Source organism: Paenarthrobacter sp. PAE-2 (genome assembly GCF_026013155.1).
Lineage (GTDB): Bacteria > Actinomycetota > Actinomycetes > Actinomycetales > Micrococcaceae > Arthrobacter > Arthrobacter ureafaciens.
The window spans coordinates 1-40,608 of record NZ_JAPDNV010000034.1 but is presented as its reverse complement, the minus strand read 5'-3'; the positions used below and the strand labels follow the sequence as shown (position 1 = coordinate 40,608).

Annotated in this window: 31 protein-coding genes and 1 pseudogene; 19 read left to right on the top strand and 13 right to left on the bottom strand. The window is 60.8% G+C overall.

The window, feature by feature from the left end; genetic code table 11:
- Window positions 1-145 precede the first annotated feature (145 nt).
- Window positions 146-421, bottom strand: coding sequence for a hypothetical protein (locus tag OCL88_RS16890; protein ID WP_264963255.1), 276 nt, complete (start codon window positions 419-421; stop codon window positions 146-148).
- A gap of 370 nt (window positions 422-791) precedes the next feature.
- Between OCL88_RS16890 and OCL88_RS16885 the strand changes: the two genes are divergently transcribed.
- The gene (locus OCL88_RS16885; protein ID WP_264963254.1) at window positions 792-3,947 is read left to right on the top strand and encodes a DUF3427 domain-containing protein; all 3,156 of its coding nucleotides are present in this window, start codon (window positions 792-794) and stop codon (window positions 3,945-3,947) included.
- Window positions 3,948-4,037: 90 nt separating this feature from the next.
- On the opposite strand, the gene OCL88_RS16880 is transcribed toward OCL88_RS16885, so the two are convergent.
- A complete protein-coding gene (locus tag OCL88_RS16880; protein WP_264963253.1) occupies window positions 4,038-4,244 on the bottom strand; it encodes a hypothetical protein in 207 nt (68 codons plus the stop codon).
- Between the two features lie 392 nt (window positions 4,245-4,636).
- On the opposite strand from OCL88_RS16880, the gene OCL88_RS16875 reads away from it, so the two are divergent.
- Together OCL88_RS16875 and OCL88_RS16870 are read left to right on the top strand one after the other, a co-directional pair.
- On the top strand, window positions 4,637-5,251 hold the full coding sequence (locus OCL88_RS16875) for a dihydrofolate reductase family protein (RefSeq protein ID WP_264963252.1): 615 nt from the start codon (window positions 4,637-4,639) through the stop codon (window positions 5,249-5,251).
- Window positions 5,252-5,377: 126 nt separating this feature from the next.
- Window positions 5,378-6,397, top strand: a complete 1,020-nt coding sequence (locus tag OCL88_RS16870) for a GrpB family protein (protein WP_264963251.1) — start codon at window positions 5,378-5,380, stop codon at window positions 6,395-6,397.
- On the opposite strand, the gene OCL88_RS16865 is transcribed toward OCL88_RS16870, so the two are convergent.
- Window positions 6,307-10,602, bottom strand: a complete 4,296-nt coding sequence (locus OCL88_RS16865) for a trypsin-like peptidase domain-containing protein (protein WP_264963250.1) — start codon at window positions 10,600-10,602, stop codon at window positions 6,307-6,309. The two genes, OCL88_RS16870 and OCL88_RS16865, sit on opposite strands and share 91 nt — an antisense overlap.
- Window positions 10,603-10,629: 27 nt before the next feature.
- Window positions 10,630-11,250, bottom strand: a complete 621-nt coding sequence (locus OCL88_RS16860; RefSeq protein WP_207605002.1) for a D-Ala-D-Ala carboxypeptidase family metallohydrolase — start codon at window positions 11,248-11,250, stop codon at window positions 10,630-10,632.
- Between the two features lie 200 nt (window positions 11,251-11,450).
- On the opposite strand from OCL88_RS16860, the gene OCL88_RS16855 reads away from it, so the two are divergent.
- Window positions 11,451-11,807, top strand: coding sequence for a trypco2 family protein (locus tag OCL88_RS16855; protein ID WP_069694848.1), 357 nt, complete (start codon window positions 11,451-11,453; stop codon window positions 11,805-11,807).
- Window positions 11,808-11,824: 17 nt separating this feature from the next.
- On the opposite strand, the gene OCL88_RS16850 is transcribed toward OCL88_RS16855, so the two are convergent.
- On the bottom strand, window positions 11,825-13,066 hold the full coding sequence (locus OCL88_RS16850; protein ID WP_264963249.1) for a flavin-containing monooxygenase: 1,242 nt from the start codon (window positions 13,064-13,066) through the stop codon (window positions 11,825-11,827).
- Window positions 13,067-13,219: 153 nt separating this feature from the next.
- On the opposite strand from OCL88_RS16850, the pseudogene OCL88_RS16845 reads away from it, so the two are divergent.
- From OCL88_RS16845 to OCL88_RS16835, 4 genes and pseudogenes are all read left to right on the top strand, one after another.
- Window positions 13,220-13,828: pseudogene (locus OCL88_RS16845) on the top strand (IS3 family transposase); the annotation flags it as partial.
- Window positions 13,829-14,901: 1,073 nt separating this feature from the next.
- Window positions 14,902-15,201, top strand: coding sequence for a lactococcin 972 family bacteriocin (locus tag OCL88_RS21315; protein ID WP_079941104.1), 300 nt, complete (start codon window positions 14,902-14,904; stop codon window positions 15,199-15,201).
- Window positions 15,202-15,264: 63 nt separating this feature from the next.
- Window positions 15,265-17,226: a hypothetical protein gene (locus tag OCL88_RS16840; protein WP_264963248.1), complete on the top strand. Its 1,962-nt coding sequence runs from the start codon at window positions 15,265-15,267 to the stop codon at window positions 17,224-17,226.
- A 5-nt stretch (window positions 17,227-17,231) separates the two neighbouring features.
- A complete protein-coding gene (locus OCL88_RS16835) occupies window positions 17,232-17,957 on the top strand; it encodes an ABC transporter ATP-binding protein (RefSeq protein WP_264963247.1) in 726 nt (241 codons plus the stop codon).
- A 16-nt stretch (window positions 17,958-17,973) separates the two neighbouring features.
- Here the strand turns inward: OCL88_RS16835 and OCL88_RS16830 are convergent, their stop codons facing one another.
- From OCL88_RS16830 to OCL88_RS16805, 6 genes are read right to left on the bottom strand one after another with little or no spacing between them, the layout of a single operon-like run.
- Entirely contained in the window at window positions 17,974-18,843 is an 870-nt protein-coding gene (locus OCL88_RS16830; RefSeq protein WP_264963246.1) for an SDR family NAD(P)-dependent oxidoreductase, read from the bottom strand.
- A 55-nt stretch (window positions 18,844-18,898) separates the two neighbouring features.
- Window positions 18,899-19,225, bottom strand: a complete 327-nt coding sequence (locus OCL88_RS16825; RefSeq protein WP_069694845.1) for a TfoX/Sxy family protein — start codon at window positions 19,223-19,225, stop codon at window positions 18,899-18,901.
- 59 nt (window positions 19,226-19,284) lie between these two features.
- On the bottom strand, window positions 19,285-20,541 hold the full coding sequence (locus OCL88_RS16820) for a Wadjet anti-phage system protein JetD domain-containing protein (protein WP_264963245.1): 1,257 nt from the start codon (window positions 20,539-20,541) through the stop codon (window positions 19,285-19,287).
- Entirely contained in the window at window positions 20,531-23,956 is a 3,426-nt protein-coding gene (locus OCL88_RS16815) for an ATP-binding protein (RefSeq protein WP_264963244.1), read from the bottom strand. The genes OCL88_RS16820 and OCL88_RS16815 overlap by 11 nt, the downstream gene beginning before the upstream one ends.
- Window positions 23,957-23,958: 2 nt before the next feature.
- Window positions 23,959-24,549, bottom strand: a complete 591-nt coding sequence (locus OCL88_RS16810) for a DUF4194 domain-containing protein (RefSeq protein WP_069694843.1) — start codon at window positions 24,547-24,549, stop codon at window positions 23,959-23,961.
- Entirely contained in the window at window positions 24,546-26,000 is a 1,455-nt protein-coding gene (locus OCL88_RS16805; protein WP_264963241.1) for a DUF3375 domain-containing protein, read from the bottom strand. The genes OCL88_RS16810 and OCL88_RS16805 overlap by 4 nt, the downstream gene beginning before the upstream one ends.
- Window positions 26,001-26,288: 288 nt before the next feature.
- Between OCL88_RS16805 and OCL88_RS16800 the strand changes: the two genes are divergently transcribed.
- The 5 genes from OCL88_RS16800 to OCL88_RS16780 all read left to right on the top strand — a co-directional run bounded on the left by OCL88_RS16800 (window position 26,289) and on the right by OCL88_RS16780 (window position 34,431).
- Complete coding sequence (locus tag OCL88_RS16800; protein WP_021472668.1) at window positions 26,289-26,492, top strand: cold-shock protein; 204 nt, start codon at window positions 26,289-26,291, stop codon at window positions 26,490-26,492.
- Between the two features lie 399 nt (window positions 26,493-26,891).
- The gene (locus OCL88_RS16795; protein WP_264963240.1) at window positions 26,892-29,456 is read left to right on the top strand and encodes a LuxR C-terminal-related transcriptional regulator; all 2,565 of its coding nucleotides are present in this window, start codon (window positions 26,892-26,894) and stop codon (window positions 29,454-29,456) included.
- Window positions 29,457-29,475: 19 nt separating this feature from the next.
- Window positions 29,476-30,726 (top strand): APC family permease, encoded by a 1,251-nt coding sequence (locus OCL88_RS16790; RefSeq protein ID WP_264963239.1) that lies wholly within the window; start codon window positions 29,476-29,478, stop codon window positions 30,724-30,726.
- Between the two features lie 336 nt (window positions 30,727-31,062).
- Window positions 31,063-32,322 carry a plasmid pRiA4b ORF-3 family protein gene (locus tag OCL88_RS16785; RefSeq protein WP_207604995.1) on the top strand — a complete coding sequence of 420 codons (1,260 nt, stop codon included), beginning with the start codon at window positions 31,063-31,065 and terminating at the stop codon, window positions 32,320-32,322.
- 288 nt (window positions 32,323-32,610) lie between these two features.
- Window positions 32,611-34,431, top strand: a complete 1,821-nt coding sequence (locus OCL88_RS16780; protein ID WP_264963238.1) for an FG-GAP-like repeat-containing protein — start codon at window positions 32,611-32,613, stop codon at window positions 34,429-34,431.
- Between the two features lie 59 nt (window positions 34,432-34,490).
- On the opposite strand, the gene OCL88_RS16775 is transcribed toward OCL88_RS16780, so the two are convergent.
- A complete protein-coding gene (locus tag OCL88_RS16775; protein ID WP_207604993.1) occupies window positions 34,491-34,943 on the bottom strand; it encodes a MerR family transcriptional regulator in 453 nt (150 codons plus the stop codon).
- 145 nt (window positions 34,944-35,088) lie between these two features.
- Between OCL88_RS16775 and OCL88_RS16770 the strand changes: the two genes are divergently transcribed.
- From OCL88_RS16770 to OCL88_RS16755, 4 genes are all read left to right on the top strand, one after another.
- Window positions 35,089-35,514 carry an Hsp20/alpha crystallin family protein gene (locus tag OCL88_RS16770; RefSeq protein ID WP_062095613.1) on the top strand — a complete coding sequence of 142 codons (426 nt, stop codon included), beginning with the start codon at window positions 35,089-35,091 and terminating at the stop codon, window positions 35,512-35,514.
- A gap of 236 nt (window positions 35,515-35,750) precedes the next feature.
- Complete coding sequence (locus OCL88_RS16765) at window positions 35,751-36,191, top strand: J domain-containing protein (protein WP_264963237.1); 441 nt, start codon at window positions 35,751-35,753, stop codon at window positions 36,189-36,191.
- Window positions 36,188-36,565 (top strand): hypothetical protein, encoded by a 378-nt coding sequence (locus tag OCL88_RS16760; protein WP_062095616.1) that lies wholly within the window; start codon window positions 36,188-36,190, stop codon window positions 36,563-36,565. Before OCL88_RS16765 ends, OCL88_RS16760 begins: the two co-directional genes overlap by 4 nt.
- Before the next feature lie 493 nt (window positions 36,566-37,058).
- The gene (locus OCL88_RS16755; RefSeq protein ID WP_062095618.1) at window positions 37,059-38,390 is read left to right on the top strand and encodes a DUF6350 family protein; all 1,332 of its coding nucleotides are present in this window, start codon (window positions 37,059-37,061) and stop codon (window positions 38,388-38,390) included.
- A 30-nt stretch (window positions 38,391-38,420) separates the two neighbouring features.
- On the opposite strand, the gene OCL88_RS16750 is transcribed toward OCL88_RS16755, so the two are convergent.
- On the bottom strand, window positions 38,421-38,870 hold the full coding sequence (locus OCL88_RS16750; RefSeq protein ID WP_031217079.1) for a hypothetical protein: 450 nt from the start codon (window positions 38,868-38,870) through the stop codon (window positions 38,421-38,423).
- An 11-nt stretch (window positions 38,871-38,881) separates the two neighbouring features.
- Between OCL88_RS16750 and purN the strand changes: the two genes are divergently transcribed.
- Window positions 38,882-39,457 (top strand): phosphoribosylglycinamide formyltransferase, encoded by a 576-nt coding sequence (gene purN / locus OCL88_RS16745; RefSeq protein ID WP_264963236.1) that lies wholly within the window; start codon window positions 38,882-38,884, stop codon window positions 39,455-39,457.
- Window positions 39,458-39,577: 120 nt separating this feature from the next.
- Window positions 39,578-40,513, top strand: coding sequence for a hypothetical protein (locus OCL88_RS16740; protein WP_264963235.1), 936 nt, complete (start codon window positions 39,578-39,580; stop codon window positions 40,511-40,513).
- Window positions 40,514-40,608 lie beyond the last annotated feature (95 nt).

The following is a 40,608-nucleotide window of genomic DNA, read 5'->3' as shown; positions in this document are numbered from 1 at the left end:
CGGAGGCAAAACCCCCATCAGCCGCGTTCACAACCTCCGTGGGAATTACACCTAGCGCAACCCGACCAGTAATAGTCGCAGCGTGCGCCTTATGTGGTGGGTCAGAGCGACCAACGCGGTGACCGCTCTGACCCAATCGAGCCGTTTACTTGGTTACGTGAACGACAACTGACTTGGTTGTGGCCTGTTCAGTTCCGGGGTTGTCAATGCCAGTGACAGTCCAGTTGCTGAGGAGCAGAACCGTCTTGCCGGTGTCGGAGTTGAATATGACCTTCTTAAAGCCGAGCGCTTCCAACTCTTCTTCGAGCGCTTGGGCATTCATACCCACAACATTCGCGGGTATGACCGCGGTCGTCGCTGCGGGGGTTGCTACGACGGCAGCAGGTGTGACAACCGGCGCAGGCGCGGCTGATGCTGTCACGGTTGCAGTGGCTGTGACGGTCGCAGTTACGGTTTCCGTGACGGTAGGAGCCGCGGCTGGTGTCCCTGCGCAACCCGCCAGAGTCAGACACGACAGAGCCAACACGAATACAGATTTCTTCAAAGGTCCCCATTTCACTTATGACGAGGTTATTAGTCTCGTCGCCCCATTTAATTCGCGCGAATGACGAACATCAAGAAGTGTAAGGCTCAATCAAATACGTATAGGTTTGTGACACTTTGGTGGCGGGGCACCCGCACGGACCCTGGCGGTAACTTTCTCTTCGACGCGTCCTCCGCGTGCCAGAACTGACGTAACTCCGTTGTGGGAGAGATTGGTGGATGTCACACCAAGCAAATATCCTGGCGCAGTGAATACGTTTGATGGGGGATCGGAGCAGACAACGCTCCCAGAGGGGCTTTACGAACTCCTGCAAACTGAGAGTCTCGAAACCAGGTTGTCACTCGTGCCGGACCTCAGTCCGAAAGTCGACGCAGTCGACCAGGACGACGCACCGGAGGTGCTTTCTCGGCACGTCGCCGAAGTCGTAAAGAAGGCACTCACAGCTGCAAAGCCAGAAGAACGCGTAGCCCTCGCGAACAGGCTCATGTCACACCTGGACCACGACGACCAGATCACGCCTGGCCCGCAACAACTGCTCTCGCTGCACCGGCCCGACGCATTGACGCGGCGCCAACTGCGGCGGCCCACAACAAAGCTCAGTGACTCAGCCCTGCTCACAAACGGCAAGGACGATCCAAACCTCGCCGCGGAGCTACGAACAGAGATCGAATCGGCCAACACCGTCGATCTGCTTTGCGCCTTTGTGCGATGGACAGGTCTAAGGCTCCTTGAGCCTGCCCTCGAGCAGCTGAACGAGCGTGGTGTGAAGTTCAGGGTCATTACCACTACGTATATGGGAGCCACAGAACGCCGAGCGATCGATGAACTAGTCAGGCGTTATGGGGCCGAAGTGAAGATCAGCTACGAAACCCAAGCCACCCGACTTCATGCTAAGGCATGGCTCTTCAGGCGGCGCACTGGCTTTGATACTGCCTATGTAGGTAGCTCGAACCTCAGTCAGGCGGCGTTGCTTGATGGCCTGGAGTGGAACGTACGACTAAGTTCGATTGCAACGCCGGAGTTGCTCAAGAAGTTTGAGGTCACGTTCGACAGCTATTGGGAGCAAAAGGCCTTTCAGACTTACGATCCGGATCGAGACGGCGACAGGCTGGATGCCGCACTGGAACGCAACGGTGGGAGGCGAACGGCGGCCCCGGACACTGTCACTGGACTCGAGGTCGTGCCATTCCTTCACCAAGAAGAAATGCTTGAAGACCTGGAAGCAGAGAGGTCAAAAGGGTTTAACCGTAATCTCCTTGTGGCAGCAACAGGGACTGGGAAGACGGTAATAGTCGCCCTGGATTACAAGCGGCTCTGTGAAGCGGCCGGAAGGCCATTGTCTCTGTTGTTCGTTGCTCATCGGCAAGAGATCCTGAAGCAGTCCCTGCGTACTTACCGCAGTGTTCTGCAGGACGGAGCCTTTGGTGAGCTCTATGTGGGCGATCACAAGCCACAAGACTGGAAGCACCTTTTCGCCTCGGTTCAGTCGCTCGCTTCCTTGGGAGTGAGCAACTTCGAGGTCGAGCAGTTTGACGTCGTAGTCATCGATGAGTTCCACCACGCCCTTGCGCCGACCTATCGCCAACTGCTTGATTACCTGCAGCCTCAGCAGTTGCTCGGTCTCACGGCTACCCCGGAGCGCGGCGATGGCGGAAACGTCGCTAAAGAGTTCTTCGAGGGAAGAACAGCCAGTGCGCTTCGGCTGTGGGACGCACTGGATGCCGATCTTCTCGTGCCGTTCCACTACTTCGGCGTTTCCGATGATGTGGATCTCAGCCGTTTGGAGTGGAAACGCGGCAACTACGATACCGCTCAGCTTGACCGCCTATACACAGGTAACGATGCTCGGGCAGCGAAGGTCATCCGAGAACTTCGTGACAAGGTCGTCGGCACTGAACACATGCGGGCGCTTGGCTTTTGCGTCTCGGTCCAGCACGCCCACTATATGGCCCGGGTTTTCAACGACGCCGGCATCACCTCGGTCGCCGTCGACGGCGGAACCGACGAGGCCGCACGCGCAGACGCCCTTGCCCGGCTGCGTAATCGAGAAGTAAATTGCATCTTCGCGGTCGACATTTTCAACGAGGGACTGGACATCCCCGAGGTCGACACCATCCTCATGTTGAGGCCGACCCAGAGCGCCACGATTTTCCTACAGCAGTTGGGCCGAGGCTTGCGCCGCGCGGACGACAAGGCTGTCCTCACGGTCCTGGACTTCATCGGCCAACAGCGTCGCGAGTTCCGTTTCGATCTTCGCTACAGAGCGCTCACTGGCTATGGGCGAAAACAACTTGAAAAGGCTGTCGAGGAAGAATTCCCGTACCTTCCTTCAGGCTCGCAAATTGTGTTGGATCGTGTGGCTCAGAAAGTGGTGCTGGACAACATCAAGGCCCAGCTTCGCTTTAATCGGAACCAGTTGATCAACGACGTGGCGTCTTACGGCGAAACCGTACTGGCCTCGTACCTGCGGGAGTCTGGCAACGACGTGAAGACGATATATCGCTCGACCCGTGACTCCTGGACCGACTACCTGCGCCAAGCTCAACTGATTGACGGGTTTTCTCCCCTTGAGTCAGTGCTCAAAGGCATCCATCACGATCGATCAAGTGCTGAGGAAAAGAAACTCCTTGGGCGGATGGCCGCACTTATCCACGTTGACGATCCGGGGCGGGCGGAGGCCTACTCCATGCTCGTCTCTGCAGACGCGCCCCGCTACGCTGAGCTGGGCACTCGAGAGCAGTCGTTCGCAAGAATGCTCTTCTACACGCTTTGGGACGACGGCGGCGGTTTCAAGACGTACGACGACGGACTGGACCACCTCCGTGCCTATGGATTTGTGTGCAGTGAGATCAAGCAAATTGTGAGCTTGGGAGTCGCGGCCTCAAAGCACGCTGCCAAGGGCCTCGGTGCAGGGCTCCAGCACATTCCGCTGTTGACACACGCAACCTATCGACGTGAAGAAGTTCTCGCGGCCCTGCAGTTTGGCTCGCTGGAACTTGGGAAGAACGTTCAGCACCGTGAGGGGGTTGCCTGGTGCCCTGCGACAGCAACGGATGCCTTCTTCGTTACCCTGAATAAGGACGATCGGAAGCACTCAGCGACGACGATGTACAAGGACTACGCCATTAGTCCCGAGCTGTTTCACTGGGAGTCGCAGAATGCAACATCATCTACAAGTCCAACGGGCAAGCGCTACCTGGACCGGCGAGCACATGGGTCACACATCGTCCTCTTCACCCGTGATACTGCGGAAGACGAGAGTGGCCTGACAGTTCCTTACACATGCCTGGGACAGATGGACTACCTGCAGCACTCTGGAGAAAAGCCTATTGGTATCACGTGGAAACTTCATCGGCCGATGCCTGTCGACGTTTACACGAAGGCAGCAGCCGTGGCCCGGTAGCCGACTGAGTTGCATCTCAACCCGTGATGTCGGTGCTTTCTTTCTCGACGGCGAGAATTACCTACCGTGAGGCTCCCCACCACGGCGGTCTTATGGCCACATCGGCATGCCCAGCAGTGGGATGCCGATGAAGGACAGGTCGAGTTTGTATTCGGTGGCGCACAGTATTGACCTGATGTTTGTTTGGGCCAGGTTAGCCGTGCTGGCGCTGAGGGCAGCAGCCGTCTTCCGGTGTTGGAGGCTGCTCTTCTGTGTCGATGCCCGCGGCTGCGATGTCGCGTCAATGACTTTCCGCATGGGTTGTTTGAAGCTGGATTTGACTGTTGCGAGGCGCTGGGGGAAGGGCGTCGCTGGACGTGATGTCGCCGTCGTCGATGATGGCCGAACGGTCGTAGGTGCATGCCGCGGCGGCCGAGTTCGCGGAGGTGGAGGTCGTGGCCGCGGTATATTCGGGATGCTTCGGCGCAGGTGGAGACGGCGAACTGGACTTCGCGACCGGAATCGTGGGCGGGCGGGAAGAACCATAGGATTCCTCCCGGTTACTCAGACCCACGTTGGATGGGGTGACAGCGGAAGCTACTGTCGGCGTCGTTCCTCTCCGGTGACCATTGCCTCGCGCGGGTTCGTGTGGAAGCCTCGACATGATCCTGTCGCCGGGGTGACGATGGACAGCAGGGAAGGAACCCGACATGGGACTGATCCAAATTGACCTGTTCACCACGCTCGACGGCGTCGCGCAGGCGCCCGGCGGCCCTGAGGAAGATCCCGAGGGTGGTTTCGAGTTTGGTGGGTGGCAGGCGCCTCTGTTCGATGATGCGGTTGGCGAGCAGGTCGAATCGGGGATGGTAGGGATGGACGCGCTGCTGCTCGGGCGCCGGACCTACGACATCTTCGCTTCGTACTGGCCGCATCAGGACAGTGGAATCGCGCAGTTGTTCAACCGCATTCCGAAGTACGTGGCCTCGCGTCAGTCGCTGAACCTGGGGTGGGATGGCTCCTCACAGCTCGGTCCCGACGTCGTGGTTTCCCTGCGCGAGCTCCGCAACAAGCACGAGAACATCCACGTGATCGGCAGCTTGGACTTTGTGCAGACCCTCTTCGCTGAGCGGCTGTTCGACCGGCTCAATCTGTGGGTGTATCCGATCCTTCTGGGCCGTGGGAAGAAGGTGTTTGCCGACGGGGTGGTACCAACCAACCTTCAACTTATCGAACCGGTTGTTGCCTCGCCGAAGGGTGCGGTGATGCAGCGGTATGCCCTGGTTGAGGGGACGCCTGGGGTGGGGGATATGACCGAAATCGGTTAGAGCTCCGTCCGCGCGCTGGGCCCAGGACCGCGCGACAGTCAATCGGAGGTGGATATCGTGGTCGCCCGTCGGTCCAGCAAGCGGTTATCTCCCGAATCACCACCACCCCGGACCTATGCTGTTCCCATGTTGAACGTTGGAGTCGTGTCAGGGAACGAACTCGCGTCCCTGGTTGTGGAGCGGCTAACCGATCACGGTGCGGTCATCCAGGCACGTTCAGCACCGGAGCTGAGCCAGGAACGGGACAGCCCGATTCTGGTGAGATGCGCGGATAAATCTCTTCCGGCTTCCAAATTCGACCTCGTACTTTCGGTAGCAGACGGTTCTGAACAGTGCTGCCCGCGGCACAGCCCGGATGTGGTTCTCACGGAGACGGACCCAGGTCTCCTGCGCAAAGCGGTGGACCAGCTGTGGGAGAACCGCCTCCTTCCCTTTAGCCGCAACAAGGCAGCTCCCAGACCGAAGCATCGGAAAGGGCCGGCGGTGATGAGTCCGCCGGATCCGGCTTGGCCGGCTACTGCGGCACGGACTGCCGAGAGGATCCTGAGGACCAGCCCTCTGATCGTTCGGGTGGACCACATCGGCTCCACGTCGATCCCGGGTCTCCCGGCAAAGAACGTCATTGACCTGCAAGTCGGCGTCGCGAACATCAGCGACCTGGATCAGGTGTCCGCACATCTGGACGCTGCAGGCTATCGGGCTGTACCGGGCAAGTGGTGGGACGCGCCGACCAGCTATCAACCCGAACCCGAGCAGTGGGCCAAGCACCTCCACGTAAATTCCGACCCGGCTCAAAACGTCAATATCCATGTGCGGGTTGTAGGGTCGGCTGGGTGGTTCTTTACCCTCAGCTTTCGCGACTGGATGCGGGCGGACGCAGGTCATGTCCGCCGATACGCGGCAGAGAAACAAAGGATTGCCAGCAAGTACGCGAACGATGTCAACGCCTTGAACTACGCGGCGGAAAAGAAGTTGTGGTTTCGCGACTACGTCGAGCCGCAACTCTACGCATGGGTGGATTCACACGGCTGGCGACCGGAGAAGCAGGAAGAGCCTCAATTCATGGAGTGTTCCAACGTCGCAGTGAATCCGAACACCGTCACGGCACCGGAGTTTTCACCCGCTGCTACAAGATTGCTTTCCTGACCGCAGATAATTGCCGCCGTGGGTTGGGAAGGAAGCTGAAGCTTCTGAACAAGCTCTCCTGTAGAAAGAGCCCTCAGCGCAACAAGACCACTGACATTCACAGATAAACAATGCTCGCCGTCGGCGAGGAACGCGATGGCTACTATCTTTCCCGATTCCGACGGGGCGATGACCAGCCGGGAGGTTCTGGCCTCCAGATCCCAGTGGCAGATGCTGCCGTCCCAGCCGCCAGTGAGGGCTGAGGCGCCGTCCGGTGATAAAGCGAGCGTGGACAGCGGCCCGGTGTGCCCTTCCAAGCAACCCAGCAGCGATCCGTCGGCCATGTTCCATACGCGGGGCTTGTCGTCGTGTCCGATCGTAACCAGCCGGCCGTCTTTGGCGAGGGCGGCGTCAGTCACTGGTCCCGGATGCGCTTCCAAGACGTTCGTGCAAACGCCGGTCTCAAGATTCCAGATCCGTGCGGTGCCGTCCCAGCTGGTTGACACCGCTCGAACCCCATCGTGAGTCAAGCGGATGCTGGCAATCCGTTTGGTGTGGCCTACCAACTCCAACAGGCGCGTGCCCTCTTCAGCGTCCCAGACGAGCATGGAGCCGTCCTGCGCACCGGTGACGACCCGGGCGACAGGTTCGCTGGCCGCAACAGCCGTGATCCCGGCCTTGTGCCCACTGAGCCGGTTCAGCAAGCCGCCGTCGGTGAGGTCCCACAGTCTTCCCGAACGGTCTTCGCTTCCGGTGGCCAAGACCTCGGCTCCGGGGACTAGCGCCAGTGACGTGACCGGCCCGCCGCCGTCGTCCAGTACCAGACGCCGATTTCCCGATTCGGAGTCCCACACCATCACACTGGCATCCCGACTGGCAGACACCAGCACCTCCCTGTGGCTGTAGTAAGTCAGCGAGGTGACGGCTTCCTGATGCCCGTGGGGCGCTGGTGCGGTGATGGCGGCGGCCAAGTCCCACACTCGTGCAGACCCGTCATCGCCCGCTGTGACGGCTAGGTCACCCAACTCGGAAATAGCAATGCTCTTCACCGGGCCGGGATGACCCTTCCACGACTTGATCATCTCCGCCGCAGCGATATCCCAGACAGCAATGGTTCCGTCCCGCCTCGCTGACGCTATACTTCCGTCAGTACCGAAAGGAACGACGTCGGTCACCCACTGGCCATGGTCCTGCAGTACCGCTGTGGCTTGGCCGGTAGAAAGATTCCACACGCGGATGGTGCCGTCCTGTCCTGCCGTTGCTGCCTCGTCCCGCTCGGGAACGAAGACGGCGGCGGTCAACTCTGACTCGTGGCCGGAAAGTTCGTGCAGAAGCTCCAGGTTTTCAAGATCCCACAACCTCGCCGTGGAATCTTTGCTGATGGTCAGTGCCCGCTTGGAATCACTCGAAAACAAGCCCCTTGACACTCCGGCCCTGTGACCTTCGAGGCGGAAGAGTAGCTTTCCGTCGGCCAGGTTCCACAAACACGCTGTGCTGTCCCAGCTGGTGGTCAAGGCCTTTTGCCCGTCCGGACTGATGGCCACCGAGGTCAGCCAATTTTCGTGACCATTCAGGAAATGGCCCCGTTTCCCGGAGGCAAGGTCCCAAACATAGGCTCCGTCCCTGCTTGTGGTGACGGCGTAAGTTTTGTTCGGTGCAATGGCGACGTCGGTGACTTCTTCGGTATGTCCCTCCAGAACGAACAGGAGGTTTCCGCTTTCAACGTCCCAGACCTTCGCCGACTCTTCCTGGCCGTTGGCCGTCACGGCAATGCCGCCGTCGGACGTTATGGCACCGGCGGAAATGGGACTGTCTGAATCTTGCAGAGTCTGCAAGAGAGCGCCTGTTTGGATGTCCCAAAGCTTGGCCGATCCGTCCAGGCTGAGCGTGAAAACCCGCGAACCCCCGCCGGTTATCGTAGCCCGCTCCACCACGGAGGTGTGGCCGGACAACGTTCGCAGAAGGGCGTCACTGCTGGTGTTGGTAGTCCACGCGGGGTAAATTCCGTGCGGAACGATCAGGGCGAGGTACGTTCGTGCGGATTCATAGAGTTCGCGGTCGTTCATCACCAGGGCCTGCAAGGCCAGCTGGCCGGCGGCGTACGCCTCGGAGGTTCCTGCAGCGCCATCAGCTTCGGCGCGCAAATTGTGGGCCTCATGCTCGAGGACCATGCGGCTCCTATGCAGCGTCCTCCCATTCTCGCGACTCAGCTGCGCCTCGGACTGTACGCGGCGAAGCGTGCCGATGACCCGGTCCACACCGAGAGTGCCAATTGCCTTCGCCAGATAGTGCGCGTCCTGGTAGAGAGCGGCAAGCTCATTCGGCCGCACTTTCGCCGTATGGACAGGGAGGTGTGTCAGTGCATACCCGCTAGCGTTGTCAGACCAGTTACGGCTGTATTCCAGCAGCCGCTCCTGAACTGACTGCAGGACGTCCTCTGTGAACTTTGTGGTCAGATGCTGCCCGAACCTTGGGTGCGCCAACGTGTAGCCAACGGCATCGTTTCCCATGATCAGTCGGCGGATTTTGGGGAGGATGTTGCGGTCAAAGTGGTCGCGGAGCATTCCTGTGGGATCAGCGAAAGCCTCCGGAACAAGGGCTTCAAGGTCACTTCGCGCAAGGGGTCCGTGGGCAGCAGCCAACGTGGCGAAGAGCAACAGCGCTGGACGCTCTCCGGCCACATCCAGGAGCTCTTGCCACCAAACGTCCAAGTACGCTGCCAACCCCTCGGGCTGCTGCTCGAGATCTGCCACGTCAAACTCCTTTTCCAGAGCTTCCTTGGCCAGGAGGCCGATGTACAGGGGGTCGGCATTTGTCGCCGTCCTGTTGGTGTTTGCGTCCACAGGGCCGATGGCAGCCGCCTTCATGACTGCGGCCAGAGCTCCCGGCTTTTGGATGAGAGCTGCGGTGTGCCGACCGGTCGCCGAGAAGAGTTCGACGACGGACTCCTCACCGAAGCCGTCGAGCCGCAATTCCTTGACGTCCGGTCCTTGCAAGCGGTACTTGCTCCGCCATTCCTGTCCTGTGTCGCGGATGGAAACTATGACGTGAAGGTGCTTGGGAGATGCGCCTGCCACGTAATTGGCAATCGACCAGCCTTGGATCTCGTCGATGCCATCCAATATGAGCACATCGGGAGTTCCATTGCTACGGGTTGCTTCGCTCAGGCGCTGGTGCAGCATGGACTGAAGAGACAACCGGTCCAAATGCGGGTAATCATCAGCTAATGGGTCAGGGGATAACTGCTGCAGGACGTTCCTGAGGAAAAATACCTCGTCCAACCAGTACGGGTCATATCTGCTCGTAAAGAAGTGGAAAGCGGCGCGGGCGCCCATTTGCTGGGCAAACTCAGCCAGTAGTGAAGTCTTTCCAAATCCGGGACGGCCGGTGATGGCCAGCACCCCGCCTGGACCGTTTGCAAAAGCGGATAGAGCCGCAATCTCCTGTCGTCGCCCGACGAATCCGTCACTTCGCCTGCTCCTGAACAGCGGGGTAAAGGCCCTGCTGAGATCAGGCTTGGCCTCCTTGCGGGGGAGGAGCTTAAGGTCCTCGGGTCCGTTCAAGCCAAGATGGCGCCAGAAGACCTCCCTGGTGGCCTCGGGCAGAGTATCAATTGCTTCGATGGGAGTTAAAGCGAGACTTCCTGGCCCCTCACTGGGATTGTGATGGCGGACCACTCCGATGAGGTCATTCGTGGCGGACAAAACCGCAGAACCGGACATTCCGGCCCACTGGGACGTTTCCAGGTCTCCTGGTGCAATGGGTGGCCAATCCCTGGGCGTGTTCTCCACTTTCAAGGCCAAATATCCGGGAACCAAGCCCTGGCCGGGGACGGCACGGAGTCCCTCCGCCGTGGGGATGCTCCCGTAAGCATGAACGGCGATGCGACCTCCGCTGACAGCTTTGAAACGAGGGAAACCCACGGCCGTGCAATCGTGGAGGACCTCCAGATTCTGCCGTTCGACCCGTCCGAACGTCAGGAAAGGCAGGTCAGGGGCGCCGTCTAAGGACAACAAGGCTATGTCCACGGTGGCCGATCCGGAACGCACCAAGACACTGGCGGGGTACGTACCCTCCAGCCCCAGAACTTCATGACCAGAGCCCTTGGCGACGTGGTCAGCGGTGAGTACTACGGAACCACCAACCATGAGCCCGGACCCTACCCGTGGCTGACCGTGGAATTGGTACGTAATGTTGACTACACGTCCGGTCTCAAGGAGAGCCATTGAGGTACCCCGCTTTCCGCTCCGGGCCTACAGTGACGCTTTTTCTGTCCTTTCATGCACCCATGCAGAAAATTCTTCGTGGCTAAGCTTGGCACCCGTGTAAACCCACGACTTCAGGTCGTCACGCAGCTCGATGTGGATGGTTCCGGCGCCAAGGCCAATACCGACGTGTGGGCCCATCTCATCAAGAGCCAGTGCGGCCACTTCCAGAGGTTCAATCCCGCTGATCTTGAAGTCTGCAGCCCGTCCCGCAATATGCGGGCTCTGATCTGCGCCCTTAATGAGCTCATTCACCGCTGGAGGCCGATACCCCGAAACGATCAACAAAGGGGCTTGGGCACGCTCCTGAATTGCCTGAATTGTTCGCACTAAATCTACGGAGATCCGGGCATACTGGTAGTCGCGTCCTACTTTGCCCACGAAGCTCCCGACCGTGAAATTAGGCGATAAGTGAGTCCGGAGATTGTCCTCGAGCCTGATGAGCGGAACCCGCCCGTCGTCGACCGGATCCGAGTAGGTGATTCCCGCTTCTTCTTCGGCTACAGCCGCGAAGGACGCCCCGGACGGGTAGACTACGGGGCTTGCGCTAAGGGATTTCCCGTTAACATTTTCGTCGCCTTGCATGGCGGATCCTCGTTGATTCTCCATGACACTCCTCGTCGTCCGATCCGGAGTACTTGAACCCCCAGGCAAGCCACCGTGGTGCGATTCTAGTGCACCGATGCCGCCGCTGGTATTGCAGGATTTCAAATTCATTATTCTTTTTTGGGCTCCGCATTGGACATACCTTGACGGGAAAACCCAAGTCCCTGATTATTGGCATTTCATCAGGTTTAGGAGCGGTGCAGATGACTGAAATGGAAAAGGCTTCTCCCGGCATCGGGTTGGCAGAGGCTATCCAATCGTTAAGGCAGGAGCTTTGGGAGGCCATGGTGGCCGGCACCGGGAGCGAGGTCAGGTTCCGCGTAGACAGCATTGAGCTGACCTTGGAAACCGCGGTAACCAAGGCCGTCGGTGGTAAAGCCGGCATCAAGTGGTGGCTTGTGGAAGCGGGAGCAGAAGCGTCCAGGGAAGCTGCCTCGACGCAGACTCTGAAGTTGTCTTTGAGCCCACTTCACGGCTCGGAGGAACTGCTTGTAGAGGACGACGCCGCGTCGGACGGGCGCAGCTTTGACGACAGTTCAGCTGACGGGGACGCGGGGTAATCCTGTGGTGAGCGTCCTCAGGCGTGCGCCACGTTGTCGGCAAGCAGCTTCGCGTCCATGCCCACCCCGCCCAGGATCGACGAGTAGTGCCTCGTCAGCCACGGGAGTCCCACGACGAATAACCCGGCCTGCTCGGTGACGCCTGCTTTCTGCTTCGGGTAGCCCCACTCATCAAGCAGCGGCATGTTCAGAAAAGAGAAGTCCAGTCCGTACCCCGTCGCCCACACCACGGACGTGATGCCGGCGTCGGCCAGGTTCACGGTAGCCGGCTCGGACGGTAGCCAGTCATCGTAGGGCACGGTCGGCTGCTCGGGTGCGTCAATGCCGGCTGCTGCGATATATCCGTCGATGGCTTTCCGCATCCGGTTGTTGAACCCGGCCTCGACTGTTGCGAGGCGTTCGGGGAGGTCGTCGGTGAAGGTGAGGTCGCCGTCGTCGATGTTTTCCAAACGGCCGTGCAGGTGCATGCCGCGGCGGCCGAGTTCACGGAGGTGGATGTCGTGGCCACCGTCGGTGCCGGAGAGCAGCGGGTTGCAGGCGAGGCGCGCGGCGGGGGAGGGGAGTGCCTCGCGGGTGAGGGCGTTCACGCCGTATTCGGGGCCGTGTTTACCGGTTTCGAGGAGCCAGTAAAGGATGTCGTGGCCGCGGTATCGGCGGGGAGCTTCGGGGCAAGTGGACACGGCAAGGTGGACTTCGCGGCCGGCCTCGTGCAGTTCCTCGGCGATCTGCCCGCCCGACTGACCGGTGCCGACAATCAAGACGGCGCCATCGGGGAGCTGCTGTGGACTGCGGTAGTGGTGCGTGTGGAGTTGCCTGACTTCCTTGGGGAGCTTGGCGGCCATGGCGGGCAGCCTGGGCACCTGGTAGGCGCCGGTCGCGAGGACCACCTTCTTGGCCGCGAGCCTGCCTTGCGAAGTTTCGAAGCTGAAGGTGCCGTTTGAGGCGGAAAGGCGGGTGACGTCCACGCCAGTCAGGACAGGGGCGTTGATTACATCGGCGTAGCGCCTGAGTAGATTGACGACGGCGGTTCGGGGCAGGAAAGCTTCGGGGTCATCCCCCGTGTAGGGCATGCCGGGGAGGTCCAGCGTGAAGTTGGGGGTGTTCATGAAGAATCCGTCCCAACGGTCCTGGTAGGCACCGCCGAGGGTGTCGCGCCGTTCGATGATTTGGTGCTCGACGCCGGCTTGGCTGAGCCAATAACTGGTGGCGAGACCGGCTTGGCCGGCTCCGATGATCACGGTATCTGGGGCGGATCCCATGGCGTGGATTGTACGCCCGGAGGCGACGATTGGGGATGGGTTTCGGCATTCGACCGATACGGCCATCTTTCAAGTGACTACCTGTAGGGAATGACCCCGGTTTGGTTGACTCCTAACCTGGCAGGATTCTGTCCTTCCAGGAAGGATGTTCCTGTGCCTGAGCCCTACCCCGTCGAGTTCCGCCTCGACGTCGTAGCCGTTGCTCCGAAGCATGAAGCCCCGCTGGCGTAAATCGTCGAGGACGGCGTCAGTCCCGGCATGACCGAGAAGGAAACCGCCCAGTCACGGGAGGCAAAGACGCGGATCCGGCTTCTTGAACAGGAGAACGAGATCCTGCGCCGGGCCGCGGCGTTCTTCGCCAGGGAACTGCCCCCAAATGAGCTTCCCGCTGGTCCTTGACCGTGCCGCCGACGGGATGTCCGTGGCGGTGACCTGCCGGGTGCTTGGCTTCTCCAAGCAGGCGTTCTACAAATGGAAGGCCAACCCCGTTTCCGACCGGGACAGGGCTGATGCGCACTGATCAATGCGGCTCTTGACATCCAACGCGACGACCCGGCCTTCGGGTACCGGTTCACCGCCGATGAACTGCCGGCCTACGGCATCAGTGCCGGGGAGAACCGGGTGCAGCGGCTGTGCCGCAGCCAGCGGATTTGGTCTGTTTTCGCCAAGAAGCGGGGCTTGAACCGTAAGGCGGGCCCACCAGTCCATGACGACCTCGTCGGTCGGGACTTTACCGCCGCGGCACCGGACCGGCTATGGCTCCCTGCTGCAGAAAAACGTGCTGGACCGAGAACGCTGGACCTCACGACAGGAACTACGCTTGGCCATCGTGCGACAATCGAAAGCGGCCTCCAAGCCGCCTGAAAACTATCGACCCCGAGAGTCAACGAATCCCGGGGCAGTCCCTCCTTCCCAAGGTTGGAGCCGTGTCCTCCGCGTTCCGTCTCTGGTCTTGCTGGGCTTGGTCTACATGGTGCCGCTGGCGATCTCCAGCACCTACGGCATCGTTGTGGAGCGGACTGGTGGGCGGCTTTCGGCTGCCTATGCCGCGACCCTGGCAGCACCGGATCGAACAGCGGCCTGTCCAGCTCCACAATTCTCCCGAACAAATGCTGTTGGGCATTCTTTCGGGGTGCATTGGCATCAAACGGTGACGTGATTCCGGGGTTCATGTCGAGATAGAGGGATGCCTCCTTATGCCCTGGGGGACGAATCGGCTCCCAGGAAACGGAGATCCCCTTAAGAAGTGTCGACAGGTTTGGGAACGTGACGCTGACCCTCTTAGAAGACGCAATATTTCACGGCTCGGGGTAAATGAAAGAGTGGGATTTGACTAATTCATTGACAAAGTCCAATCGCCGTAGTTGCCTGTTCTCATACGGCTATCACGAATCGATGAGAAGTGCGCCAGCGACAAGCGGCATCCCGATTCGCTTCGGTTCTTGTTTTTGGGGGAACAATGAATTTATTGAAAGAACATTCCGCAGCCCTTCATTTCGTATCTCCCGGGTCACCGTCTAGGAACGCCGCATAACCGGATGGCTCTGATCCAGGGCAATCAAGACTCTCTGGACTTAGCTTGAAGTTATTCCCAAATTTGACAAATAGCATGGTCCAGATTGACCTTTGCGCGTTTAGACTACAACTAGCGATGCCATTTGGACTGCTTATCCAGAGTTGCACTGCAGTTTGCGACTCCAGCAGAGCAGGTGAAGAACTAGCTAAAACAGGACAATAATCTTTTGCAGTTTTAATCATTTCGTCGCACAGGCAGTACCCGTCATGGGCATGCTAAAGGCAATGAAAGTAGAAATTAGTTTCGAGGGGGAATAGAGATGAATATTCGACGTACCATTGCAGCAGCGGCTCTCGCGGTGGGGTTGTCGGCGGCCGGAGGTGCAGCGGCGATAGCCGCGACAGTGTCTCCAGCCGAAGGTGGCACCTGGAACTATGGGGTAACAGCTGGAGTGCACCTGTACTCCGACTATTTCAATCAAAACGTTTGTCACGCATCGTCGACGCAAAATGACTGGGGCTACTCGTCCTCGCCAAACATGGCTGCGAACTCGTGGGCGAACAACGCGCAACCTACCACGAGTTTCCAGGACAACCGCGCCTACTACCGTCTTTGCTAATTGAACAGACCTTTGCGCTGCACCGCTTCGAAGCGGTGCAGTGCAAAGGTTATAGGATGAAAAATGTTGAAAATACTTGTCCGTTTTGCCGCTGTGGCAATCGCAGCACTGATTGCTTTGGTTGCCGGTGTCTATTCGGCTGCGGCGGATCTGGACGGTTTGCCGGACGCTGACTATGTGGCGTCAATGCGTTTCGACAACAGTCCAATGCCGCGTGGTGAAGTCATTGCCTCACTGGACCAATACGCTGACTCTGCTGGCGTCGGCATAATTAGAGTGGCAAGCGCCCCAGATGACTTTTTGGACAAACGACTTGCATTTGTGTTCGGCTCCGGAGGAATCCGAGATACGGAGATTGATTGGTTCTCCCCAACGATGAGCGGAACAGTCGCCAAGTCCAGCGAGCTTGGCTTCACATCCCTGAACGGCGTATACGCAATAAAGGGGAGCGATTCTCAAGCGAAATCCTTCCAAACTTGGGCGAAGAGCGAGCTAGGAGCCGACGCTGCCCTGAAGGAAAAAACAACAGTTGGCTTGCTCACGTATGCACTCCTGACAGTTGGAGCATGGGTGCCGATGTCAGCAGCAATACTGTTGCTGGGAGCGATCGTCATGTCCTGGTACGTTCTGCGTGCTCACGGCCGAGAGTTGCGGGTCTTGGCCGGTATGCGCCTATCAACCGTCGTCTTAACGGACCTTCGTTCGCTATTCGGAGCGTTAGCCGTGCCTGTTGTGGCAACCTTCGCGATTTCCGTCCTAGGCATAATAGTCACCGGGTTTGGTCGAGCGGGATTCTTCATCTCGACACTCATGCTGTTTACTGGTGCGGTCACAGCCTTCGCCGTCGCTGTTGCCCTGATCATGGGGATGCTCTCCCTGCCCACTGTGCGTGATATTGCGGCCAGAAGACCTTCTGAGCGAGGTTCGTGGGTGATCAGCGAAGTCCTGAAAGTAGCTGCCGTAGTCATCGTGGCCGCAATCGTGCCCACAGCGGCGGGTGTGGTGACAAATGCTTCCGCTGCTACCGCTCAGGGCGCGCTATGGGAATCTATGGGGGACAGCGTAACTGTCCGTGTGGCGAACCGCTTGGGGGACGCCGAAAATGCGGCGTTCGCCGGTCTCATCAGGGATCTTGTGAGGCGGGACGCCGCAATGTTCTCCATGTCATTGAGCTCCGACACGGTCAACTTAGTAGATGAAGCGGCTGGAAAAGATCTTGAAGATCTCGGCTTCGACAGCGTCGTCCTTACAGGGGAACCCTTCCTTGATACCGTCAATCGTGCGGGCGGAGCCACCTGGGAACTTGTCAGTGCTGTCCATTCAGTTCAAGAACTGCCTGATTCGATCCGTGGTCAACTTCTACCGAATCTGGAGCTGTGGAGCACGTCGAGAAACGCACCGGATGTTCGCTTCTACAGCAACACCGGTGAGGCCCCGATCGCTGTGTCAGGAGGCATGGCGGGAACGCTGGACACGAATCAGCGGCCTCTGATCATCTCAGTAAATGATCTCACCCAGTTCGACGACGCCTTCCTGGCTTCAGCCATGAGCAGGGGAAATATTGTGTTCACTGATCCGGAACAGTTAAAAGCGCTAGTAGAGCAGCGAGGAATAAGCTCGGAGATCCTGTCGATCGACAGAATCGCAGATCTGGGCCTTTACGATGCACAGTCCAAACAGCGCAACGCTCAACTCGCTGCCGCAGCGATTGCACTTGCAGTGCTAGCGCTAGTCATGTGCCTGGCCGTAACTGCTTGGATCTTCGCACTTCTGCGACGCCGCCGCTGGTTTGTTCAACACACCGCGGGTATATCGTGGAGGTCCATTCTTCAGTCAAGAATGATGTGGGAAGCAGGTTCTGCGCTTCTATTCGGGGCGGTGATGGCCATGTCGTTTGCGGCGATATCTCCGTCTATTGTCTGGATTTCCGCCACTGCCCCCTTTGCATATATGGGCCTTACATGGCTCATTCATCAATGGGCTGCGGCCACAACATTCCGCACTACGCTCGCACGAAGAGGATAGGTCATATGCAATTACATGCCGAAGGAGTTTCGGTTGTCATTGACGGCAAGCCCGTCCTGAAGTCTGCTACCGCACACGCCGAACCAGGACGGATGCTCGTTCTGGCAGGCAAGAGCGGCAGCGGAAAAACAACTCTCCTGAACGTCCTTGGACTGTTGAGTCGCACCGATGCTGGCAGCGTTGTAGTCGGTGGACAGGACGCCACAAAATGGAATGACGCCCGCCGCCGCCGTTTTTGGCGGGACCATGTCGCATTCGTGTTCCAAGACTACGGACTTATAGAGGAAGCAAGCGTGGAGTACAACGTAACGGTCGGTCGACGCGGACTATTTGGTTTACGGCAGCCTGACCGCGAACGTGTTGACCAGATCCTCAGCCACGTTTTGCTATCGGGTCGTGGGAAGGAGCAGACTGCTCGACTCAGTGGCGGCGAGAAACAGCGCGTCGGGTTGGCGCGAGCGATGTTCCGGGGCGCCGACGTGGTGCTCGCAGATGAACCGACTGCCTCACTCGATCGAAAAAACCGTGAACTAGTCATCAACTTTCTCATTGAGGAGGCCCGTCGGGGTGCGACCGTCGTCGTAGCCACACACGACGAGGATCTCATGGCCGCTGGCGACGATCTCATCCTGCTCGGTGGACAGCCAAGCCCCGAGCCATCAGGCTTCTCATCTCCTGCCATGAGTCAAGCATTAAGATCTTTCCCCGATACAGCGGAGAGCAAGCGATAACTCGCCACTCTTGAAACTACAGAATCTTCGCCAACCTTGTGCATTCCTCCCACAGCCGCCTCCGTGCAGCCGGGTCGGAACCCATGCCTGGAGTGGGCAGCTCCTTACGCTTCGCCCACAGCTTGCCAGACACCGCCGATGTCTCCGGCGACGTCGCCAGCCACACGGGCGTATCCGCGGCTTCCTCCGCGGGCTTGCCGAAGGTGTTCGTCAGCCAGCGGAACGGTCCACCCACGTCCTGTAGAAGCCCCGTGTTCTTGACCAGGCCCGGGTGCACGGCATTCACCACCACGTTGGACCCGCGAAGGCGCTCCGCGAACTCCTGCGTCAACAGAACGCGTCCGAGCATCGTTGGTGGTGTCGCGCGCGTGTAGCTGTAGTTGCCCTTGGCGCTCTGCAAATCCTCAAAGTCGATCTTGGTGACTTGGGGCCCACCCGAATACTTCGACGCAATATTCACCACGCGGGACGTCCAAGCGTCCTCGGCGCTCGCGCGCTTGAGCGCGTCTGTGAGCAGATTGGTCAGCAGGAAATAGCCCATCACGTTGGTGGCGAACGTGACTTCCAGGCCGTCCGGCGTCACCTGGCGCTCCTTGCGGAACACGCCGGCGGCGTTCACCAGTACGTTCAGCTTCTGGTGGCGGGAATGGAGCTCGTCCACCGCTTGCCGGATCGAGGCTTGGCTCGACAGGTCGCATGCAAGCGGCTCCAGCGCTGCATTTGGGACTTTGGCACGAATCTCGCGGATCGCGTCCTCAGCGCGCGATGCTGAACGTCCAACCACGACGACGGTCCCTCCTTCTCGGGCCAGCGCAGTCGCGATGGCCTTGCCAAGGCCGCTGGTGGAACCGGTCATAAGTGCTGTTCGTCCGGTCATGGAGGACATAGCTCGATCACAGCACTTCCGGTCGTGTTTGGCGAGAGTGCGTTGGTGGGGGAGCCTACTTTTTTGGCTTGTTCGCCTTGGCTTTAGGCGCCTTGGGCGGGAACTCTGCCACATGGGCGAAGGCACGTGCCACCCACGGCTCAGCCTGTGCAGCATCGCTGTTCCATGCTTCGGGCAAGCCGACGTAGCCGCCCATGGGCCGTTCCTCCGGCCCGAAGGGTTGGGTTACTTCTTCAGCTTCCAGTGCGGCCCTGTCAGCGTCGGAAAGCTTCACGCCGATTGTGGGGCCGAATAGGCCTGCGAACATGTTGCCGTTCACGAACGCACCCAGGTTGCCGAACATCGGTTCCTTGTCTTCCTCTGAGGGCTCGGGCATCTGCATAATTTGAACTCCTGCGTCGTGAGGAACTAATGGGGTGCGGCAATTACGGCCAGGATAAGTCAGTCAGACTCCAGCCGCGCCAGCGCCCACTCCCACGCAATCAGCTCCTGTTCCAAGCGGACCCCGTCGCCATAGGTCCCGGCCTGGAGCGCCTCATACACGAGGGCTTCGTCAGGAGTCAGGCGTGTCAACGCAGCACGCGAAGGCGACGCCTCCATGCTCCACGCCTCCCGGTGCGCCAGGAGAGTCGCTTCATCCATGAGCACGCTGGACACATGCGGGTGCACGGATCTGAGCTGGTCCAAGATGCGGAAGCCGTGAGTGTCCAAGTCACCCCAGTAGAGAACCTGACAGGACTGCAACCATGCAGCGTCCCTCAATGATGAGAAACCGTAGCCCTTACCGAAGATGGCGAGTGTCCCGTGCCGCTCTTGCAAAGCAAGGAAGTTTACGAGGTTCTCAGTGATGATCACATGGGTGACCGGGAGCCGGAGCGATTCAAAGGCCGAGGCTGTCACCGTAATGTCCCGCGCATCACCGAGCAGCGGTATGGACGGGTCCAATAGCCGGAAACGCACCTGCTCAGGCTGATGGAGGAAGCCGTGGCGCTCCGCGAAACGAGCTGCGGGAGTGCGGGCTATCGGCGTGCCAAGGACAGAGTCGTCAAGGCCCGGGTCTGCCGCATCTGAATCGTCGTCCAGAGGCAATGTTTCTGCCAGGACGGGCCTCAGCGCCTCCACCATCTCGTCAATTGTCCTGCGGTGGGCCTCGATGAATTTGGTGTGCACGCCGGGCAGACGCAACTGCCTCACATAAACGGAGGGGGAGGGGTGATCCCTAAGCCAGAGCGCCACCCGGGCAGCGAGCAAAGCGTCTTGACCTAGAACCAGCAAGTGCTTCGGACGTTTCGCCGCCCAGGCCTGGAGCGCCGGGTCCAAGCCGCCCAGCTCGGCGGCCAAGGACAGAAACTGCTTCGTTTCCCGCTGTTTGCCGGCGAACTCAATCTCGTCCTCCACAGAAGCAAACACAGCCACAGCGGGAAGGCGGTTTGAACCGATAGTGGTGCGGCCGACGTCGGCGGTTTCCAAACTGAACGGACCCTCTGCGGCGAAGAGCCTGGCTGCCCAGTCGCGGGCGGCCGCGTAGTCATCGCGCAGTTCGGTAGCCGATGGGCGCTTCAACACCCGGCGGCGTGGATAAACCCCGCTTGGATCAATAGCTTCCCGCAGGAGCTGCCCCCGATCCCACGCGGTTGCAGACAGCGCTCGCAAGTCAGCCAACGAGGTCCACCGGGAAGCAGCTGACTTACCCGGCACGCCGCTCCCGTTCCTCACGGTACTCAGTGATGGTCATGTTCCGAAGTTGGGAATCGTTGCCGTTGGTGTTTGCAACAAAGCCCACGTGTGCCACAAACGGCTCGATGACATTGATCTTCTGCAGTGGGGTCACGATCAGCAGCTGGAGCTTCATGCGTTGGAACAGCTCCATGCCGTACCGTGCGGACTCGTCGGAGCCACGACCGAAAGCCTCGTCGATCACCACGAACCGGAAACTCCGGCCCTTCCCGGAACCGCCTCCCCGCGCAGCTCCCTTCCCGGCCGCGAGCCCAAACTGGAACGCCAACGCCGCCGCCAGGATGGTGTACGCGAGCTTTTCCTTCTGGCCACCGGACTTGCCGCCCGAATCGGTGAAGTGCTCAAATTCCTCGCCGGTCTCCGTCCACCTTTCGGAAGCTGAAAAGGTAAACCAGTTCCGCACGTCAGTAACCTTGGCCGTCCAGCGTTCGTCAAGACTGGTGAATCCCTCGCGACCCCGGAAGCGTTCGATCAGACGTTCAACCTGCAGATACTTCTGCTCCGAGTACTGCTCGTCGTCGCCGATGGTGCCCTCGGAGCAGGCACGCAAGTCAATCCCGAACTGCCTCACATCAAGATCTAAAGAGCTTTGGTGCTCCAGTTGGATATGACGGCCCGGGTTGTATTGGATCTCCGCAAGCGACTGGTTGATCTCGCTGATGCGGTTCACGATGTCCTGCCGCCGGCTGTCCAGGAACGCGTTGAACGCAACCACCTCGTGGATGGTGTTCTGCGTCAGCGAGTCCTTGAACCGTGCCTCGAATCTCGGCAGGTCATCACGCTCCAGCTGCCCAAGCAGCCGATTGAACTCTTCGGCCGCCTCCAACGTCGCGTCGATGTCCGTTGTTTCGTTGGGGTACTTGTTACGGAAATCAGCCATGAGCCGGATCGTGGTGGCACTCGCTGTCGCGATCCGTTTCGTCAGAGCATCGATCCTTGCGGTCAGACTGGACCGGACCGAGCTCTCGGCCGGGCCAGTGTTGCGGTAGGTCAGCGCTTTATCACCCAAGGCCTCGGCGGTGAGCCGCGCTACCGCCGCCAGCACATCGCCGTCGTCCGTTAGCGGTTGTTCCGTGAGCGTCAGGCGGCATTCCTCAATAGCTGCAGCGATTTCCCGGGCAGCATTTTCATTGCCACCGAGCCTCTGCTGAACCCTATCCGAGCGCTCCTGCAATCGCTCGATGCGGACGGACACCTCCGATTCCTTAACAGTCAGTTGCTGCAACACACTGCTGGCCGACTGAAGCTCGAGCTTCTCATCCTTGAGCTCCTGAACCCTGCGGGCGGTCAGCTGCCAGGCGATGTCGGAAAACTCAGCCACGGAACCGACGTTGCCCAGCAACTGCCGCATCCGTCCCATGTCACCGAGCCCGGCGTCTACCTTCGCCAACTGGGTGCCGACACTGCGGTGCTTGCCATCGATGTGGTCACGCTCGGCCCTGATGCGGACGATCTTGTCGTGGTTGTCCCAGCCGAGCACGAAGGTGCGCCGGTCCATGAGGCCCTTGCGGTCGTCCTTCTCATGCCGCCCCCGGGCGCCCTTTATCTGACCGTTGATCGTCAGGGCCTTGGGATACCGACGGAACTCATCCATGGTGTCGCAGCACATGTAATCGAACCGCGCGCTGAGCTCGTCCAACAGGAAATCCCGGAAGGGCGTGCCCTGCTTGATCGCGATCTTCGCCCCCAAAGTCCCAGGTGCGGGCGGCCGCGATGAATAGGAGTCACCCACCTTCCGGTACACCAGTCTCCCTTTGAGATCATTGGCATCCACCCACGAGGCAACAGCCGCGTAGTGCTCCGTTGACACCAGCAGGGACAGCGCAAGGCTCCGCAGCGTGCGTTCGGCAGCACCCTCCCACTCGGCCTCGCCTTCGCGGACACGCAGCAGCTCCGCTGCGTAGGGGAGCGTGGACTCGGCAATGCCAGTGCCCTCACAGATACGACGCCGGAGCTCAAGTTGCGGGCGTTCCAGCAAGGTGGGGCGGGAGCCAAGGCTGGCAAGCTCGGCATCCAGATCGTCCCGTCGGGCGGCGAGCGCGTTGAGCTCTGAATGCAACGCCGTGCGCTGCTCCTGCAGCTTGGCCGCCTTGGACGCGAGGTTTCCCTCCACCTCGCCCAGCCGGGCCCGGTTCGCGTCGAAGAGCACGCGGTCTTCGGGGGCATGGAGTCCAAGCTCGACGGCGGCAGCCGCGTAATCCTCGAAACGGTTGCGTTGCTTCTTGGCCGACTCCTCAAGTCGGGAGACCTCCGCGTCAATCGCGGCGAGCCTGCCACCACCGCTTGTACGGATGTCCTCCTGGACAATCGCGAGCTCGTGCCGGAGCCGGGCCATGTCCGAGGCCAGCTGGGCGCTGTCTTCGCGAAGCTTCTGACCAGTCCGCTCCAGCTCCTCCTGATGTTCGAGGCTTAACGTAAGTTGCTGGTCGGTGAACCAGGGATGCAGCTGGTCGCGTTGCCGGCGGGCCTGGTTTTCTTCAGAACTGAGCTTCCGGTGGGTGGCGGCGCCATCGCGGATCGGTTTCAAAAGCTCGATCTGGTCTCTAGCCCGGACCACAGCCTCGTGCGCTTTCTTCAGATCGTCAAAATGGCTGATCAGCTTGTTGATACGTGTCTGGACGTCATCGTCTTCCAGCATGTTGGTGCGCACGAAGTGGGTGATGTTCTCTACCTGCTTCATGGAAACAGTGCGGTGGAACAGCTCCATTGCCTGGTTGCCGCTGATGCCAAAGTGGCGTTTAAAAGCCGCGGCATAGGGATCAAAAGTGTCGTAGACAGAGACGCCCGCGGCGCGGAGCTTCTTCTTCAACTTGGCGGGGTCCTGCCCGAAGTTGGAGAAGTCTTCCGCGATGGATTGCTCGCCCTCGGCAAGGGAATAGAAGCGTGTGGGCTGTCCAGCCTCCTGCATGGTCCAGAGGGTGATGCCCAGCGTGATGGTCTTGTCCATGACGGCGTTATGGAAGACCCCAAGGACAACAGTGAGCGTGCCGGGCGCTCGCAAGGCAACCGGCTTCGAGTACTCGCCGCCCGTACTGCGCGTGCTCTTATGGAAGCCCCGCACATAAGACATTAGGGTCCGTTCACGCTTCTGAGCCCCTGCCGCCTTGTTGTACTCAATCCGGTTGGCAGGAAGCAGGAGCGTGGTGATTGCATCGACTACCGTTGACTTTCCGGAGCCAATGTCGCCTGTCAGAAGGCTGTTGGCCCCGTCCAGACGGAACGTGCGCACACCGCCGTGGAAGGTGCCCCAGTTGAGCAGCTCCAAACGGTGGAGTCGGAACCCGGGCGGAAGGCCGCCGTCGTTCGCTTGTTCGTCGGAGGGTTCCTCGTCGGGCTCCTCGAGAGTAAAGAGGCTGTCCTGAACGTCAGTGCTCATGGTTATTTGCTTCCGGTGAGTGATTCACGGTAGTCGGCCAGCCGCGCGTCGAACTCTTCCAGCCACTGAGCATCAACGTACGCCTTCAAGATACGCGCTACCTCGTAAGTCCCCGTTTCGCCGCGGAGCTTCCTCAAGAAGCCGAGCTCCACCACCTTCTTGATGTTGGTGCCTAGCCGGTCCAGAATCCTGGCCTCGTTACTGGACTCCGGCAGGAACACTGCGACCATGTCCTTTAGCTCCTCCTCCGTCATGATCAACCGGAGTTCACTGCTGTTGGTATCGAACTCCAACAACCGTTTCCTGAGTAGAACAAGCAGCAAACTCACATCGAAAGTAAGCTGCCTGCGCGGAATAAGCCGGGGGAGCGTGCCTTCGGGATCCTCCCGGGACCTCAGAAAAGCGTAGCCCTCGGATTCGTCCAGAATCAGGTTCAGCCCCAGTACTGCCACATAATCGCGCACGTGGGACGTCAAGGCGAGCAACGATTGCCAGACCTTCTCGTCAGTCTCCGCGTAGACCACACCCTTGAACAGCTTGGTCACGATTCCCGGCAACTCTTCCGGACTGGACGTTTCGCTTGCAGTATTCATGCCGGCCTCACAAAAATGATCTGATCGATGACTGCTGCCCGGACGCTGCCATCCTCCAAAGTCCAATGGAGGCGCTGCGTAGTTTCGGGGTTGATGCTGGCCCAGTCCGACTCCGCAGCGAGCTGGTAGTACGCCACAATCTCCGCGAGCCCTTGGGACAACGGATGGGCCGCCGTGATGTCCGCCAGCGTCGCCTGGTTCTCCTCCTCGAGGACACTTTCGATATTGGACTTCAGGCGCTCACGGTCCACATGAAACTGACTGAACAGCGCGCTCGCATCCAGATCCTGATCATCTGCGGTAACAACATCATCCATCACCATCACGCGGCTGCCCGGCTCGTAAAGAGGCCGCTCGAACGGTAAGGCGACGTCCACGGAGGACGCTTCAATCTCCATGGCAAAGTTCGACGGCGGCTGGTCCCGTTGGTCCAGCGCGTTCGCCTCGATGCTTCGGATAAGTTGCATGATGCGTTTGTTCTCGAGGAAGACTTTGTCGTCCAGGAGGCGTCGCATCTGTTGCGAGAGCTGTCTAACCGTGGCCTGTGTTTGCTCCACTGCGGGTAGCCAATCCTGGTGGAGGTTGGTGATGGTGTGGAGGTTATCCATCCGGGCCAAAGCTTCGATCCGGGTAGCCCTGTGGAGGAGGTCGTTGAGTTCTCTCCTCAGCTGCGGAGACATGAGGTAGTCCCAGAAACCCTGGAAAGTGCGGCCTTGGAGCGAGCTTCCGATGTCTTGCTGGTTGGCGAAGATTGAGTCCAGGAGTTCTCCTTGGCTGCCGTCCCACGTAGCAATCTGCTCACGGACCTGTCTGTCCAGTTTCCGGAAGTTCTGCTCGACTTCGCGGAAGTCGGAGAGCAGGTCCTTTGCCAGGGTGGTGAGCTGTTGGAAGTGGTCCAAGGCCTCCGGTGCAGTCATGACTTTGAGGTCTCCCTCACGAATCCGGTGCATCTCGGCATCAATCTGGTTCCGTTGCTGTTGAAGTTCAGCCAATCGCACGTCCGGGTCTGTCTCTGACTGCTGTACGAGGGTCTTCAACACGGCAAAGATGCTTGTCAGCCTCGATTGGGTGGCCACAAACTCGCGGCCTTTGAGGCTCTCAACCCAGCGCACCACATCTTCAGCCGCCGGAGTAAGGTCGTAATGCGGTTCGTCTTCGCCTTGGACGTAGTATTTTCGCAGCCAAGCGCGCTCAGACGCGGCCCAGTCATCCAGGTACTCCGAGGCGTTGCGGGGAAACTTCTCCTCCCCATAGGTTTCCCGTACGCCGAACAAGACGTCGTCCAGAACGTCAATCAGCTGTTGGCGCCCGACGTTCCGCTGATTGGGGTCCGTGAAGGCGGACATGAAGAAGTGCAGGGCGAGGGGCGCGTTTTGGGCTCGAAGCAATGCCCAGCCTGCATGCTTTTCGCGCAGCGCGTTGATCGCGTAGTAGTCCATCTGGCCCTTCAACAGTTGGTCCTTCTTGCCTTGGACAGGGTTCCTGCTTCAAAGGCTAAGCCAGATCACTGACAGTTTCTTCTTGCTCCAACCCCCATCGGATTGATTAATCTGCTCCAGCACTAGCTATCCCCACAGAAGTCTGTAGACTTGACGGTGTTGTTGTGTTTGGCATTTCGTAGTTCAGGCAGTCCCCGGGGTCCTTTGGATCGCGGTCTACTGAAGTAACGGTGGAGAACACCCCACACCCGGAGACCCGAAAGTCGGGAAGCATCTCCACCTTCAGTAAGGACTGAAATTATGGCTACAGGTACCGTCAAGTGGTTTAACGCTGAAAAGGGCTTCGGCTTCATCTCCCCGGAAGATGGCAGCCAGGACGTTTTCGCTCACTACTCTGCAATCAACTCCTCGGGCTACCGCTCCCTCGAAGAGAACCAGAAGGTTTCCTTCGACGTCGAGCAGGGCCCCAAGGGTCCCCAGGCAGTGAACATCCAGGCTATCTAGTCTTCGGATAACTCAAAGCAGGGCCGGTCTCATGACCGGCCCTGCTTTTTGTCGTCCTCATCGTATATATGTACTACTGTGCCTTAACCAGCTAGAACACATATCCACATAGCGAATTGCATACATGTAATTCGTTTCCGGAACCCCATAGCGTTGGTAGCCACAAGCCGATACGCAAGGGGTACTGATGATCTGCCCGAACACTCACAACAGCCAACTGAAGCCACGCTTCCACCACCTAGAGGATTCCAACCACCACCTAATTCGGCTCAAACAGACCGTGTTTGCGGCCCAATCGGCCTGTGCAGGGTTCTTTTGGACCCCTAGTCCCGATTTTCGGGCTTAGTCTCCGGGGTGAGCCGCGTGCCGGTGATGGTGGGAAACAGAAGGTTGGATCGGGTGTTCGATACAGAAGTTCAGCGCATCCTCGACTACGTGGGGCATGGCATCGGCGTACGCATCGTAGGTGCCCCGGGCAGTGGGAAAACAACAGTGGCCTCCAGTGCGGTGTTCAACTTGGAGAAGACCGGGTTCACCATCCACGCGGTCACGGGCTTGAGGACCCACCGGGCCATTCCGTACGCCGCGGTCAAAGGTCTCGGGATGGAGATGCGACCTGGCCGGAGCGGAGTGCTGGACCTCGCGGATGTTTTGGCAAGCCAGCTCGCGAAAGCCGGCAAACATCTGCTGCTTGTGGACGACATTCACTTACTGGACAACGAGTCATTAGCCGTCCTGGAAGCAGTCCGGCAACAATCGGCCGCCCCGATGATCGCCACGGCACCGGAAACGCACGCCTTCACTCGCGGAGAGCTGGCGGTCCTCAACCAAGGTCGGGAAGCAATCCTTCAACTGGATCCGCTGCATTACGAGCAGGTCCACGCGCTCGTAGCGCGCGTGCTTGGAGGTCCCGCCGATATCGACACCACCGCGAGAATCCTCACCAAGTCGGGCGGCAACCCGAGGCTCGTCGTGCGGATCGCGGAAACAGCATCCCTGAGCAACCTGCTTGTCCGGCGCGATGGGTCGTGGCAGATGTCCGGGACGTCACTGTGGAACGACCACCTTCGCGGAACTGTCGAAGCGCTTTTGGCAGAGCTCCCGCCCGAGGACGTCAACGCCCTGCACAGCATGGCTATCCTCGGAACGGCCCGCATCGATGTCCTGCAGAAGATCGTGTCCGCGGATGCTTTGGACAGCCTTGAGCGCCAGGGCTTCCTCTCCATCATGGACGACCACCATAACGGCACTATTGCGGCCATCAGCCCACCGGTGATCGTGGACTACTTCCGGGGCAGGCGCACTCTTCGAGACCGGCACATGTTGAGAACCAAGATCGCGGGCATGCTCGACTCCACACCACAGGTACCTGGAATCGAAGCCACCACCGCGGACTGCCTCACTCGGGTGCTTTCGGCGTTGCGCTCGGAACGTGGCAACGACGATGCCGTCACGGCAAGGCACTTCCACGATCACAGCGCCGTCCGCGAACGGTCGCGCTTCGAACGATGGGAAATCAACAAGACCGCCGCGAATGCAGCAGCCCTGCTCCGTGTTTACTGGGGCGCCCCGGTGGACCCGGTTCGCGCCGCGCGCGTCCTCGAAGAAACATCAACGCACGACGCCGACCCCTCGGACCTGCTCTTCCTCACCATCACGAAGGCCCTCCTAGCGATCCAGGCGGGCGGGTTGAGTGCCGCCGTCGAGGTTTTGCAGCAGTTTGCCGAAGCGCATCCGGAGCAGAAAGCAGAAGCCAACGCGGCCATCCAGTTCCTCAGCGCCTCCCACGGCCGTGTGCCGCAGCCGGACGCGGGAAGCTCGCCATATGCGGAAAGTTCCGAGGAGAAGCCCGGAACACTCGAGGTCCTCACCCAGGCGTTGGTGGAGCTGTACAGGGGCAGGCCGCTTGAAGCACTCCGAATTGTTGATGCAGCAGAGGATGACGAACTATTCCCGCATCTGCGGCCATTCATCAAGGGCTTCGGACTTTTCGCGGCGGGCAGGATCGACGAATCGCTGGTCTTCGCGCTTGACTGGCGTGGCGAGGCCCGGAAGAACCTCGACCAGTTCGGAGTGGTGACCAGCAGCTACGTCGCCGCCCACGGGTTGCTTTACAGCGGACACTTTGACGAAGCGGAGTACCTCATGAGCAGCGTCTTTGCCATGGGACGGCCGGGGTTCGTGGTGGACATTCTCTACGACGCCATGCTTCGGCTCGCCGGCCTGCGGCAAGCGACCACCACCACAACGGCTACCGTGTCCATCGCCGCGCAGGCGCGGGCGGGAGTGCCCGATGTCGGGCCGTTGCCCGGGGTGGGAAAGGGCGTCTACGTCCTCATCGCCAAGGAGAACCAGCAGCCCGCGGTGTTCGATCGGCAGGCCAGCAGACTCATCAAGCGGCAGCTGAGGAGCGGCTACGCGCTGGAAGCGATGATGGCCGCCCTGCTGTTCACTTGCCTGGTCCCCGGACGCCAGGTGTTGGATCTGCTGCAAAGGATCCTCCGAGGAAGCGGTGTCACTGTTCATGACCCGTTCATGGCGATTGCCGCTGCTGTGGTGGAAGGCGACCACCAGCTCCTTGGCCTTCTCCTGAAGCACTACGGGCCCGACGCGGACGTCTACCAAATCGGCATGCTCCTCAGGAGCGCCCTCAAACGGCGCGTGGTGGAAGGCGACAACGTCGCAGCCGAAGCGTTGGCCAAGGCATCGTCATCATTTGCCGCCAGGTTCCCCAGTGCCAACGAACAGCTGGCGTTCAACACCTTTGAGGCCAGCTCGCTGACCGAACGGGAAATCGAGGTGGCTGCGCTTGCCGGGTACCTGTCCAACGTGGAGATCGGGGAGCGGCTGAGGATCAGCGCACGCACAGTGGAGAACCACATCTCCAATGCCCTCCGGAAGACGGGGGCAACGTCCAGGACAAGTTTGTTCATCCTGGTGGGCAATACGTTTCCGCCCAAGTGACCCTCGATAGGCTGGCTGGGTGAACAACCCGCCCGCGCTGACCCGCAGACTCGGTACTTTCGACGCTTCCTTGATTGGCCTCGGATCCATGATTGGCGCCGGGGTGTTCGCGGCGTTCACTCCGGCAGCCGCGGCCGCCGGTTCGGGCCTGTTGGTGGGCTTGGTGGTTGCCGCCTTCGTGGCGTTCTGCAACGCTACGTCCTCAGCTCAATTGGCCGCTGCGTATCCGACGTCGGGTGGCACCTACGTGTACGGGCGCGAGCGACTCGGTCCGTGGCCGGGCTTCCTGGCAGGTTGGGGATTCGTCATCGGCAAGACCGCCAGCGCTGCCGCCATGGCAATGACCTTCGCCGCCTATGCCGCGCCGCCCGGTTGGGAGCGGCCGGTGGCGATTGCCGCCGTCGTACTTCTCACGGCAGTGAACTACCACGGGGTGACGCGGACAGCGGGCCTGACGCGGATCCTCGTCATTGCCGTACTGGGTGCCTTGGCGATCGCTGTTGCAGCGTGCTGGGGCGGGAACGGGCTGGCGCTCGACAACGTGCTGGGGGAAGGGCTGCTGGCGCACGGTTGGTACGGGATACTGCAGTCGGCCGGTTTGCTGTTCTTTGCTTTTGCCGGGTATGCGCGGATCGCGACCATGGGCGAGGAAGTCATGGAGCCGCGGCGGACCATCCCACGGGCGATCATCATTGCGCTGGGCATTACCGTTGTTGTTTACGCGGTGATCGCCGTGACCGTGCTTTCAGCACTGGGGCCCGACGGCGTTGCCGGTAACCCGACGCCGTTGGCGGCCGCCGTCGAGAGCGGGACCTTGGCGTGGGCATCGCCGGTGGTGCGCATCGGGGCTGCCGTTGCGTCGCTCGGCGCGCTGTTGGCACTCATTGCCGGCTTGGGGCGAACGAGTCTTGCCATGGCACGCGAGTACGATCTTCCGCACGCCCTCGCCGCCGTTCATCCCCGGTATAAGGTTCCTCACCGGGCCGAACTCACCATCGCCGTCGTGATCTGCCTGGTCATAGTCGTGGCGGATCTTCGAGGGGCCATCGGGTTCTCGTCGTTCGGGGTGCTGCTGTATTACCTGGTGGCTAACATTGCCGCGTTTACGCAGCCCTACGCGGACCGACGGTATCCGAAGGTGCTGCAGGTTTTGGGTGCGGCTGCGTGCGTCGCTCTGGTTGCTACGCTGCCGCCGCTGTCTGTGGCGCTGGGCGTGGCCATGTTCGTCGTCGGCATCGTGTACCGGACGGTGCGGCTGCGGACTCGGTAGGTGGGGCACGCGTTAGGTGGGGCACGGCTCCACCGTGGGGTTAGGAACGATGGAGCCGTGCTTTGTGCTCCCTACGCCTGGAACGGATGGGGGTTCCCGCCGGACACCGGGTCTCCCGTTCCGGAAGCACACTCCGAGAGTAAGGGCAGTTTTTGGGCCTAGGTGTCGGTTCGATTTTCCTAGGTGGTGGAACTATGGCTTTTTGGGGTGGAACTATAGCTATTTGGGCCATTTCTCCTTGGCTGTCGGCAAAAATAGGTGCTTGAGGATGTTTCCTAGGTGGTGGTGCGGCTATGTTTTGGCGGCCTGATTGGACCCGGCTGGCAGAATGGCCGTATGACTGACACCCCGGTACCCGCCGTCGAACTGCGCATCACAATCAGCGACACTGAACCGGCTATCTGGCGGCAGCTGGTACTCCCGGAGAGCGCAACCCTTGAAGATCTGCACGAGGCGATCCAAGCGGCGTTCGGCTGGAACAACGCACACCTTTACGTCTTTTACGGAACGGAGCCCAGCGGAAGGCGGCGAGCCATAGGGGTGCTCGACGATGACTCCCCGGAAGGTGCTGAATCCGCGGGAGAGGTCGGGCTAATTGAGCTGTTCAACCCGGCTTCGCCTGGTGAGTCGGCATTCGAGTACGAGTACGATTTCGGTGACAGCTGGACTCACCAGATCGATGTCATCGGGGCAGCAGAGCTTCCGGCAGATACCTTCCTCTGCACTGGCGGCGCGATGCGCGGGCCGGTGGAAGATTCCGGCGGTGTGCACGGATACGCCAACGTAGTCCGCGTACTAGGGGATCCGAACCATCCTGAACATCGGGATGCCGTTTCCTGGTTCGAAACGGTGACCGGGGAGAAAGCCACCGGCTTCGACGCATCCGCCTTTGACCTGGAGGGCGTGAATACGGCGCTGGATCGACTTGCGCGCAGGCTTTGGGCAAAGCCACCCACGCCGGAAGACAGGAACGAGGTCCTTGCACCCGTCCTCTGGCTTTTGCGGGAAGCCGCTCCGGACGGGCTGGACCTCACATCGGCAGGATGGCTTAAACCGGCGATCATCAAGCGGATGATGACTGAACTCAACTGGGACGACGATTGGTTCGGGTCCGGCCGCAACGAGGTCAACATCCCCCATGTCATGGACCTCCGGGGACAGCTGCAACGCTGGAAGCTGCTGCGGAAGAGCAAGAACAAGCTGCTGCTCACTCCTCTGGGCCGTGGTGTGGTGCAGGACCCCTCGGCGCTCTGGGATTTCGTGGCGGACCGGCTTGCGTCCCCGGGCACACCTGCGGACGATGTGGTGATGAGGCTTCTTGTTCATTGGGAGCTCACTGGAACAGAACCAGACTGGAAGACGATCGACGAGGTGGTCCGCTCCGAGCTTACTTTTCGCGGCTTTGTCATGAAGGACGGCAACGGCGGCATCCCGTTGAACCTGGCCCGCGATCTCTATTTAGACGTACGGCGGCCCCTTGGCCTGTTGGCTCTCTGGGGCTCCCGCATGTGGGAAGGCCCAGAGCCGAAGCTATCCGACGCCGGCATCAAGTTCTTGCTGGACGTGCAGCAACGCTTGGATGCCAGCCAACGCTGACGCGGCTGAATCGGCAAGGATTCTGCTTGACCCGATTCACCGCCCAACGTGCTGCCCGTCCCCACGGTTTCAACGCTCGTCCCGACGGTTGGCCGGCTGCCTTCGAACAGATGCCCTGGAAAGGAAGAGTAGGTAAACAGCAGGTTCTCCTTTTTGTCACAGGCCGGCGATAGACTCACGGTCTACGGACGCGCTGGGGCGTTCCTGATGCTGGGGGTCTTTTCAATGAGTGCAGTCGGGGCTGGATTACGCGCGCTTAGTCACAGACGACGGCGGCGCCCAGCGGCGGTGCGGTCTGTCGCCGTCGGACTTGGGCTGGCGCTGGTTGGTTCCCTGGGGCTGATAGGTTCGCCGGCCATCGCGGACGCGGTTACTGACGTAGTTCCCGTCGGCACTAAGCCATCAGCAGTGGCCGTGAACTCCGTGACCGGTAAGGACTATGTAGCCACGGACTATGGAGTTTCCGTGCTGGAGGGTGCGGCGTCAGCGGGGATTCTGTACCAGGGAGACCGACCCGTAGACGTTGCCGTGAACGAGGCGACGAACAAGATCTACGTCAGTGAGACCGGCGGAACGGTTGCGGTGGTGGACGGCGTTTCCCGAGCAGTAACATCCGTGCCTGTTGGCTCGTCGCCCGGTGTGGTCTCGGTCAACCCGGTGACGAACAAGATCTACGTCGGGGTGAAGAGCGGGGTGACCATCATAGATGGTTCCACCCTTGCCACATCGTCAGTGCCGCTCGCCGGGGGAGCGCAGGACATCGTGGTGAACCCTGCTACCGGCAAGGTGTACGTCCTGTCCGGCGGAACAATCCAGGTTCTGGGTACTGGCGGAACGGTGACGTCTTCCATTAACATCGGCGCCGGAGGCATCCTGGCGCTCGCAGTAAACGTCAAGACGAATAAGATCTACTTCACCACGGTTGGACGCTACGGGGCCGGGGTTCACGTGATCGACGGCGCTACAGACACGGTCACGGATACCATCCCTTCCGCCACGTTCGTCGGTCAGCTTGCTGTAAATCCGGAGACGAACACCGTCTACGTGGCTGGGGACAGCACCTCCATCGACGGCTTCGTCCAGGTCATTGATGGCGTGACGAAGAAGCAGGTCGCCCAACTCAGGACTGCATCGCGCATTCGGGACGTAGTGGTCAGCCCGGGCACCAACAAGGCGTACGCGATCCTGTCCGGCAGGGGAGTGATGGTGGTGGACGGCGACACGCTTCGGGTGAGTTCGGTTTTTACGGGACAGGAGCCGATAGACGCTGCCGTGAACGCAGCCACGGGCCAGGTGTATGTGGCTAACCACAACAGTTCGTCGGTGTCCATCATCGATCCGGACGTTGCTGCTCCGGTCAAGAACGACTTCAACGGCGACGCGCACTCTGACGTCCTGGCTCGGGATGGTGCCGGGGTGCTTTGGCTGTATCCAGGCAACGGGACAGGTGGATGGCTTCCCCGCGTTCAGGTTGGCGTTGGCTGGAACGTGATGACGGCCTTAGTGTCGCCGGGCGACTTCAACGGTGACTCTTTGCCCGATGTCCTGGCTCGTGACAGTGCCGGGGTGCTTTGGCTGTATCCGGGCAATGGATCGGGTGGGTGGCTTCCGCGGGTTGCCGTAGGTCAGGGATGGAACGCTATGACCGAGATTGTCGGAATCGGTTCGTTCTACGGTGGCGGTTTCGCTGACGTTGCAGCACGCGATGCCAGCGGGACCTTGTGGCTGTATCGCGGAGACGGGCGTGGCGGCTGGCTTCCGCGGATGTGGATCGGGTCGGGCTGGAACGGCATGTCCGAACTCACCGGCGTAGCGGACTTCAACGGCGACGGCGTCACTGACCTCGCTGCCCGCGACAGCTCCGGCGCTCTGTGGCTCTACCCGCCGAACGGTATCGGCGGATGGCTTCCACGTCAGACGATCGGCCAGGGCTGGAACGTCATGAACTCTTTGACTGGACCCGGTGATTTCGACGGCGACGGACGGGCCGACATCCTTGCACGCAACCCTTCTGGCGAGTTGTGGCTGTACTCCGGCGCCGGGGGAACGGCATGGCCGTCAGCGACCCGGGTGGGCACGGGGTGGAACGGAATGACGGCAATTCTGTAGGACCCATACGCGCGAGGGGTGAGATCCCGGCGCTATCGATGTGGCTAAATGCCGAGATCTCACCCCTCGCGGGCTGAGCCCCGCGCCTTCTTTAGATCCGCACGCAGCCCTTTGTTGTCAGCACGCAGCTCGCGGTTGTCTTCCGAGAGCCCACGGTTGTCTTCCACCAATCCGCGGTTCTCTTCCTCGAGTTCCAGCACCAGCTTCACACCGGCCAGGTTCAGTCCCTCATCAAGGAGCGCCCCGATCCGCCGCAGCGTCTTCAGGTTCCGTTCGCTGTAGCGGCGGGTGCCGCCGTCGGTCCTTTCCGGCGTGAGAAGGCCCTTGCGCTCATACAGCCGCAGGTTCTGATGCCCTGTGCCCACCAGCTCGGCCGCTACGGAGATGGCATAGACACCCTGGTCGTCCCGCGAACCCGGGCTGCCGTCCGGTGCGGACCCCCCGCCCGAAGTGCCCCCGGCACCCGGCCCACCGCCGTCGTACTCCTCCGAAGGCCCCTGTAAACCAGCCATCAAGTTCACTCCAAAAATCTCTTGAGAAACCACTTGCACCACTCTCATGCCGGTGCTATAAAAAATCTATACCAACCACCACAGATCTGGAAGGGTTGGAAACACAACAGAATCGCATCAAAGATCTGAAGGAGTGAGAACCACAATGCTGATGCGCACTGACCCGTTCCGCGAATTCGACAGGCTCGCACAACAGGTTTTTGGCACAACAGCACGCCCGGCCGGCATGCCGATGGATGCATGGCAAGAGGGTGAAGAATTCATCGTCGCTCTCGACCTGCCTGGTGTAAGCCCCGAGTCGATTGAGCTGGACGTCGAACGCAACGTCCTGACCGTCAAGGCCGAACGCAAGTCACTCGCCGGCGAGGATACCGAGATGCTTGCGGCTGAACGCCCCCAAGGCGTCTTCAGCAGGCAACTCATTCTCGGCGACACCCTGGACACCGACGGCGTCAAGGCCAGCTACGACGCCGGCGTCCTGACGCTCCGTATCCCTGTTGCCGAGAAGGCTAAGCCGCGGCGCATCGAGATCACGGCCAACGGACAACAGCGCCAAGAGATCAACGCATAATCGAACCCGCTCCGCCGGGGCCTCCCCGGGGGTGGCCACTGACGGAGCGCGCAAGCGGGAGCATCAGACCGGCCGCATCGGAAAAATGGGCGCAGGCTTCGCGCCACGCCATAGCGCTTGTTGCGCAGAGGAAACACGGCCCCCGACGTTGCCTCCCGAAAGGATGGCCCCCGTCCGAACTGCAAAGTTCGCCCGGGGGCCATCGCCCAGTCCACAGCAACTTCACGGAACCGGCCTTGGGGAACAGCCAACCTGACTACTACGCGATCCTCGGTGTCGCGCCAACCGCGTCGGCACGCGAGATCACCCATGCTTACCGCTCGCTGCTGCGCCGGCACCACCCGGACACCCGACAGGCGGACCACGACGGCGGTGCCTCCGAGGCGTCCGACCTCCACCGCCTCCACGCCATCATGCAGGCATACGTCGTGTTGTCGGACGCAACTCGGAGGCACGAGTACGACCGCGCACGTTCCGGGTCGCCCGGCATCGGCGCTGGAACGCCGGTCAAGGTCCGGATTCACCGCACGACGGCGGCAAAGGAACCGGACGCTGCGGGGGAGGGCCCCAGGCATGCTCCGTCTGCAAGCGGGCCCGACCGCAGCGAGCCCCTGATCTTCGGACCCACCCGATGGGCACCCCTTCGCGGCCACTCAACACCAAGGAGACGCACATGAGTGCTTGGCGTTCGTACGACAGCCACCTGATCCCAGCGTTCTACGAGCGCTTCGAGCAACGCTGGGGGAAGGGAACTGCACCATTCCTGGATCCCGAGGTCCACGAGCAGCCCATGCCTCGCGCGCAATGGATCAACGTGGATACCGGAGCTGCGGTGGCGGTGGTCCCGATCTGGACGGATGACCCCCAACATCGTTCGTTCGGAGTCTTCTATCTGCCGCCCTCCGGGGACATTTGGATCCTCCGCCCGGGGCCCACCACATTCGTTGAGCCCGTTGCCGGTGCTTCACGGGAGCAGGTCTCGCTGCGAAACGATGCGTTCAAGAAGGCAGTGAACCACGCGAAGGAGTTCATCTACGGACCCCAGCCGTGACGCTCGGTGCCGTGGCGCCGGAACCAGTTCGCCGCCGTCGTGCTTTGCTCACCGAGGGGTGAGTTCTCGGGGCTTAGCGCCCGTCTAAGTGCCGAAAGCTAACCCCTCGGGGAAGGTGGGGTGCCGTGGCGCCGGAACCAGGTCGCCGCCGTCGTACTGCCCCCGCCGAGGGGTGAGTTCTCGGGGCTTAACGCCCGTCTAAGTGCCGAGATCTAACTCCTCGCGGCGAGGGTAAGAAGCAAAAAGAAGGCTGGTGCAACCTGGAGAGTATCCGTAGGTGGTTGCACCAGCTGCTAGTACGACGTTCTGTTATCAGTTGTGACACTTATTCATTGGCCGCTCCTAGTTCCCGGCTTCGACTTTTTCCGGGCCTTCTGAAGTCTGTGACGCCTTTTCCAATTTTACGGCCTTGATGCCCAAATTGCACGGAAAATGGGGGTTCCGCCGAGTGCCTGCCGGGGGAGCGGGGAGCCCCGTGGCACGATAGATCACGATGAAACTGCGCGCTGATCAGACCGGAAACCGTGGCCTCCCGATGCCCCTTTGGCTGCAGGGTGGTCTGGAAGCGGGGCAGGCAGCAATCCTCTCGGCCATCGTTGTGGTTCTTCCCCTGGTGGGAGTGTGGGCCACGGACGGATTCCAAAACCGGAACGTCGATGCTTTGGCTCGCTTGGCCGGGCAAGCCTGGCTCCTGATCCATGGCGTTCCCCTTCATCTGGCGCAGGTGAACCTTGGGACTGCAGCCCAGCCCGGCTCGGGAATGCTGTCCCTGATTCCGCTCGGGTTGACGCTCATTCCTTTTCTTCTGGCATGGCGTGCCGGCCGCAGGCTTGCCCGCGCCTCCTACACCGACCAGCTCTGGCAGGCGTTCCTTGGCGCGTCCGTGGTTTATGCCGCCTTCGGGACCGCAACGGGCTTCGTGTGCCGCACCCCGGACGTGGTCATCAACCTGTGGTTGGCGATGACCATCCCGTTGATTTCCTTCGGCCTGGGCATGGTGCTCGGCGCCCGGCGTGAGGCCGGTTCGTGGAGCCGCCTCATCGGCGTCGACGCCGTCGCGTGGCTGGCCAAGACCAGCCAGCATTCACGCTGGGCAGGGTCGTACGTCGGCTCTGCGTTGAAGGCCGGGTTCGTGGCGACCATGGCCGCTGTCTCCTTGGCAGCCCTGCTCCTTGCCGTGGACATCGTGTGGCATTGGACGGACATCATCGCCGTTTATGAAGGACTGAAAGCCGGTGCCCTGGGCGGCGCCGTATTGACCATTGCGCAGCTCGGGTTCCTGCCGAACCTGGTGATCTTCACCCTCGCATGGTCCTCCGGCGCAGGCTTCTCGCTCGGCGTGGGCTCCACCGTCGGACCTTTGGGATCCGCCGTCGGACCCCTGCCTGCTGTACCCATCTTCGGTGCGCTTCCCGCGGGCCAGCTCGACCTCGGCGGCATGGCCCTCGCCCTCCCCGTGGTGGCCGGCATCCTGGCCGGCTGGTGGTTCCTCCGTGAGGGCGAGAACCACTTTGACGAGTGGCTGTCCATCAAGATCAAAGCCCGGTGGTTCACGGCCGCCGCTTCAACCCTGTTCCTTGGTGCGTTCATCGGCGTAGTTGCGGGGGCGCTCAGCGGTGCGCTGGCGTGGATCGCCCGCGGCTCGGCCGGGATTGGCCGGCTCACGGAAATTGGCCCCAACCCGCTGTGGACGGCAGTCTGGGTGGCAGCCGAGGTGGGCATCGGCGTCGTGATCGGCTACGCAGTGGGGCCGTGGCTGGAACGCAGCCAGAAGCTGCGCGAAGCGAACCTGGACGAGCCAGCGCTCGACGACGAACACGCCTAAGCCGCCCGGCGTCCGCTCAGCGGATGGAAGCTAGCGCAACGCGCCCGGCATCGATTTTTCCAACTCGGACAAGCACTGCGACTTCGCGGTCTCCGTCAGCGCCGACCGCGTGCAGTCCTGGTACGTTGTGACGTGCTTGAAGAACAGGGCAGTAGTCAGGATCAGCAGGCACATGATCGCCGAGACAACCAACCCGGAAATGGTCCCGAACAACACCAACTTGGAATGCTTGTACTTCACGGCACGGACCAGGACGACGATCCCCAGGACAATGCCGGCGAGGGTCAGGATGGCACTGAGCCACACGTAATTGACGTTCAGCGAGAACACAAAGAACGATCCCAGGGCCGACAACAGGAACGCGCGGAACAGGATCTGCGTCACGCCAAGTGCGGACTTTTGCGCCTCGGGGCCGGGCTGCGGGCTCGGCCGGGGACCGACGTCGGGATTCATGTTTTCCAGCCTACGCGAGCCGCCCATAAGCTAGTGCAATGCGCATTGTTGTCCTCGTGTCCGGTACTGGCTCCAACCTCCAGGCTGTCATCGACGCCGTGAAGTCGGGTGAACTGGACGTGGAGATCGCTGCCGTCGGCGCTGACCGTCCGGACACCTACGGCGTGGAACGCTCCGACGAGGCCGGGATCGAGACGTTCGTGGTGAACTTCAATTCCTTCGAAACCCGCGAGGAGTGGGACGCCGCCCTGCGCGACAAGGTCCTTTCCTACAAACCGGACGTCGTGGTGTCCTCGGGCTTCATGCGCATTGTGAGTGCCGACTTCATCGACGCCTTCGACGGCAAATACGTCAACACCCACCCCGCGCTGCTGCCGTCCTTCCCGGGCGCCCACGGGGTCCGCGACGCCATGGCTTACGGCGTGAAGGTCACGGGCTGCACTGTGCACTGGGCCGACGCCGGGGTGGATACGGGCCCGATCATTGCGCAGGAGGCTGTGGTGATCCAGCCGGACGACACCGAGGAAACCCTGCACGAACGCATCAAGGTAGTGGAACGCCGCCTCCTGGTGCAGACCCTCGCGGACCTGGCCGCCGCCCCTTCCCCCAACTAGGTCGCATTTGTGCGCGTTTTGAACGCCCAGAACGCGCTGTGCTGCGACCTACATTTCGCCTAAGGGCCACGGGCTGTGGATAACCGGGCGGCGGCACTCTGATATTTGTCAGCATGGGGCATGAAGACACCAAGTGCCCTGCCCGATCCGCTGTCATCAACACCGTTCACGTGGCAAGAAGCCGCCCGGGCGGGAGTATCACGACGGCGGCTCAGTCACCACAGCCTGGCCTCACCCAGCAGGGCGGTTCGAGTGCCCGGATCCGGAGCCGACCACTCGTTGGCAGACATGGCCCGGCCCCTCACCCAGGTCACGGCATTCTCCGCAGCTTCACACGCCACGGCCTTCCTGCTGTGGGAGTTCCCGGGCTTCCTGCCGGGCAGCAATGAGCCTGTCATCCACATCTCCCGACCGGAGCCGATGGCGATCCCTCGCCGTCGAGGTGTTGTGGGGCATCGGGGCCAGTTCTTCGACGACGAAATCACCAGCTTCAACGGCCTGTACATCACCAGCAGACCGCGCACGTGGTTGGACTGCACTCGCAAAATGGACATTGACGAGATCACGGTGGTTGCAGATCACCTGCTCCGCATTCCGCGGCCGGAGTTTGAGGGGCGTACGGCACCGTATTGCACTCCCGATGAACTGGAAGAAATGCTGGATCGCCATTGGGGGACACCCGGAATCCGCAAGGCCCGCTTGGCTTTGGAGCAAGCGTGCATCGGTGCTGACTCCGCGCCGGAAACGCGACTGAGGCTGGCCCTGGGGCGGGCTGGGCTGCCCACAGCGGAAGCCAACGTGCGCACGGAACTGAGTCCCGGCGTCGAACGTCAACCGGACCTGAGTTTCCGCGAGTGGCGCGTGGCAGTCGACTATGAGGGGGAAGGCCATTCCGAGCCGGAACAAATCGTGCGGGATATCGAGAAGCAGGAAGACTTCGCCCGAGCAGGGTGGATCCTGGTCCGCATCTCAAAGCGCCACATGACCACTGACGCGACAACCGCTGTTCGGAAGGTCAGGCGCGCGCTCGAGCAACACGGCTGGTCACCCATCTAGGTCGCAGCAGTGCGCGTTTAGAGAGCTCTAAACGCGCACAAATGCGACCTAGCGGTTCCGCGCCGTCGGCGCCCCATGGAGTGGGGAAAGTGTGC

Excerpts from the sequence above, each read along its gene's own strand:
- OCL88_RS16880 (WP_264963253.1), bottom strand. The coding sequence starts at position 4,244 with ATGCGGAAAGTCATTGACGCGACATCGCAGCCGCGGGCATCGACACAG.
- OCL88_RS16875 (WP_264963252.1), top strand. The coding sequence starts at position 4,637 with ATGGGACTGATCCAAATTGACCTGTTCACCACGCTCGACGGCGTCGCG.
- OCL88_RS16870 (WP_264963251.1), top strand. The coding sequence starts at position 5,378 with ATGTTGAACGTTGGAGTCGTGTCAGGGAACGAACTCGCGTCCCTGGTT.
- OCL88_RS16865 (WP_264963250.1), bottom strand. The coding sequence starts at position 10,602 with ATGGCTCTCCTTGAGACCGGACGTGTAGTCAACATTACGTACCAATTC.
- OCL88_RS16860 (WP_207605002.1), bottom strand. The coding sequence starts at position 11,250 with ATGGAGAATCAACGAGGATCCGCCATGCAAGGCGACGAAAATGTTAAC.
- OCL88_RS16855 (WP_069694848.1), top strand. The coding sequence starts at position 11,451 with ATGACTGAAATGGAAAAGGCTTCTCCCGGCATCGGGTTGGCAGAGGCT.
- OCL88_RS16850 (WP_264963249.1), bottom strand. The coding sequence starts at position 13,066 with ATGGGATCCGCCCCAGATACCGTGATCATCGGAGCCGGCCAAGCCGGT.
- OCL88_RS21315 (WP_079941104.1), top strand. The coding sequence starts at position 14,902 with ATGAATATTCGACGTACCATTGCAGCAGCGGCTCTCGCGGTGGGGTTG.
- OCL88_RS16840 (WP_264963248.1), top strand. The coding sequence starts at position 15,265 with ATGTTGAAAATACTTGTCCGTTTTGCCGCTGTGGCAATCGCAGCACTG.
- OCL88_RS16835 (WP_264963247.1), top strand. The coding sequence starts at position 17,232 with ATGCAATTACATGCCGAAGGAGTTTCGGTTGTCATTGACGGCAAGCCC.
- OCL88_RS16830 (WP_264963246.1), bottom strand. The coding sequence starts at position 18,843 with ATGTCCTCCATGACCGGACGAACAGCACTTATGACCGGTTCCACCAGC.
- OCL88_RS16825 (WP_069694845.1), bottom strand. The coding sequence starts at position 19,225 with ATGCAGATGCCCGAGCCCTCAGAGGAAGACAAGGAACCGATGTTCGGC.
- OCL88_RS16815 (WP_264963244.1), bottom strand. The coding sequence starts at position 23,956 with ATGAGCACTGACGTTCAGGACAGCCTCTTTACTCTCGAGGAGCCCGAC.
- OCL88_RS16810 (WP_069694843.1), bottom strand. The coding sequence starts at position 24,549 with ATGAATACTGCAAGCGAAACGTCCAGTCCGGAAGAGTTGCCGGGAATC.
- OCL88_RS16800 (WP_021472668.1), top strand. The coding sequence starts at position 26,289 with ATGGCTACAGGTACCGTCAAGTGGTTTAACGCTGAAAAGGGCTTCGGC.
- OCL88_RS16785 (WP_207604995.1), top strand. The coding sequence starts at position 31,063 with ATGACTGACACCCCGGTACCCGCCGTCGAACTGCGCATCACAATCAGC.
- OCL88_RS16775 (WP_207604993.1), bottom strand. The coding sequence starts at position 34,943 with ATGGCTGGTTTACAGGGGCCTTCGGAGGAGTACGACGGCGGTGGGCCG.
- OCL88_RS16770 (WP_062095613.1), top strand. The coding sequence starts at position 35,089 with ATGCTGATGCGCACTGACCCGTTCCGCGAATTCGACAGGCTCGCACAA.
- OCL88_RS16760 (WP_062095616.1), top strand. The coding sequence starts at position 36,188 with ATGAGTGCTTGGCGTTCGTACGACAGCCACCTGATCCCAGCGTTCTAC.
- OCL88_RS16755 (WP_062095618.1), top strand. The coding sequence starts at position 37,059 with ATGAAACTGCGCGCTGATCAGACCGGAAACCGTGGCCTCCCGATGCCC.
- OCL88_RS16750 (WP_031217079.1), bottom strand. The coding sequence starts at position 38,870 with ATGGGCGGCTCGCGTAGGCTGGAAAACATGAATCCCGACGTCGGTCCC.
- purN (WP_264963236.1), top strand. The coding sequence starts at position 38,882 with ATGCGCATTGTTGTCCTCGTGTCCGGTACTGGCTCCAACCTCCAGGCT.
- OCL88_RS16740 (WP_264963235.1), top strand. The coding sequence starts at position 39,578 with ATGAAGACACCAAGTGCCCTGCCCGATCCGCTGTCATCAACACCGTTC.